Annotated in this window: 59 protein-coding genes and 4 tRNA genes (2 of these 63 only partly in view); 41 read left to right on the forward strand and 22 right to left on the reverse strand. The window is 62.1% G+C overall.

The features are described 5' to 3' along the window. Positions 1–1849 carry the 3' portion of a glycosyltransferase gene (locus QM716_RS23270; protein WP_283306501.1) on the forward strand. 26 nt of this gene lie to the left of the window's left edge, so only the last 1849 of its 1875 coding nucleotides appear in the window; its start codon lies beyond the left edge, outside the window; it ends in the stop codon at positions 1847–1849. Between the two features lie 3 nt (positions 1850–1852). Here the strand turns inward: QM716_RS23270 and QM716_RS23275 are convergent, their stop codons facing one another. The 6 genes from QM716_RS23275 to QM716_RS23300 form a co-directional block, all read right to left on the reverse strand. Continuing rightward, the gene (locus tag QM716_RS23275; protein ID WP_283306502.1) at positions 1853–2680 is read right to left on the reverse strand and encodes a TylF/MycF/NovP-related O-methyltransferase; all 828 of its coding nucleotides are present in this window, start codon (positions 2678–2680) and stop codon (positions 1853–1855) included. 46 nt (positions 2681–2726) lie between these two features. Beyond that, the gene (gene rsgA / locus QM716_RS23280) at positions 2727–3812 is read right to left on the reverse strand and encodes a ribosome small subunit-dependent GTPase A (protein ID WP_283306503.1); all 1086 of its coding nucleotides are present in this window, start codon (positions 3810–3812) and stop codon (positions 2727–2729) included. A gap of 155 nt (positions 3813–3967) precedes the next feature. Then, entirely contained in the window at positions 3968–4864 is an 897-nt protein-coding gene (gene glfT1 / locus QM716_RS23285; protein WP_283306505.1) for a galactofuranosyltransferase GlfT1, read from the reverse strand. Next, positions 4861–5667 carry a galactan export ABC transporter ATP-binding subunit Wzt/RfbE gene (wzt, locus tag QM716_RS23290; RefSeq protein ID WP_283306506.1) on the reverse strand — a complete coding sequence of 269 codons (807 nt, stop codon included), beginning with the start codon at positions 5665–5667 and terminating at the stop codon, positions 4861–4863. The genes glfT1 and wzt overlap by 4 nt, the downstream gene beginning before the upstream one ends. Before the next feature lie 9 nt (positions 5668–5676). Beyond that, positions 5677–6549 carry a galactan export ABC transporter permease subunit Wzm/RfbD gene (gene wzm / locus QM716_RS23295; RefSeq protein ID WP_283306508.1) on the reverse strand — a complete coding sequence of 291 codons (873 nt, stop codon included), beginning with the start codon at positions 6547–6549 and terminating at the stop codon, positions 5677–5679. A gap of 64 nt (positions 6550–6613) precedes the next feature. Continuing rightward, positions 6614–7183: a bacterial proteasome activator family protein gene (locus QM716_RS23300; RefSeq protein ID WP_283306509.1), complete on the reverse strand. Its 570-nt coding sequence runs from the start codon at positions 7181–7183 to the stop codon at positions 6614–6616. 132 nt (positions 7184–7315) lie between these two features. Between QM716_RS23300 and QM716_RS23305 the strand changes: the two genes are divergently transcribed. Continuing rightward, complete coding sequence (locus QM716_RS23305) at positions 7316–8518, forward strand: cysteine desulfurase-like protein (protein WP_283306511.1); 1203 nt, start codon at positions 7316–7318, stop codon at positions 8516–8518. A gap of 15 nt (positions 8519–8533) precedes the next feature. Here the strand turns inward: QM716_RS23305 and QM716_RS23310 are convergent, their stop codons facing one another. Then, the gene (locus tag QM716_RS23310) at positions 8534–9523 is read right to left on the reverse strand and encodes an NAD(P)H-quinone oxidoreductase (protein WP_283306512.1); all 990 of its coding nucleotides are present in this window, start codon (positions 9521–9523) and stop codon (positions 8534–8536) included. On the opposite strand from QM716_RS23310, the gene QM716_RS23315 reads away from it, so the two are divergent. From QM716_RS23315 to yut, 20 genes are all read left to right on the forward strand, one after another. Then, positions 9522–10760, forward strand: coding sequence for a lactate 2-monooxygenase (locus QM716_RS23315; RefSeq protein WP_283306513.1), 1239 nt, complete (start codon positions 9522–9524; stop codon positions 10758–10760). The genes QM716_RS23310 and QM716_RS23315 overlap by 2 nt on opposite strands. Before the next feature lie 128 nt (positions 10761–10888). After that, positions 10889–11314, forward strand: coding sequence for a MarR family winged helix-turn-helix transcriptional regulator (locus QM716_RS23320; protein ID WP_020968140.1), 426 nt, complete (start codon positions 10889–10891; stop codon positions 11312–11314). A 50-nt stretch (positions 11315–11364) separates the two neighbouring features. Further along, a tRNA-Ser gene (locus QM716_RS23325) sits at positions 11365–11454 on the forward strand. Between the two features lie 463 nt (positions 11455–11917). After that, positions 11918–12769, forward strand: a complete 852-nt coding sequence (locus tag QM716_RS23330) for a glycoside hydrolase family 43 protein (RefSeq protein ID WP_283306695.1) — start codon at positions 11918–11920, stop codon at positions 12767–12769. Between the two features lie 590 nt (positions 12770–13359). Next, the gene (locus QM716_RS23335) at positions 13360–14043 is read left to right on the forward strand and encodes an MspA family porin (RefSeq protein WP_283306514.1); all 684 of its coding nucleotides are present in this window, start codon (positions 13360–13362) and stop codon (positions 14041–14043) included. A gap of 89 nt (positions 14044–14132) precedes the next feature. Then, a complete protein-coding gene (locus tag QM716_RS23340) occupies positions 14133–14531 on the forward strand; it encodes a hypothetical protein (protein ID WP_283306515.1) in 399 nt (132 codons plus the stop codon). A gap of 61 nt (positions 14532–14592) precedes the next feature. After that, positions 14593–14931 (forward strand): hypothetical protein, encoded by a 339-nt coding sequence (locus tag QM716_RS23345; RefSeq protein WP_283306516.1) that lies wholly within the window; start codon positions 14593–14595, stop codon positions 14929–14931. Further along, positions 14928–16811: a hypothetical protein gene (locus tag QM716_RS23350; RefSeq protein ID WP_283306517.1), complete on the forward strand. Its 1884-nt coding sequence runs from the start codon at positions 14928–14930 to the stop codon at positions 16809–16811. Before QM716_RS23345 ends, QM716_RS23350 begins: the two co-directional genes overlap by 4 nt. Before the next feature lie 306 nt (positions 16812–17117). Next, positions 17118–17654, forward strand: a complete 537-nt coding sequence (locus tag QM716_RS23355) for a hypothetical protein (RefSeq protein ID WP_283306518.1) — start codon at positions 17118–17120, stop codon at positions 17652–17654. A gap of 13 nt (positions 17655–17667) precedes the next feature. Beyond that, the gene (locus tag QM716_RS23360) at positions 17668–17856 is read left to right on the forward strand and encodes a hypothetical protein (protein ID WP_283306519.1); all 189 of its coding nucleotides are present in this window, start codon (positions 17668–17670) and stop codon (positions 17854–17856) included. Positions 17857–18526: 670 nt separating this feature from the next. Beyond that, the gene (locus QM716_RS23365) at positions 18527–19522 is read left to right on the forward strand and encodes a prenyltransferase/squalene oxidase repeat-containing protein (RefSeq protein ID WP_283306520.1); all 996 of its coding nucleotides are present in this window, start codon (positions 18527–18529) and stop codon (positions 19520–19522) included. A 574-nt stretch (positions 19523–20096) separates the two neighbouring features. Further along, entirely contained in the window at positions 20097–21776 is a 1680-nt protein-coding gene (gene amt / locus QM716_RS23370; RefSeq protein WP_283306521.1) for an ammonium transporter, read from the forward strand. Between the two features lie 51 nt (positions 21777–21827). Next, positions 21828–22130 (forward strand): urease subunit gamma, encoded by a 303-nt coding sequence (locus tag QM716_RS23375; RefSeq protein WP_283306522.1) that lies wholly within the window; start codon positions 21828–21830, stop codon positions 22128–22130. 29 nt (positions 22131–22159) lie between these two features. Continuing rightward, a complete protein-coding gene (locus QM716_RS23380; protein ID WP_283306523.1) occupies positions 22160–22597 on the forward strand; it encodes an urease subunit beta in 438 nt (145 codons plus the stop codon). A 35-nt stretch (positions 22598–22632) separates the two neighbouring features. Then, positions 22633–24351 carry an urease subunit alpha gene (locus tag QM716_RS23385; RefSeq protein ID WP_283306524.1) on the forward strand — a complete coding sequence of 573 codons (1719 nt, stop codon included), beginning with the start codon at positions 22633–22635 and terminating at the stop codon, positions 24349–24351. 9 nt (positions 24352–24360) lie between these two features. Further along, entirely contained in the window at positions 24361–25008 is a 648-nt protein-coding gene (locus QM716_RS23390) for an urease accessory protein UreE (RefSeq protein WP_283306525.1), read from the forward strand. Next, positions 24992–25705: an urease accessory protein UreF gene (locus QM716_RS23395; protein WP_283306526.1), complete on the forward strand. Its 714-nt coding sequence runs from the start codon at positions 24992–24994 to the stop codon at positions 25703–25705. The genes QM716_RS23390 and QM716_RS23395 overlap by 17 nt, the downstream gene beginning before the upstream one ends. A 10-nt stretch (positions 25706–25715) precedes the next feature. Continuing rightward, entirely contained in the window at positions 25716–26357 is a 642-nt protein-coding gene (gene ureG, locus QM716_RS23400; protein WP_007731713.1) for an urease accessory protein UreG, read from the forward strand. After that, entirely contained in the window at positions 26354–27301 is a 948-nt protein-coding gene (locus QM716_RS23405; protein ID WP_283306527.1) for an urease accessory protein UreD, read from the forward strand. Before ureG ends, QM716_RS23405 begins: the two co-directional genes overlap by 4 nt. Before the next feature lie 34 nt (positions 27302–27335). Continuing rightward, a complete protein-coding gene (yut, locus tag QM716_RS23410) occupies positions 27336–28379 on the forward strand; it encodes an urea transporter (protein WP_283306528.1) in 1044 nt (347 codons plus the stop codon). A gap of 15 nt (positions 28380–28394) precedes the next feature. Here the strand turns inward: yut and QM716_RS23415 are convergent, their stop codons facing one another. Next, positions 28395–28973: a hypothetical protein gene (locus QM716_RS23415; RefSeq protein ID WP_283306529.1), complete on the reverse strand. Its 579-nt coding sequence runs from the start codon at positions 28971–28973 to the stop codon at positions 28395–28397. 263 nt (positions 28974–29236) lie between these two features. Between QM716_RS23415 and QM716_RS23420 the strand changes: the two genes are divergently transcribed. Further along, positions 29237–30163, forward strand: coding sequence for a D-isomer specific 2-hydroxyacid dehydrogenase family protein (locus QM716_RS23420; RefSeq protein WP_283306530.1), 927 nt, complete (start codon positions 29237–29239; stop codon positions 30161–30163). On the opposite strand, the gene QM716_RS23425 is transcribed toward QM716_RS23420, so the two are convergent. Both QM716_RS23425 and QM716_RS23430 read right to left on the reverse strand, forming a co-directional pair. Further along, positions 30157–30564 (reverse strand): DUF4259 domain-containing protein, encoded by a 408-nt coding sequence (locus tag QM716_RS23425; RefSeq protein WP_283306531.1) that lies wholly within the window; start codon positions 30562–30564, stop codon positions 30157–30159. The genes QM716_RS23420 and QM716_RS23425 overlap by 7 nt on opposite strands. A gap of 25 nt (positions 30565–30589) precedes the next feature. Further along, on the reverse strand, positions 30590–31210 hold the full coding sequence (locus tag QM716_RS23430) for a LysE family translocator (RefSeq protein ID WP_283306532.1): 621 nt from the start codon (positions 31208–31210) through the stop codon (positions 30590–30592). Between the two features lie 399 nt (positions 31211–31609). Here QM716_RS23430 and QM716_RS23435 point away from each other — a divergent pair, with 399 nt between their 5' ends. After that, positions 31610–32620 carry an alpha/beta hydrolase gene (locus QM716_RS23435; protein ID WP_502942127.1) on the forward strand — a complete coding sequence of 337 codons (1011 nt, stop codon included), beginning with the start codon at positions 31610–31612 and terminating at the stop codon, positions 32618–32620. A 20-nt stretch (positions 32621–32640) separates the two neighbouring features. On the opposite strand, the gene QM716_RS23440 is transcribed toward QM716_RS23435, so the two are convergent. The 3 genes from QM716_RS23440 to hisC are packed head-to-tail and all read right to left on the reverse strand — an operon-like array spanning position 32641 to position 36294. Next, the gene (locus QM716_RS23440) at positions 32641–33510 is read right to left on the reverse strand and encodes an MYG1 family protein (RefSeq protein WP_283306533.1); all 870 of its coding nucleotides are present in this window, start codon (positions 33508–33510) and stop codon (positions 32641–32643) included. Positions 33511–33547: 37 nt separating this feature from the next. Continuing rightward, entirely contained in the window at positions 33548–35242 is a 1695-nt protein-coding gene (locus tag QM716_RS23445) for a bifunctional metallophosphatase/5'-nucleotidase (protein ID WP_283306534.1), read from the reverse strand. Next, complete coding sequence (gene hisC / locus QM716_RS23450; protein WP_283306535.1) at positions 35239–36294, reverse strand: histidinol-phosphate transaminase; 1056 nt, start codon at positions 36292–36294, stop codon at positions 35239–35241. The genes QM716_RS23445 and hisC overlap by 4 nt, the downstream gene beginning before the upstream one ends. Positions 36295–36355: 61 nt before the next feature. Between hisC and QM716_RS23455 the strand changes: the two genes are divergently transcribed. The 4 genes from QM716_RS23455 (at position 36356) to QM716_RS23470 (ending at position 38786) form a co-directional block, all read left to right on the forward strand. Continuing rightward, positions 36356–37075: a dienelactone hydrolase family protein gene (locus QM716_RS23455; RefSeq protein ID WP_283306536.1), complete on the forward strand. Its 720-nt coding sequence runs from the start codon at positions 36356–36358 to the stop codon at positions 37073–37075. Between the two features lie 96 nt (positions 37076–37171). Beyond that, positions 37172–37263: transfer RNA gene (locus QM716_RS23460), tRNA-Ser, on the forward strand. Positions 37264–37345: 82 nt separating this feature from the next. Beyond that, positions 37346–37418, forward strand: a tRNA-Arg gene (locus tag QM716_RS23465). Between the two features lie 189 nt (positions 37419–37607). Then, positions 37608–38786, forward strand: a complete 1179-nt coding sequence (locus QM716_RS23470; RefSeq protein ID WP_283306537.1) for a cation:proton antiporter — start codon at positions 37608–37610, stop codon at positions 38784–38786. A 1-nt stretch (position 38787) separates the two neighbouring features. Here the strand turns inward: QM716_RS23470 and QM716_RS23475 are convergent, their stop codons facing one another. The 5 genes from QM716_RS23475 to QM716_RS23495 form a co-directional block, all read right to left on the reverse strand. Next, positions 38788–40032: an alpha/beta hydrolase family protein gene (locus QM716_RS23475; RefSeq protein ID WP_283306538.1), complete on the reverse strand. Its 1245-nt coding sequence runs from the start codon at positions 40030–40032 to the stop codon at positions 38788–38790. Between the two features lie 79 nt (positions 40033–40111). Continuing rightward, entirely contained in the window at positions 40112–40801 is a 690-nt protein-coding gene (locus QM716_RS23480) for a DUF998 domain-containing protein (protein ID WP_283306540.1), read from the reverse strand. Positions 40802–40811: 10 nt separating this feature from the next. Beyond that, positions 40812–41216, reverse strand: coding sequence for a very short patch repair endonuclease (locus tag QM716_RS23485; RefSeq protein WP_283306541.1), 405 nt, complete (start codon positions 41214–41216; stop codon positions 40812–40814). A 10-nt stretch (positions 41217–41226) separates the two neighbouring features. Continuing rightward, positions 41227–42117: a hypothetical protein gene (locus QM716_RS23490; RefSeq protein ID WP_283306542.1), complete on the reverse strand. Its 891-nt coding sequence runs from the start codon at positions 42115–42117 to the stop codon at positions 41227–41229. Then, positions 42114–43259: a DNA cytosine methyltransferase gene (locus QM716_RS23495; protein ID WP_283306697.1), complete on the reverse strand. Its 1146-nt coding sequence runs from the start codon at positions 43257–43259 to the stop codon at positions 42114–42116. Before QM716_RS23495 ends, QM716_RS23490 begins: the two co-directional genes overlap by 4 nt. 238 nt (positions 43260–43497) lie before the next feature. Here QM716_RS23495 and QM716_RS23500 point away from each other — a divergent pair, with 238 nt between their 5' ends. Continuing rightward, on the forward strand, positions 43498–44085 hold the full coding sequence (locus QM716_RS23500; protein WP_283306543.1) for a putative glycolipid-binding domain-containing protein: 588 nt from the start codon (positions 43498–43500) through the stop codon (positions 44083–44085). 11 nt (positions 44086–44096) lie between these two features. Here the strand turns inward: QM716_RS23500 and QM716_RS23505 are convergent, their stop codons facing one another. After that, positions 44097–45071: a prephenate dehydrogenase gene (locus QM716_RS23505; RefSeq protein WP_283306699.1), complete on the reverse strand. Its 975-nt coding sequence runs from the start codon at positions 45069–45071 to the stop codon at positions 44097–44099. Positions 45072–45119: 48 nt separating this feature from the next. Between QM716_RS23505 and QM716_RS23510 the strand changes: the two genes are divergently transcribed. The 4 genes from QM716_RS23510 (at position 45120) to QM716_RS23525 (ending at position 46598) form a co-directional block, all read left to right on the forward strand. Then, complete coding sequence (locus QM716_RS23510; protein WP_283306544.1) at positions 45120–45659, forward strand: tRNA adenosine deaminase-associated protein; 540 nt, start codon at positions 45120–45122, stop codon at positions 45657–45659. After that, positions 45660–46121 carry a nucleoside deaminase gene (locus QM716_RS23515; protein WP_283306545.1) on the forward strand — a complete coding sequence of 154 codons (462 nt, stop codon included), beginning with the start codon at positions 45660–45662 and terminating at the stop codon, positions 46119–46121. It abuts the gene before it with no gap. Between the two features lie 138 nt (positions 46122–46259). After that, a complete protein-coding gene (locus tag QM716_RS23520) occupies positions 46260–46451 on the forward strand; it encodes a CsbD family protein (RefSeq protein ID WP_003943869.1) in 192 nt (63 codons plus the stop codon). Positions 46452–46507: 56 nt separating this feature from the next. Continuing rightward, positions 46508–46598, forward strand: a tRNA-Ser gene (locus QM716_RS23525). Positions 46599–47052: 454 nt separating this feature from the next. Here QM716_RS23525 and QM716_RS23530 read toward each other — a convergent pair. Then, positions 47053–47226, reverse strand: a complete 174-nt coding sequence (locus tag QM716_RS23530) for a hypothetical protein (RefSeq protein WP_283306546.1) — start codon at positions 47224–47226, stop codon at positions 47053–47055. 246 nt (positions 47227–47472) lie between these two features. Here QM716_RS23530 and QM716_RS23535 point away from each other — a divergent pair, with 246 nt between their 5' ends. From QM716_RS23535 to QM716_RS23545, 3 genes are all read left to right on the forward strand, one after another. Next, on the forward strand, positions 47473–48156 hold the full coding sequence (locus QM716_RS23535; protein ID WP_283306548.1) for a YceI family protein: 684 nt from the start codon (positions 47473–47475) through the stop codon (positions 48154–48156). A gap of 122 nt (positions 48157–48278) precedes the next feature. Then, positions 48279–48629: a YidH family protein gene (locus QM716_RS23540; protein ID WP_283306549.1), complete on the forward strand. Its 351-nt coding sequence runs from the start codon at positions 48279–48281 to the stop codon at positions 48627–48629. Beyond that, positions 48630–48968, forward strand: a complete 339-nt coding sequence (locus tag QM716_RS23545; RefSeq protein ID WP_283306551.1) for a DUF202 domain-containing protein — start codon at positions 48630–48632, stop codon at positions 48966–48968. Here the strand turns inward: QM716_RS23545 and QM716_RS23550 are convergent. After that, a complete protein-coding gene (locus tag QM716_RS23550; RefSeq protein ID WP_283306552.1) occupies positions 48934–49875 on the reverse strand; it encodes a sterol desaturase family protein in 942 nt (313 codons plus the stop codon). The genes QM716_RS23545 and QM716_RS23550 overlap by 35 nt on opposite strands. Positions 49876–50003: 128 nt before the next feature. On the opposite strand from QM716_RS23550, the gene QM716_RS23555 reads away from it, so the two are divergent. Continuing rightward, entirely contained in the window at positions 50004–50459 is a 456-nt protein-coding gene (locus QM716_RS23555; protein WP_003943908.1) for an RrF2 family transcriptional regulator, read from the forward strand. A 13-nt stretch (positions 50460–50472) separates the two neighbouring features. Here the strand turns inward: QM716_RS23555 and QM716_RS23560 are convergent, their stop codons facing one another. Continuing rightward, positions 50473–51585: a GGDEF domain-containing protein gene (locus QM716_RS23560; RefSeq protein WP_283306553.1), complete on the reverse strand. Its 1113-nt coding sequence runs from the start codon at positions 51583–51585 to the stop codon at positions 50473–50475. Between the two features lie 250 nt (positions 51586–51835). Between QM716_RS23560 and QM716_RS23565 the strand changes: the two genes are divergently transcribed. The 4 genes from QM716_RS23565 to QM716_RS23580 all read left to right on the forward strand — a co-directional run. Then, on the forward strand, positions 51836–52450 hold the full coding sequence (locus QM716_RS23565) for a TetR/AcrR family transcriptional regulator (protein WP_283306554.1): 615 nt from the start codon (positions 51836–51838) through the stop codon (positions 52448–52450). 103 nt (positions 52451–52553) lie between these two features. After that, positions 52554–54908, forward strand: coding sequence for an MMPL family transporter (locus tag QM716_RS23570; protein WP_283306555.1), 2355 nt, complete (start codon positions 52554–52556; stop codon positions 54906–54908). A 120-nt stretch (positions 54909–55028) separates the two neighbouring features. Then, a complete protein-coding gene (locus QM716_RS23575) occupies positions 55029–56762 on the forward strand; it encodes an ABC transporter ATP-binding protein (RefSeq protein WP_283306556.1) in 1734 nt (577 codons plus the stop codon). Then, positions 56759–56902, forward strand: partial view of an ABC transporter ATP-binding protein gene (locus tag QM716_RS23580; RefSeq protein WP_283306557.1) — the start only. It continues 1788 nt past the right edge of the window; 144 of the gene's 1932 nt are visible here — the first part of the coding sequence; its start codon is at positions 56759–56761; its stop codon lies beyond the right edge, outside the window. Before QM716_RS23575 ends, QM716_RS23580 begins: the two co-directional genes overlap by 4 nt.

Consider the following 56902-nt stretch of genomic DNA (forward strand, 5'->3'; position numbering starts at 1 on the left):
CCAGTCCGATTCCGAAGTCGAGTTGATCGAACGCAGCGCGACGTCGGATCGTCTGTTGGCGCAGCGGACGTTGTTCACCGGAACTTCGCCTGTCGCCAGTGACGAACTGTATGCGGTGACCAAGGTCGGAATGTCGACGCGATCGCGGTTCGAGTTGCGGCTTCAACCGGGGGCCGTCGCACACACCAACACCTTCTTCGGTCGATTTCCGGCCAGCTACTGGCAGCGCTGGACCAACGTCACCGAGGTCACCGTCACCGCGCACGTTGTGGCCGATACCGCTTGCCGCATCCAAATCCAGGCCTCGGACATCGGTGGTCACCGCCGGATCGTGACGAACGTCGTCGTGACCGGCGACGAACGAGTGTCCATGACCGCCCCGCTCGATACCTTCGTCGACGGCGGGGCGCTGTGGCTGCAGTTCGAAGCGCAGGGTGGCGGCGCGGTAGTCGACGACGTGGAATGGACCGTCGCCTCGCCGGAGTCGATTCGCCCGGTAGCCGTGGCGATCTGCACGTTCAATCGTGCGGACGACTGCGCACGCACGGTCGAGGCCCTCGCGTCCGACGAGCGTGTACTCGCGTTGCTCGACGCTCTGTACGTCGTCGATCAGGGAACGGATCCGGTCGAGAGCCGTGAGCTGTTCCAGGAAGTGTCGAAGAAGTTCGGTTCGCGGTTGCAGTATCTGCGGCAGGCGAACCTGGGTGGTGCTGGCGGATTCACGCGGGGCCTGTACGAAGCGTCGGCGGCCGGACCGCACGCCGACGTGATCTTGATGGACGATGACATTCTGTGCGAGCCCGAATCGGTTCTTCGACTGAGTGCGTTCGCGAACATGACGACGGAGCCGGCTTTGATCGGCGCCCAGATGCTCTTCCTGTTCAACCCCGACTTCCTGTTGGCTTCGGGTGAACGCGTCGATCTGGGCACCCTGCAGCGTGGTGTACCGACCGACGAGCACGGTGTTCGCAACCGGAGTGTGCTCGAGAAGCTGCCGGAACGTCGCGTGGATGCCGAATACAACGGCTGGTGGTCTTGCCTGATCCCTGCTGAAGCCATCGAGCGGATCGGATTGCCACTGCCGGTTTTCTTCCAGTGGGACGACGTCGAGTACAGCTTGCGGGCCGGGCGGGCCGGGATTCCCACCATCACGTTGCCTTCGGCTGCTGTGTGGCATGCGGACTTCTACTGGAAGGACGTCGACGGTTTTGCGCACTACTTCAGTACGCGCAACGGACTCATCACCGCTTCGCTCGACCCGGGGTTTGCACCCAAAACTCTCGCGAAGCAGCTCTCCCGGGACATTTCGCATTCGATCGTGGGTTTGCAGTACGGCCTTGCGCACACGCAACTCCGGGCGATCGAGGGATTCCTCGAGGGGCCGGCAGGTTTGGCGGATGGTGGGCAGAAGGCGCTTGCCGCGATCAACCAGGAGCGTAAGCGCTTCCCCGAGACGGTAACTCGCCCCGCGTCGGAGCTGCCGGGAAGGCTGCCGATCCGTCGCGTTGCGCCGAGCCCGAAACCTGGTCTGTGGACAGACCTCGTTCTCGCGAAACGTGCTGTGACGCAGGCGCGTAACCACCTCGAACGGGGTCCGGTGGCGATCTCGTACGAAGACGCGCAGTGGTGGCACGTCGGACGTTTCGATCACGTCTTCGTCACCGATGCTTCGCAGGGAGGCGTGCGTGAACGCCGCTTCGACAGCGAGAAGGCCGCCGAGATGAGCGGCCGCCTCGCCGGCGTGATGAAGAGGTTCCTCGCCGAAGCGCCAAGTGTTGCTGAGGCATTCGCTCGGGAATTCCCGCAGCTCACCAGCCGGGAGAACTGGGCTCGCCTGTACGAGAAGTGAGCCTTAACGCACTATCTTGACGATGACCTGCTCGTTGTCGACGGTGTACCCCAGGTATTCGAACGAGATGCCGGTGCGTGTGACGAACTCCGTCCACGCCCGGTACTCGTGCTGCTGCCACCCGGGATAGTTGAAGAACTCGTCGAAGACGACGATCGACCCGGGTACCAGTCGGTCGCCAAGGAGATCGAGCACCGTCTTGGTGGACGAGTAGAGGTCGGCGTCGAGGTGGAGGAAGGCCACGGGGCCGGGTTCGTCGTTCAGGAACGCGGGCAATGTGTGCTCGAAGAGGCCCGGAACAAGTTGCGCCCCAGGTACTTCGGGAATGGATTCCTGAGCGAACTCGCCGACCGGGAACCCGGTCCGCCACGTTTGCGGAAGGCCGGAGAACACGTCGAAACCCGCGACGGTTCCCTCGCGTTCGGTGAATGCCTCCGCGACGATCCTGAGTGTGGTTCCGCTGGCAACGCCGAATTCGAGTGCCATGCCAGGTATTTCGATCAAGCCCAGTGCATGGCGCAGCGTGTCGTGTGGGTGGCCGAATGTCTCGGCGACTCGAAGGTGTTCGAGGATGAACTCGGCAGTCGATGCCGTCGCTTCGAGGTCCACGGCGTAGGCCAGATCCCGCCGTTGACGAAATTCCAACTCGTCGATCCTGGACCGGAGGCCCGCGATATCACCGCGGGCCCCGGCCAGTTCGTCACGTGAGAGCGTCAGCGCATCGAGGATCTGCTGCGTGCGATCTGCGTTGCGCCGATCTGAGGCCTCGACCACCTCGGATACCGCACGCTGAAGCTTGGTCCTGGCGCTGGAACGGAACTGCTCGAACATGGCAACCTCTCGTCGGGATCACCCCCATGCTGCCAGGCTTTCTTCGCTAGCGGTCTCGACCGCGGTAGTGACTCTTGAGTTGTCGGGAGATCACCTTGATCTCCCGCGTCCTCTCTGCCTGCAGGCGAGCATCGCTTCGCGCGGCATTCCACGCGTTCTCTCGCTGTAGTTTCCGGTAGCTCGCGAGCCTCCGCTCGTCGACATCGCCACGCCCGAGTGCGCCCAGGACTGCGCATCCCGGCTCGGAGTTGTGTGCGCAATCGGAGAATCGGCACTCTGCAATCAGCTCCTCGATCTCGGGGAACGTCTTGTCGATCCCCTCCGCAGCGTTCCACATGCCAACCCCTCGCAGGCCGGGTGTGTCGATCAGCGTCCGGTCGCCGGAGAAGGGGATCAACTCTCTGGTGACGGTGGTGTGGCGTCCCTTTCCGTCGCCGGCCCGAACGCGACCGGTCTCGAGTCGGTTGTTGCCGGCGGTCTCTGCGAGGAGGGCGTTCGCGAGCGTCGACTTACCGGCGCCGGATGGACCGAGTATCGCCACGGTGCCGTCCAGAACTGCATCGAGTACATCCATTCCTTCGTTGGTCTCGGCACTGACAGCCAGCACTGTTGCGCCGGGCGCAATGGCGGAGACTTCGGCGAGAGTTTCGGAGATATATTGAGCTGCATCGGATTTGGTGAGTACGACGACAGGTGTTGCGCCGCTCTCCCAGGTGAGTGCGAGTAGTCGCTCGATGCGCCCGAGATCGACGTCGCCGTCCGAAGCCGTGGCGATGACGACGGTATCGACATTTGCCGCCAGAATCTGGCCTTCCGATTTCCCGGATGCCGAGGACCGAACGATGCTGCTCGATCGGGGGAGTATCGAAGTGACCGTGTGCATCTCGGGTTCGCGTGAGTCCCGTATCTCGGCCACGGCCACCCAGTCACCCGTGCACAGTGGGCCGGTACACCGTGGATCGCTGCCCCAGAGTGCGCGGACCGCGCCTTCGGAGACGGCCACGTCACACCGGCCGCGGTCGACGCGAAGAATGCGCCCGGGCACGGAGTCCGGTGGAGTCAGGGCAGTGAATTTGTTCGAAAGTGTTGCGTTCCAACCGTATTCGGTCAGGGGCGTGCTGTTTTCCGACATGGTGATTGTGTCCTCGAGTACGAAGAAGTGTGAATGTTGACGGTGCTGAAACTGCGGAACACGACAGTCATCAATACTCACTCCTCGAAAATCTCAGGACGCACCATGCGTCGGATCAGAATCGTCTCAGCCGCGGGCGCGACTGTGCAACTGATTTAACTCGGACGTTCGAACTTTTCTTGCCGGCCGAGTTTGCGCAGTCGCATCCACTCGCGCAGTCCTGCCGGATCGCGGCGTGTGATCAGAAAGTACCAGCCGAACCGAACCCATTCCTGCGGAAGCAGTTTCCGCATTCCCGGTTGGGCGAGGATGTATCCACGGTTGCGGTACGTGAAGTAGCGCTTCGTGTCGTTGTCGGGGTACTGCGTGTGCATGCGTCCGCCGAGGATCGGCTTGAACTCGTCCGCGCCGTTGGGGTGGACGTAAGCAGTTTGCAGGCAGGTACCGAACTTCAGGCCGGAACGCACGAGGCGACGGTGTACCTCGACCTCGTCGCCGCGGACGAACAGGCGTAGATCCGGAACTCCGACGGCATCGATCGCGTCGGCGGTGAACAGTGCGCCGTTGAAGAGAGACGCGATACCGGGCAGGAGATCCTCGTCGCCGAGTTCGGAACGCAATCGGCGCCACGACGTGCCGCGGCGCAGTGGGAAAGCGAGGCGGTCGGGGTTGTCGATGTCGCAGACGACGGGGGAGACCTCGGCCAAGTCGTTCCGAATTGCACAGTCGAGCAGTGTTTCCAGGACTTCGGGGCCCTCCGGGCGCCCGTCGTCGTCGGCGAGCCAGACGCGGTCGGCGCCGAGCGAAAGTGCGTAGAGAATGCCCAGAGCAAATCCTCCGGCACCGCCGAGATTGTGCTGAGAACCGATGTAACTGGTCGGCAGTGGAGCGCTGTCGACCAGCTCTTTCACATCAGCTTCGTCGGCATTGTCGACGACAACCAGATGATCGAGCGGACGCGACTGGGTGCTGAGGACCTTCAAGGATTCGGCCAGCAGTTCACGACGCTTGTGCGTGACGACGACCCCGATGATTTTCTCGGGTGCGCTCACGGGGTGTTCTCCCGTTCCATTTCCTTGAGGACGTGACGCACATGTTCGGCGGCGTCGTCACCTTCGTAGGCGCGCACGACGTCTTCGATGTCGCCTTGCATGCGGATCTGGCCGTGGTCGATCCACATCGCGCTGTTGCACAGCTGGGCGAGGAATTCGTTGGAGTGGCTGGCGAATACCAGGATGCCGGAGCGTTCCACCAGCTTCTGCAGCCGGATGCGAGCCTTCTTCATGAATTCGGCGTCGACGGCACCGATGCCCTCGTCGAGAAGCAGGATCTCGGGATCGATACTGGTCACGACGCCCATGGCAACGCGAACGCGCATGCCGGTGGAGTAGGTGCGAAGCGGCATCGAGAGGTATTCACCGAGTTCGGTGAAGTCGGCGATCTCGTCCATTTTCGCGAGCATCTGCTTACGGGTCTGACCGAGGAACAGGCCACGGATGATGATGTTCTCGTAGCCGGAGATCTCCGGGTCCATGCCGACACCGAGGTCGAAGACGGGTGCGACGCGTCCGCGAATGCTGGCGGATCCCCGGGTCGGTTCGTAGATTCCGGAGAGCAGGCGCAGCAGGGTGGATTTGCCGGCGCCGTTGTGGCCCACGAGCCCGATGCGGTCGCCTTCCTTGAGCGTCATCGTGATGTCGCGGAGCGCTTCGACGACAACGACATCGGAGTCGTTGCGGCCGATGGATCCTCCGGCTTTGCCGAGGAAAGCCTTCTTGAGCGAGCGGGATTTCGCGTCGAAGATCGGGAAGTCGACGCACGCGTTCTGCGTGTGGATGCTGACTGGCTGACTCATGTGTTTCCTCTAGACCCAGTAGGGCACGCGTGCCCGGTACTTGCGGAGTGCCAGGATCGCGACGGCCCAGCCGACGACGGTGAAGGCGATGACGATGTACCAGTGGTAGGCCTGCTGGTCGGCTCCGATGAGTGGTGCTCGGATGATCTCGAGGTAGTGGTACAGCGGATTTAGTTCGGCGAGCCGGACTCGCTCGCTGGCTTGCCCACCCTGGTCCTTGAGGGCCTGAGTTGTCCACATGATCGGTGTCAGCACGAACAGCAGCAGCGTCATGCTGCCCAGGATGGGAGCGATGTCGCGGTACCGGGTGGAGAAGATGCCGAAGACGATAGACACCCACAGCGTGTTCGCGACGATCAGCACGAATGCCGGTATTGCCGCGAGCGCAGTCCAGCTCATGTTCTGCCAGATGCTGAACGCGAACAACAGAACTATGTAGATCGCGAAGTTGTGTGCGAAGAACAGCACCTGCCGCCACACCAGTCGGTACACATGCACGCTCAGCGCCGACGGCAACTGCTTGATCAGGCCCTCGTTGGCGATGAAGACCTCGGAGCCTTCGAGGATGCCCGCACTGATCAGGTTCCACACGATCAGCCCGACCGTGACGTACGGCAGGAACTCCTTGAGCGGAATGTTCAGCAGCGCGGAGTACAGAAGACCCATCGCACCGGCCTGGACGCCGGTGGCGATCGTGATCCAGAACGGTCCGATCACCGACCGGCGGTAGCGCTGTTTGATGTCCTGCCAGCCGAGGCTGAGCCACAACTCACGCTGATTCAGACCGTCGCGAAGGTCTTTGAACGCACGACGGAACGTCTGGGAGTCGGACACGGGCGCAGGTGCGTCCGGCGTCTCGGATTCGATTGCGGATGCTGACACGGAGGTCGAGCCTACCGGCCTGGCGTCGGCGCCGGATTTCCCGCGGACTTCGAGGTGGTCCGGGTTACAGATACTGGCCGGTTCCTGGGCTCTGTTGGTCCGGATGTGCAGGTGAATGCGGAGCCCCGATGCTCATGCCGGGAGGCAGTGCGCCCTGACGCATTTGTTCGAGCTGAGCGCGCGCTGCCATCTGCTGGGCGAACAGTGCGGTTTGAATTCCGTGGAACAGTCCTTCGAGCCAGCCGACGAGTTGTGCCTGCGCGATTCGCAGTTCGGCGTCCGAGGGAATGGAGTCGTCGGTGAACGGGAGGCTCAGTCGCTCGAGCTCTTCACGGAGTTCGGGTGCCAGGCCCTGTTCCAATTCTCGGATGGACGACGTGTGGATGTCCTTGAGGCGCTTACGGCTGGCATCGTCGAGCGGCGCGGCGCGCACTTCCTCCAAGAGTTGTTTGATCATCGTGCCGATTCGCATGACCTTGGCCGGCTGCTCGACCATCTCGGCGACGGACTCGGCTTCTGATTCCGCGCCTTCGGGCGTGCCGGAGGTGGCGGCCTCTGCCTCGGCCGCCGGCATCGCGACGGGTCGACCGTCGGGTCCGATAACGAGTACCTGCTCTTTGTCGGGGTTCGTCATGCTTCCATCTTGTCGTGTGTGGGCGACAAACGCCGCTTAACCCCCAAAAAGTTAGCTATCGAATAACTGTACTGGCGGGTAATTGGGTGACTGCCTTCGACTAAGCGGGCGTCTGCACCTAGAGTGTCGAGCATGGCTTACGACGTTGCCCGCGTACGGGGGTTGATTCCCTCACTCGGTGACGGCTGGATCCACCTCGATCCGCAGGCCGGAATGCAGATCCCGGACGCCGTCTCGCGAACGGTCTCCACCGCGTTCCGTGCCTCTGCGTCTTCTTCCTCCGGTCGCCACGTCTCGAACCGTCGTAGTGCTGCCATTCTCGAGAGTGCGCGCACCGCGGTCGCCGATCTGGTCGGCGGAGATCCTGCGGGAGTCGTTCTCGGAGCAGACAGAGCGGTGTTGTTGGCATGGCTCGCCGAATCGCTCAGTTCGCGTCTGGGCCTCGGCACCGGTCTCGTACTCTCGCGCCTCGACGAAGAGGCGAACGTTGCACCCTGGCTTCGCGTGGCCAGTCGCTACGGCGCTCAGGTGCGATGGGCAGAGGTCGAAATCGAAACGTGTGAGCTCCCGAGTTGGCAGTTCAACGATCTCATCACCTCGACCACGCGGTTGGTGGCCTTGACGGCCGCGTCGCCGATCGTCGGTTCGGCTCCGAATGTCCGTGCCGCAGCTGATCGTCTGCACGAATTCGGTGGACTGATGGTGGTCGACGCAGTCGGAGCAGCGCCATATGCGCATGTGGACATGACTGAGCTCGGAGCGGACATCGTCGCCGTCAGTGCGCCGTCGTGGGGCGGTCCGCAGGTGGGTGCGCTCGTCTTCCGCGATCCCGGATTGCTTGACCGCATTCCGGCCGTGTCGCTCAACCCGTATGCGCGTGGCGCCGAGCGACTAGAGGTGGGCGGTCATCAGTTCGCGCTGCTGTCCGGGCTCACGTCGTCGATCGATTTCCTGGCCGGGTTGGACGAATCGGCAACCGGAACCAGGCGCGAGCGACTGGAGACCTCGATCAGCTCGCTGCAGAACTACCAGGACGGGCTGTTCGATCACCTCATGCGTTCTCTCACAGCCCTACCCAACGTGATGGTGATCGGCGGCGCACCCACGCGGGTGCCGACGCTCAGCTTCACGCTCGAGGGCATGGCGGCAGACAAGGTCGCGGCGCATCTGGCCGACAAGCGCATCGCAACGGTCAGCGGTACGCACGGCGGTTCCAGGCTGCTCGACGCACTCGGTGTCAACGACGAAGGCGGCGCGGTCACCGTCGGCCTTGCGCCGTACACGACGCGGTACGAGATCAATCAGCTGGTCGCCGAACTCGGCGCCCTGAGCTGATCGACCCCGCTCGGCTCACTTCACGGTGAGGATGACCTTGCCTACGGTCTCCGGCGAATCCAGCAATTGATGGGCTAATGGCGCTTCGGTGATCGGAAGTTCGGTCGACACAATCGGTTGAACCGATCCGTCTGCGATCAACGGCCACAGCTTCGCGCGGACGTCGGCGACGATGTCCGCTTTACCGCCAGGGCCGGTGAGCGGACGACCGCGCAGGCCCGTGGACGTGATGTTTCCGCGCTTTCCCATCAGCTTGGCGATGTCGACCTCGCCCTTGCGGCCACCCTGCATTCCGATGATCACGACGTGGCCGTCCATGGCGAGTGCGTCGACGTTGCGCCCGAGGTACGACGCTCCCATGTTGTCCAGAACCACGTCGGCGCCGTGGTTGTCGGTGGCTTCGGCGAGTGATGCTACGAAGTCGCTGTCGCGGTAGTTGATCAGAATGTCCGCGCCCAATTCGCGGCAGCGGTTCAATTTGTCTTCCGAACCCGCGGTAACGGCAACGCGGGCGCCGAGGGCTTTGCCGACCTGGATGGCGTGGGTACCGATTCCGCCGCCACCGCCATGGACGAGGAGGACCTGTCCGCGTCGTAGACCTCCGCGCATCACGACGTTCGACCACACCGTGCACGCAACTTCCGGCAGGGACGCGGCGACCCGGAGATCGACGCCCGCGGGAACCGGGAGAAGTTGTGTTGCGGGGACTGCAACCTTCTCGGCATAGCCACCGCCGGCCAGCAATGCGCAGACTTCGTCGCCGACGGACCAACCGGTGACGTCTTCGCCGAGTTCGGTGATCACACCCGAGCATTCGAGGCCGAGGATCTCACTGGCCCCGGGCGGCGGCGGGTAGAAGCCTTGACGTTGGAGCAGGTCGGCGCGGTTGACCGCGGTCGCGGCGACCTCGACGAGTACGTGCCCGCGAGGCAGTTCGGGATCGGGCTGCTGCGCCCATTTCATGACTTCGGGACCGCCGGGCTGATCGATCGTTATGGCGTACATGGATACGACGCTAGCGAATCTCCCCGCTGACGGGTGTTTTGCCGCTACCGTCGCGGACGTGACTTACTTCGGGAACATGCAGAACGAGATCTATCTGACGGGGCTGAGCGGGGCGAAGCCGGCTTTGCCGATGACTGCGGCGGGCTTGGAACATGCCGCGCGCGAGCAACTCTCACCGGAGGCTTTCGGGTACATCGCCGGTAGTGCGTCGACCGAACGGACCGCGGTGTCGAATCTGCGGGCGTTCGACAAGCATGCGATCGTGCCGCGCATGTTGCGGGGGACTGCGGCGCCCGACGCACGCGACCTGAGCGTCGAGGTGTTGGGGACGCGGTTGGCCGCACCGATCCTGACGGCTCCGGTGGGCGTGCTCGGCTTGGTCCACGATGACGCCGAGGTTGCGGTCGGTTCGGTCACTGCCGAGTTGGGGATCGGATCGATTCTCTCGACGGCGGCATCCTCGACTATCGAAGATGTAGCGGCGGCCTCCGGCGAGAACTGGTGGTACCAGCTGTACTGGCCGGCCGACGACGAGCTTGCCGAGTCGTTTGTCCGCCGAGCGGAGACGGCGGGCGCGAAGGCTATTGTCCTGACTGCCGACACTCCCGGTATGGGTTGGCGTCCAAGGGATCTCGAACTCGGTCACCTTCCGTTCCTGCAGGCGAAGGGCATTGCCAACTACCTTTCGGATCCGGTGTTCCGCGCAAAACTGGCGACGCCTCCCGAGGAGAGTGCAGAAGCTCTGCAGATCGCGGTTCTGACGTGGGTGTCGTTGTTCGGCAATCATGCGGTGCGGATCGCGGATATCGCGAAACTTCGCCAATGGACGACACTTCCGATCGCGGTGAAGGGAATTGTCCATCCCGACGACGCACGTGAGGCCGTCGCGGCCGGCGCCAACGGCATTGTGGTGAGCAACCATGGTGGGCGTCAGGTCGACGGGTCGATTTCGGCACTCGACGCTCTCGGTCCCGTCGCTGATGCGGTGGGGCATGAGGTGGACATCCTGATGGACTCCGGAATTCGTTGTGGCGCAGATGTAATCAAAGCTCTGGCCTTGGGTGCCGACGCGGTGCTGTACGGGCGGCCGTGGGTGTACGGGTTGGGATTGGCCGGAGCTGACGGAGTGCGTCATGCGCTACGGAGTCTCCTGGCCGACCTGGATCTCACGATGGGGCTGGCGGGCCTGGCATCGGTCGCCGAAATCGATCGTTCGATCCTCATGTCCAATTCGTGACTTTAGGGTGAGTCTTACTGTGCCGGGCGGACACAGGTCTAAACTTGGAACCTGTGACAGCTGAAGCGACAACCGAGGAGACATCGCAGGCGGCGCACGGTGAGACACCGTGGCTGACGCCATGCGAGATGCGTGCATGGCGCGGCTACATGGACGGTAATCAGCGCCTCATGGAGGTTCTCAACCGCGAACTGCAGGATTCACACGACCTGTCGTTGGCCGATTACCGTATTTTGGTCATGCTCTCCGAGTCAGCTGACGGGTCGTTGCGGATGAGTGACCTGGCTGACGGCGTGCTGTCTTCGCGGAGTCGCCTCACGCACCAGATCAGGCGGATGGAATCTCAGGGCATCGTCGTGCGTGACACCTGCGTCGAAGACGGTCGCGGCGTGCTCGCGCGGATCACGGAAGAGGGCAGGCGTCGCCTCGCCGAGGCGGCACCTACTCACGTGGCCGGAGTGCGGAACAACTTGGTCGATCTGCTGACGCCCCAGGAACTGGACGTGCTGGCAGACGTCTTCGAGAAGGTCGACAAAGCCATCGGCGAGCGCTGACGCCGGAGCCGTTTTCGCGGTCCGTGGGAACACCCGATAGGATCGCCCACGGAAGCGTGGCAGAGCGGCCGAATGCACTCGCCTTGAAAGCGAGCGTGGCGTTAAACCCACCGGGGGTTCAAATCCCTCCGCTTCCGCCAAAAGCAAAGGCTCTGACCTCGGACTTCGGTCCAGGTCAGAGCCTTTTTGCTGTTCTTTCGGAACCTCGATGCTCGATGATGTGCGGTCGATTGTCAGAACCGCACGGTGAACACCACGTGGCGACGCTCTCGGACCGCGCGCTGGAAGAAGTCCACCACCTCCTTCGGCGACCCGATCGGGTGCCAGGTGCGAAATGCACCCCAAGTTCCATGGCGTGATGCTAGCGGCCGACCTTGCCGGCGTCCCGCCCTCACTTCAAGACGAGTCGATTTAGATAACGATCCTGCTCTACCTCCGGCCGAAGTTACCCATGGTGCGCCTGTTGTCATACATACTTCATCGGTGATTCCGACAAAACGGACCGGCCTTTCTGCTGTATCGCTGGTGATCCTCGTCGTCGCGGGGTTGCTGGTCGCTGCCCCTGCCAGCAGCGCCGCGCCGCCGCCTGACTGGAAATACACAATGGTGGCGTTCAGCAATGCCAGCGACCGTGACATGGATGTCTACGAGTCGGCTGACGGCACCGGCTTTCAACTCGTCCAGCAGTCGGCGTACAGGCCGCCGTCAGGGCTCGTGCGTGATCCGAGCATCTTCCGGAACACAGACGGGTTGTACTACCTCACCTACACGACGGGTGGTGGGGCCAATATCGGGTTCGCACGCAGCAGCGACCGGGTCAACTGGACGCCGCTGGGGAACTATCCGGTTCCGTTTTGCTGCGCCCTCATGCCTGGTACGGGAGATGGCACCGGTTCCGCGAGCCCGCCGGGCTTCTCGGGTTCGGCCGGCTTCAGCGACGGACCGTCGCTGTCACCATTCGTCACCAAGGCCTGGGCGCCTGAATGGTTTGTGGACGGCGATCGCGTCAACGTCATCCTGTCGATGTCGACCGGTGGAGGGTTTGTGCCGTATCTGATGACGGCGTTGGAACCGTCGCTCCGGTTGTGGAGTCCGCCTGTTCCGCTCGCCGGGATCGGTGCGGACCACATCGACACCACCGTGGTCAAAGTGGGATCGACCTATCATGCGTTCACCAAGAACGAGACGAAGAAGGTCGTCGAGCATGCGGTCGCTCCTTCGGCGACAGGACCTTATTCGTTTGTCCCGCCAGGGAATTGGGGTTCGCTTGTCGAAGGTCCGGCCGTGGTTCAGTTGCCGAGCGGCGACTGGCGGATCTATCTCGACGCCTATACCGAGGGAAAGTATCTCTACTCCGACAGCACGGACGGGCTTAACACCTGGTCGCCTGTGCAAGAGGTTCCTGGGGTGTCCGGGACTGCACGGCATCTCGGCATCATGAGAGAACCGGCATAACTTTCGATCCCGAGTTGGTAGGGCTCTGATCAAGGACTCCGGTCTTGGTCAGAGCCTTTTCTCGTACTGGCGTACTACTTGTGTGCGCCGTCTGCGCGTATCAGTGATTGACAAGCTAACGGTGCAACGTAAGAGGGTCTTGCGAATTCGCGCCGACCACGAAGTGAGTATCTCCGCGTGAACTGTGCAGGGTTGCACTCCTCGGGCCCCGCTCGGGCTCCGCAATTCGCGATCGATTGCCAACTAGTGCCTGTTAGTTACATATTCAAGTACGTGCTCTGCTTGCTATCTGCACTTTCGGCCTTCAGCTGCTCTGAAACCTGGGAATTGCGGCTTCAGTTCGATTTGCCACACTGTTTCTGATGGATCTTCTCGTCCGTAAACTGTGGCCTTGCTCATATTGGGGCCTAGGTCCTTTTTGCTGCTGATCAGCCTGTCGAGATAAAGCTGTTACCGAAAGTTCACCCTAAATCCAATATGAGGGAGTCGGCGCGCTGGCGGGCGAACAGGACGATTGGTACCGTCCGGTAACTAAGCCAGTTAGTTGTCGGCTACCGCTCTGGTTGCTGTGTCACGTGGAGGAGCAGTTCATGTCGATCGAATCGGAAAACGGCGTATCCCATCGTCGATCGAAGGCCGCAGTGGGGCTTGCGGCGTGTGCGGTTGCCGCGCTGTCGTCGGGTGTGGTCTTCGCAGGGAGCGCATCGGCAACGCCGACGGCGTTGGCGGACAAATTCGCGAGCACGGTCACCGACGACGGCTGGTCGTTGGATCTTGCCGCCACGAAACTGTCGGCGAACCCGGTGCCGAATCTGGCGACGACGGCGTTCACTCGAGAGGGGTTCGTGTCGGCGAAGGTGACCGGCACGATCGGTGGTCAGGGCGATTCGGCAGTAAAGACCGGTTATGTCGAGCAGGGATTGCAGATCGGCTGCCAGATCGATGTCTCCTCCGGACTTGGCTTGGGGCTTGGCTTTTCGCTCGGCCCGTCTGTCGGTGTGAGTATTTCGGGTGTCCCGTCGGCGAACGTGGGTGTGAACGCGTCGGTGAATCCGAGCATCCAGTCGACGATTGCGCCGGGAACCATCACGACGATTCCGTTGGGGAAGAAGGATCTCGAGTCGTCGAAGGCGTCGATCACGGCAGAGAGCGTGCACGTGAAGGTTGATGCGTGCATGGGGCCGGTGACGATCCGCTCCTACGCACAACTCTCGGTGTCGACGGCGACGTCGGATAACACGTTGTTCGTGTACTCCGATCCCACCTGGCTCTGACCACGCAGCCGTCGTCAGCGCTGCTGGCGACTATTTCCGATCCGTCCCGTCCAGGGGTGGTTACTGATCGTGCTCACATAGGAGAAATCATGAAGATTCGTACCTTGGCCACTGCCGGAACCCTCACCGCAGGTATTGCCCTGATCGGTGTTCTCGGCGCCGGAGCGGCATCTGCTGCAACTCCGATCGTCGAACCTGAGCTCGGCCGGATCGGTCTGTCGCTCTCGAATGCGGAAACCGCGGCGTTGGCGGCGAGCCCGATCCCTGACGCCATCTCCGACATCGTTCCAGGCTCGCAGCGGTGGATTGAGCTCGCACCGGGCTCGGCGCTCACCGTCGCCCCCGATGGCAAGCTCAGCGCCCCCGACCGCGTAGTGATCGGCGAAGCCGCTGCCCATGATGGTGGCTACGTCGATGTCTACCTGGCTGATCCGAACAACCCGGCCAACGCCGGGTACGTCACCCTGACCTATCAGTACTGGAACTGATACCGCGCCCAGCACCGGCGACCCGTTGTCCCCGCTCCCCTTCCTATTTGGAGTTCCAGCCATGACCGTCAACAACGCCGAACGCCGCAGTGTCCAAGCGGAACCTGCTGCCGTCGACAGCAAACACGTTGCAGACGTAGATGACTGGGATCCGGACAGCGAACTCAGTCCACTGTCCAAGGCTGTGATCGCAACGGCAGTGGGACTGGGGTTGCTGATCGCGGCATTCGCGGTGATCGGGAAGCTCGCCGGCTGGGCGAACGACTACGGAACGATCTTGGTGTACCTGGCGTTCTTCCTGTGGATGTCGATCTCCGGACGGTTGTTCTGGTGGGGCGCAGACAAACTCGTCGCGCTACTCCGGACGAAGAAGAGTGACAATCGTGGTGCGCACCGGTGAAGTCCGATAGGCGACTTCGCCGTACTCTCGCGGGAGTGCTCGCCGCCGGAGCGCTGTTGACGGGAGCGGCCGGGGTGATCGGTGTGGGAATCGCGCTCACCGCCGCTCCCGCGCACGCGACACCGGAAGATGACTGTGCGGCGGTGCGGGCACGTGATCATCAGATCTACCTGAATCTGATTGCGTCGCTGCCACCTGGTTCACCCATCCCGCCTGAGATCATCAACCCGTGCCTGAGCGCGCCGTCCACGACCGCGACAGCTGCGCCGACGACCACCGTCGGGCTCCCCGGTGCGCAAGCTCCAGGCGGTGGCCCGAATGTCGGGGCCAATGCTCCGACGAACTTTCCCACCTACAACGGCACCCCCATCGTCCCTGTACCGACGATCGAGGTTCCGCCCATTGCTTCCGAGTCCTCGGACTCGGAAACTGGTGTCGGTGCATTCCCCAATGCATCGGCATCAGCGGTTCCCTCACCCACACCCACCCCGGGTGAGGGAACCACCACCGATCGTGGTCCCGGACCAGTACCCGCAGCGACGCCGAATAATGCTCCGACCCAGTCGGAATCAGCCCCCACTGTCGCGCCTTCCGGGCTCAACGAAGACGATGGACGGGACCGCTACCTCGAACTGGTCCTCGTCGGGGCCGCGGCGTTCACTGCCGGCGGGATCGGAGTACGTGGGCGTCGTTCACCATTCGGCCCGCGCATGCCGTTGGGTGGGCGTACGCCGGAATCGATGCTCTCCCAGGCAGTCGGTACCCTCGCCTCCCCGCTGACGGCATACGCGAAGGGTGGCCAGTCGAAGATCACTGTCACCGAACCCGGCGGAGGACGCCGTACGTTCTTCCTCATCCACGACGCGACGTCCTCACACGAAGCGGAAATCCCCGTCGACGTCCCGCCCGGCGGACACATGACCGTTAATCCGGACGGCTCAGTCACCGTCTTCGACGCGGACGGAAACCCCGTCTCGGTCGTCGCAGCTCCGTGGGCGTACGACGCCAACGGCAATCCTGTTCCCACCGACTACGAAGTTCGCGACGGCCGTCTCATTCAGAAGGTGTACGCCGACGAAGCGACCGCGTACCCGATTTTGGCGGACCCACCGGAAAAGAAGGCGAAGGCACCAGCATCGGTGGCCTCGAAACAGATACCGAAAGGCTCGAACACGACGTCGAAACCGAATTCGATGACCCCCCGCACGAGTCCGCGGAAACCGCAAAACAGTGGAAACACGAATTCGGGCAACACCTCTGGTGGGAATACGTCGGCACCGAACTCGATGACCCAGCGCACCAGCGCAAAAAAGCCGCCCGTCAGTGCGGAGCAGCAAGCGGTCAATCAACTTGCCGCTGCGCACGGCGACGTCCCGGACGGTTTCACCGGCAATGCCCCGATCAAACCCGGCACCACCGGCGATGGGGCACCGAATTCGATGACTCCCCGAACGTCACCGCAGGGCAAGCCATCGACCGACGACAATTGGACCACTCAATTCGGTCCACTCAACGTGATCGGTGGAATCGTTGACACTCCGGGGCAAATGGCGGAACAAGCTACTGCGACGAGGACGCCGAACGTGTCGTCGGCAAGGGGGATCAGGCAAGGGGCACTGAATGGTGTGAAGGGCCTCGCGAAGCCGATCCCTGCGCTGGGGTTGATCGTCACAGGAGCAGCGATAGCCTCCGATCTCACATCAGAAAACGGACCTAGTGCCGCCGAATCGGTCGCCACAAACGTGGGAGGAACTGTCGCAGCGGCAGCTGTCGGTGGCGCGGTGCTTGCTGTCGGTGCCGCCCCCGTGGTCGTCGCGGTCGCCCTTGGTGTGGCCGCTGGCTATGCTGCGGCGTGGGCGATATCGAAGTTCTGGGACTAGATGACGAGCTCGGATAGAAGCAAAGGTAGTTCGATGACTTCGAGGACGGAACCTACACGCACCCTCCATGCTCGATGGACCCAAAAACGCGGCGAGCTGGGCTTCCTCGCGTTCATTGTCAGTGTCGTTGTCTTCGGGATCAGTTCGATCGTGATGTACGAGGCTTCCTCGGATACGGTTTTCGGATTGGGGGCGCTTGCTGCGGCCTGCGGCGCTGTGTGCTGCATTTCGATGGTGACGTTCGTGGCCCTTCCTCCTAAACCCGCGACGAACTCGCGAGAAATAGGTCGGGGCAACACTTTCACCATGACCGCCTCAACCCGGTGGGCATCGGCATTGTGGCTGTGGTCAGCTATGTTCAGTTGTGGTCTTGCGTGCATCGGGATCGGCCTCAACTACGCGAGTAAAAGTGACGGTGGCTCTTTCAACGCGAACTGGTGGTTGGTGTTCGGTGCATTCGGTATTGGCGTAAGCATTTTCTCCCCCCTGAGGTACGTAGGAGAGTTTCGTATTGATATCGATGCAGATGGTATGCGCATGGAGCTCGGCCGCGCGTACGGCGGATATCTGCGCTGGACCGATATCGACACGATCGAAACCTCTGCCCGCGGGCGGTACGCACTCGACCTCGTACTCAAACCAGGTGTCCGTGTCGAGAACACCTCGCACAGATCGTCGCTCTACCGGATAGGGCCGGGAATCATCACCGAAACCTCGCCCTTTCAAGACGGCTACGTACGCCTCGAATGCGGCGGATGGACGGGTGAGATGAGCGCCCTTCCGGAAGAAATCGCGCACCACGCGATAAAAGAAGACACCACCGAACAGAAAGCGGACTCATGAAGAATCCGGGCTCATGAAGAATCCGGACATGATTGCGCTCGCTGTACTCGGCGTATTGGCAGTTCTTGCGGTGCTGTTCATGGCCTTTTCCGAGTCGGCGTTCGTTTTCGGAGCGTCCTTCGCCGCTGTTGTTTTCATTGCTGCTCGCGCCGTGCAGATCCTCTTCCACCGATGGCGTCGACAACAACGTCGGGCAGTGTGAGCAACATATCCTGTTCGACGGCCGCGCGGGATGAAGAACCTGGAAACAGCCAGAGCAAACAGTTTTCCGCTGTCGCGCTACTCAGTCTGCGGATCCAGCGGGATAGTCCTGTGTGCCGACAACACATCGCTCCGCAACCGGCACCATCACCACCTTTTACGCGATTTGTGCAATCACCCCCGGAGGGGTGGCGATGATCGCGTCCCTACCCCCGCTGATGAACCGCCGGAGAGCGCGAACGATCGAGCATTCCCGCTCGAAGGAGATGGGATACTCGGACACCCCCGGGCCGGGGTACAGCATCGGCTTGTCCCCCGAAGACGGGACCGCGAGACGGATCCTCGCTTGGGTGGGTGGGCTGGAAACCATTGCTCCCCAACAGCATTCAGGTAGCGTTGCCGACAGAGGGGCAGCTCACCGACAGCACCCGGCAGCTCCTCGACCCTGACATCGGAGACGCGATCATGAAGGTAATCGTCAAGCATTGGGAACCGGAGCGAGCTCGGTGGAGCATCGGCGACTACTACGACCTGCAAAATTGGTCGAAAGGTGAGGTCGAGGTGGGATGGGAGACGTACTTCCATTCCGGGATCCGGAGTTCACCATTGCATCAGACGTCGAGAAATACGTTAACCGGATGGCCTGCTTCGTCTTTCGATAGTATTGCCAGATGGCACCCCGAACCGACCTGCTCGCGTGGCTCCTCGATTCGGATCCAGCGATTCGGTGGCAGGTGGAGCGCGACCTGTTGAACGAAGGGCCCACTGTGTGGGCGGCGACGCGCGCGTCGATCGCTGCCAAAGGATTTGGCGCACGCCTGCTTTCATTGCAGGACGCTGATGGCCAATGGGCAGGGGGAGCGTTCTTCCCGGCAGGGTTCGACTTCACGGGATCCGAAGCAGCAGAACATGGTTCGCAACCCTGGACTGCAACAACGTGGACGCTCAACTCCTTGCGTGAGTGGGGCCTCGACGCCAGTGTTCTGCGAAAGCGTCGTACTGCAGAACTGGTCGCGGAGAACTGTCGCTGGGAGTACGAGGGACGGCCGTACTGGGACGGTGAGGTCGATTGCTGCATCAACGCTTGGACGGTGGCAAACGGTGTGTGGCTCGACGTGTGTGTTGATGAACTGGCTGATTGGTTTGTGCAGCATCAACTTCCGGATGGCGGGTGGAACTGCGAGTGGATCGAAGGTTCGACGCGATCGTCGTACCATTCGACGCTCAATTCACTCAAAGGGCTTCTCGCGTACGTGATCGCGACCGGGGGGACAGATGAGACGCGCGCGGCTCGGCGATCCGGTGAGGAATTCTTGCTGCAGCGCGGTTTGTTCCGGAGACTCTCGACCGGGGAACCGGTAGGGGACTGGATCGGCCGGTTCGGGTACCCGTTCCGGTGGCGCTACAACGTGCTCAACGCAGCCGAATACTTCCGCGAAGCGTCGTTGTCGGATGGAAATGAGCCTGATCCGCGGATGGCGGAGGCGATCGAGATCATCCGGGCCGCTCGAACCTCGGACGGGACGTGGCTCCAGGCCGGTCGCCAACCGGGACGGGTGTGGTTCGAGGTCGACGCCGCGGAAGGGGAGTCGTCGAAGTGGCTGACTCTGTCCGGCATGCGAGTGCTCGACTGGTGGGATCAATCCTCCCTTCGAGATTCTGCATAACAAAAGAGTTACAGCGATAGTCATTTCACCGCTAAAGGTTATCGAAAGGTGATCTTGGATTTTCCGGTCGAAATATCCAGCACAGATGAAAATCATATTAACGACAGGATTGCCCTCACGGGCGTGAAGGTTAATCATCTGAACAGGTGAGAAGATGTTCGGCGAAATTACCTGCCCGATTGAATAGGCAGGCCACCGATGTTGGTAATCAGATAAGGCGCTCGCGGCTGTCTTCGTTAGGGAGCTAAGTCCCGAGCTGGAAACTGTATTTCTCCTGCGGAAGTGGCGCTCACCAGCAGTGACGTTCCCGATTTCGCGGAACTCAAACCACTTTCGGCGAGAATTTATCCCGCAATTGTAGGTTGTGGAGCGCCCGCAATGTTTAGGCAAAGTCACCTCGTTTACCAGAGCAATGCTCTACTAAACGTGAAAACCGGATGTTCCCCCGATTTGCTCAGAAGGTGCAACTGTGGGGCGTAACGTAACTGTCGCAGCGAACCGGAACATCGCGAATTGCTGCTCTAACCAATGACTTTGTTCAGGTCCGAATAATGCTCGGAGGTCGTCAATGTCGATGGAAATGGTGTTAGCCGAAGCAGTGATAGACAGCGGAGATACGGCGTGGGTGCTGATCTCCGCGGGCCTGGTTCTGTTCATGGTTCCCGGACTCGCCTTCTTCTACGCCGGTCTGGTGCGCGGGAGCAGTGCGCTCGTCATGTTGCAGCAGAACCTCGTTCCCCTCGGGCTCGTTTCGATTACCTGGGTCGTGTTCGGATACAGCTTCGCGTTCAGTGGAGACTGGGGTTCCGGCTTCCTCGGTGACCTCAAATTGTTCGGCTTGCAGGACATACACACTGCCGCCGCCCCGGGCTTCCACCTGATCGAAGGTGCAGTCGCTGTACCGACTCTGGCGTTCGTGGTCTATCAGATGATGTTCGCGATCATCACGCCCGCGCTGATCACCGGTGCGACTGCAAACCGGCTCAAGCCCTTGGGCTGGGCCGTTCTGCTCGTGCTGTGGTCGATCATCGTCTACCCCCCGATTGCGCACTGGCTCTTCAATCCCGAAGGTTGGTTGGCGCTACGCGGAGCTCAGGACTGGGCCGGTGGAATTGTGGTCCACGCATCCGCCGGCGCCGCCGCACTGGCAATCTTGCTGGTGGTCGGCAAACGCCCGGGATGGCCGAATGCCGAGGCTGTCCCTCACTCGGTGCCTCTCGCGTTGACCGGCGCAGGCATCCTGTGGTTCGGCTGGTTCGGATTCAATGCAGGCGACGGACTGGCCGCCGATGGTGTTGCGGCACAGGCACTGATGAACACTCACATCGCCGCAGCTGGCGGCATGGTCGTCTGGCTCGTCATCGAGAGGTATACCGAGGGCAAGGCCACGGCGATCGGCGGAATCACCGGTGCAGTAGCGGGTCTGGCAACTATCACCCCATGCGCCGGCTTCGTCAGCACCTTCTCCGCCTTGGCGATCGGCGCACTTGCCGGACTGATCTGCCACTTCGCACTCGCGCTCAAGTCGATCTTCAAGTTCGACGACGCGCTCGACGTCATCGCAGTCCACTTCATCGGCGGCATCCTCGGTTCACTCCTTCTCGGTGCGTTCGGCGAAAAGGCGATCAATTCGATCGGCCGCGACGGACTCTTCTTCGGCGGCGGGGCAGGACTACTCGGCGAGCAGGCGCTGGCGTTGATCGTCGTCATCGCCTTCTCGTTCGTGGTGACCTGGCTGATCGCCACGGGCATCGAGAAGACCATCGGGCTCAAGCTGGCTCCGAAAGACCAGGTGGACATCGACCGTCGTCAGCAGGGCATGGACGCGTACCGCTACAACGCCGCGTTCGTCGACGCAGGCGGAGCGCCGCAGACCAGCGGGTTCGACTCGGGGGTCCTGATCGAGGGGGCAAAACTCGTTCCGAACCTCGGCGCCCCGAAGCACGAACTCATCACCGCGGTGCTGCAGACCATCGAGTCCGAGAAGCTTCGGGAGGCGCTGCTGGCGGCCGGAGCGGAATCGATAGTGGTATCGGAAGCACATGTCTCCGCGAGTGATTCGGCCTCACTCAAGTTCCGTGGGCAACGCAACGACGTCGTGTTCACCGAGCGGTTGCGTGTCGAGGTGCTGGTCGCCTCGGAACATGCCCAAGCGGTTCTGGACGCGATCAACGAGTACTCGGGCGGCAGGAGGAGCGGCTTTGTCCAGCAAGCGGCCGAACCTCTCACCGAAGCGACGGAACAGGGGAGCTGACATGTATGCGACGACAGGGAGTTACCGCATGATCGACAAGGAGCGTTCGGAATGCATCTGACACCGCGAGAACTCGACAAGCTGACAATTCTCATGCTGGCGGATGTCGCACTGAGGCGAAAGGCCAAGGGGCTCAAGCTCAACCATCCGGAGTCCGTCGCAGTCATTACTGCGGCCGCCCTGGAGGGAGCTCGGGAGGGCAAGACTCTCGAGGAGGTCATGGCCGATGCAGCGCACGCCTTGACGGTCGACGACGTGATGGAAGGCGTCGCGGAGATGATTCCGCGCGTGCAGGTCGAGGCGGTGTTCCTCGACGGTAGCCGGCTCGTCACCGTGCACTCTCCGATCCAGTAGCCCGACCGAGATGTCAGGAGCACTCCAAGATGGCAAGCAAATCGACGAAGAAGGATTCCGTCGGCGAGAAGAAAGTGCCGGTCGGCGGATACGTGTTGCGGGACGAGCCGATCGAACTCAACGAGGGTCGTCCACGTTTGAAGCTGCGGGTCCGAAATACCGGTGATCGTCCCATCCAGGTGGGTTCGCACTACCACTTCATGGAAGTCAATCGCGCGTTGTCGTTCGATCGTGAACAGTCTTTCGGCTGGCGCCTCGACATTCCCGCGGGCACGGCGGTCAGGTTCGAGCCAGGCGACGAGAAGGAAGTGACGTTGGTGCCGTTCGGCGGCAAGCAACGGGTTCAAGGCTTCAACGGACTGATCGACGGTTGGGCGCCGACCCACGCCGCCTACCGGCCTCGGCTACCCGGCGCCGTTCAGCGTGCCGAAGAACTCGGCTTCCTGTCCGAACCTCAAACCGACTGATTCTCGTTGACGGCGGACGAAGGAGAGCAACACCCATGACAAGCATTTCGAGACAAGAGTATTCGGGTCTGTTCGGGGTCACCACGGGTGACCAGATCAGACTGGGCAATACCGACCTGTACATCGAGGTCGAGGAAGATCTTCGAACCATCGGAGACGAGTCGATCTACGGCGGCGGCAAGACGCTGCGCGACGGCATGGGCCAGGATCCGGAGTCGTGCAGCATCGACGGTGCCCTCGACCTCGTGATCACCAACGTGGTCATCGTCGATGCGACCATCGGCGTCGTCAAGGCAGATGTGGGAATCAAGGACGGCAAGATCGTCGGCTGGGGTAAGGCTGGAAACTCCAGCACGATGGATGGCGTCACCCCTGGGCTGACCACCGGTCCGGCGACCGACGCGATCTCCGGTGAGCAGATGATCCTCACTGCCGCCGGCATCGATCCGCACGTGCACCTCGTATCACCGCAACAGGCGTACCACGCGCTCAGTGGGGGAGTGACCACGCTGATCGGTGGTGGTATCGGTCCGACCGACGGAACCAACGGCACCACCATCACTTCCGGTATCTGGAACATGGAGATGATGCTCAAGGCCAACGAGGGTTTGCCGGTCAACGTCTGCATGCTGGGCAAGGGCAACTCGTCCGGGCATCAGTCGCTGGTCGAACAGATCAAGGCCGGTGCGGCCGGTCTGAAGGTTCACGAGGACTGGGGCGCAACACCGGCCACAATTCGTGAGTCTCTGCGGGTGGCAGACGAAATGGATGTTCAGGTCGCCATTCACACGGATACCCTCAATGAGGCCGGCTACGTCGAGGACACCATCGCGGCCTTCGAAGGACGTACGATTCACACCTATCACAGCGAGGGTGCGGGCGGCGGTCACGCACCCGACATTCTGCGGGTGACGGGTGAGGACAACGTACTTCCGGCGTCGACCAACCCGACGTTGCCGTACGGCATCAACACTCAGGCCGAGCTCTTCGACATGATCATGGTCTGTCACAACCTCAATCCCAAAGTACCCTCGGATGTTTCATTCGCCGAGTCCCGCGTTCGCGCCGAGACGATCGGTGCCGAGAACGTACTGCAGGACATGGGCGTCATCTCGATGTTCTCGAGTGACTCACAGGCGATGGGCCGCGTCGGAGAAAACTGGCTACGCGCGATCCAAACAGCGGATTGCATGAAGCGGTCCCGCGGGAAGCTGCCCGAGGATTCGCCGACTCACGACAATTTCCGGGTGTTGCGCTACGTCGCGAAGGTCACGATCAATCCAGCCTTGACGTTCGGTCTTTCGCATGTGGTCGGGTCGATCGGCGTCGGGAAGATGGCAGATCTTGTTCTCTGGGAGCCCGCATTCTTCGGCGCGAAGCCGAAGACGATCATCAAGAACGGTCTGATCAGCTGGCACGCGATGGGAGATCCGAATGCGTCGCTGCCGACACCTCAGCCGGTGATCTATCGGCCGATGTTCGGTGGATTCGGCAAAGCGTTGCCGCAGAGTTCGGTCTCTTTCGTCTCTCGGGCTGCCCTCGACGACGGGATCAAGGATCGGCTCGGTCTCGAACGTCAGGTTGTCGCCGTCGAGGGAACCAGAACGGTCACCAAGCGCGATCTGGTTCGTAACTCGGCCACTCCGGAAATCAAGGTGGATCCGGAGACGTTCGCGGTGACTGCGGACGGCGTCCATGCGTACGTCGAACCCGCCGAATCCATTCGCTTGAACCAACTTTACTTCTTCAGTTAGGGGTCTCCAGTGTCGGGAACAATCACACACACGCACGGCGCCGACGCGACGCCGCACACGCACGGCGAAATGACAGCGCCGAGGGGGAAGCCGACTCGAGTCGACGCACTGCTCGGGAAGGAGACCGACGAGGAGTGGGCCGGTCGACTCGAAAAGTCCGTAGTCGACGTCTTGTCGCTCGATCAGTGGGAAGCGCAGAAGAGCCGGTTGCGGCGCACCACGATCGGTGGCCGTGAGCTGGCCGTTTCGCTCGATCGCGGTATTCAGTTGCAGGACGGCGACATTCTGCTGTGGGACGAGCCGGAGAACACCGTCGTCGTGGCCAGGATCAACCTCAAGGACGTGTTGGAGATCGACCTGAGTGCGCTGGTCGACGTGACGCCCGAAAAGATGATTCAGACGTGCCTGGAGTTGGGACATGCCGTAGGTAACCAGCACTGGCCTGCGGTGGTGAAGGGGATGAAGGTCTACGTTCCGTTGACTGTCGACAAGGCGGTCATGGGCTCGGTGATGCGGACACATGCTTTCGAGGGCATCGAGTACACCTTCATCCCGGGCGCGGAGGTCATTCCCTACATCGCTCCACACGAGGCACGCCGCTTGTTCGGTGCGGCCGCGCGTGAGGGCGAGGGGCATACCCATGACCCTCTCGTCTGAGGGATCTGGGCTCAGCATCAATCGTGCGATGCGGATGATGCAGTTTTCCGATTCCATGTTCCCGGTCGGTTCCTTCGCGTTCTCCAACGGTTTGGAATCGGCCGTGGCGCAGGGCATTGTCACCGACGGTCGGTCGCTACGGGAGTTCGTACTCTCGGCCGCCCATCAGGGATCGACGTGTGACGGTATCGCTGTACTCGCGGCGCATCGGGGTGCGATCGCCGGTGACTTCTCGGCGATCCTCGCGGCCGATCATGCGGTGATCGAACGCAAGCTCAACGAAGAAGCACGCACGATGAGTACCCGCATGGGTAAGAAGTTGGCCGAGCTCGGCGGGCGCTTGGCCGGGGAGACCCTGTTCAACAAGTGGTTGGCCGCGATCGCATCAGGGGAGACGCCGGGTACCTATCCCGTCGGCCTCGGAATTGCCTTCGCGGAGATGGGTTCTCCGGAGGAGGACGCTTTCACGGTCAATCAGTACGGTGTCGCGATGACCTTGCTCGGCGCTGCCCTGCGCATCGTTCGAGTAGATCACCTTGCGACTCAGGAGATTCTGTTCGAGGTCAACCAGACCGCCGGCCGTGAGTATGCCGCAGTGCGTTACTTCGGCCTCGACGACATGTCCAATTTCGCCCCGATGATCGACATTCTGGCTGCGGTGCACGTCAAGGCGCACGTCCGAATGTTCATGAACTAGAAGGAGAACGATGAAGAAGACAACGCGCATCGGAATCGGCGGACCCGTGGGTTCGGGTAAGACCGCGCTCATCGAGGCGATCACGCCGGAGTTCATCAAGCGGGGCACCAGCGTTCTGATCATCACCAACGACGTGGTCACCACCGAAGACGCCAAGCATGTGCGCAAGGCTCTCAAAGGTGTTCTCGTGGAGGAACGTATCGTCGGCGTCGAGACGGGTGCCTGTCCACACACCGCCGTCCGCGAAGACCCGAGTATGAATCTCGCGGCCGTCGAGGACATGGAGAAGACGTTCCCCGACACCGACGTGGTGTTCATCGAAAGTGGCGGCGACAATCTGACTCTGACATTCAGTCCGGCTCTCGTCGACTTCTTCATCTACGTCATCGATGTGGCGGCAGGCGACAAGATTCCGCGCAAGAACGGTCCGGGAATCTCGCAGTCCGACATCCTGGTCATCAACAAGACCGACCTCGCACCGTACGTCAACGCCGATCTCGGAGTCATGGATCGCGACTCCAAGGGGATGCGCGGCGACAAGCCGTTCGTCTTCACCAATTGCATGACCGGGGAAGGCATCAAGGAAGTGGTGGACCTCATCGTGCACGGAGTCCTCTTCGACGAAGAGGAAGTGGGAGCGAGTGCACCGTGAGCGCACCGCCCGTCCCGGGAGCATCGCGGTCGCTCCCGGGGCCGATCCCGACCATCCCGGAACTCGATCAGTACCAGGACCAACCGAAGCAGGCCCCGGCCGGCAAGGTCGGTAAGACCGGCGTTCTCGAGATGCGATTTGTCGACCGCGGCGACAAGACGATCCTGCGGGACATGTACCGCAAGACACCGCTGCTCGTTCAGCAGGCGCTGTACTGGGACGAAGCGTTGCCTACCATGCCGTGCGTCTACATGATCTCGACGTCCGGCAGTGTGCTGCAAGGCGATCGGTTGTTCCTGACGATCGAGATGGAGCCGGGTTCCCTCGCGCACGTGACCACCCAGTCGGCCACCAAAGTCCACCGGATGGATGCCAATCACGCGTCACAACTCCAGAAAGTGGTGCTCGCGGATAATTCGTATCTCGAACTGATGCCGGGAGTGACGATCCCACACCGCAACGCGAGGTACTACGCGCGCACTGACATCACGGTGGATCCGACTGCGACGCTGTTGTTCTCGGAGATCGTGATGCCGGGTCGCAAGTATCACGACGGCGGAGAGATGTTCGTCTACGACCTGTATTCCACATTGACCAAGGCGAAGCGTCCGGACGGGAAGAACCTCTTCACCGAGAAGTTGGTGATCGAACCGGCACGCTTTCCCGTGCGCTACGGCGGAATCATGGGCGAGCACGACGTCTTCGGCAATGTCGTCCTGCTGACACCGAAGGAGCACGCCGACGCGATTCTCGAGGAGATAGTTCCGGGCCGTGACGGCAAGGTCGTTTCCGGAGCGAGTCGGCTACCGAACGACGCCGGTCTCATCTTCAAGGTCCTCGGTCCCGAGAGCGAACCCGTCAAGGCGAAGGTTCGTGATTTCTGGGCTCTGGTGCGAAAGGCAGTTCTGAACACCACTATTCCGCCTGTCCCGCTCTGGGGATGACGCGGATCGCCGGAGAAGGATCGAGGGACGTGCGATGACCACCATCACCAAACCTTGGGACGACGTCGCGGACAAGAACGTCGTGCTCAGATTCATCGACACGAATCTCAAAGGCTCCGGGCAGGTGATGTTCCAGGGCAATGCGCTGACCGGTCTGCTGTTTCTGGTCGGCATCCTCTGGGGAGCGATAGCCGCGGACACGATTACCGTGGCGATCGGTGCCGTGGTGGGTCTGGTGGTATCCACCGTCACCGGCATGATGCTGCACTCCGACGACGATTCGATGCGCATCGGCCTCTACGGATACAACGGAATCCTTGTGGGAGCTGCCTTTCCGACCTTCCTTGCCGGTGGTGTGATGCTGTGGATCTACCTCGTGGTGGGAGCTGCCGCGTCGACCATCGCGTTCCTGGCTGTCGCCAATGTCTTCAAGACCTGGGGCGTGCCGGCGCTGACTTTTCCGTTCAACCTCGTCAACTGGTTCTTCCTCCTCGCGGCGTTCCAGTTTCTGCGGATCGAAACGTCGGACCTCAGCGCAGGCCAGTTTCCCCAGCACATCGGGGACGCGTCGGCTGACGCCGACATCACCTTCAGCTTTCTGTGGGACACGCTGTTCCGCAACGTCTCCCAGATCTTCCTGATCAACAACACCATTACCGGAATCATCTTCGTGATCGCGCTGCTGGTCGCGTCGCGTTGGGCGGCGGTGTTCGCGCTCATCGGCTCCGCGATAGCGATGGGTTCGGTACTCGCGCTGGGCGCCAACACCGTCGACATCGGTAATGGTCTCTACGGGCTCAGTTCGGTGCTGACGGCAATCGCCCTGGGTCCGGTGTTCTACAACCCGTCGTGGCGCGTGTTCGTCTACACAGTCTTCGGAGTGCTGGTGACTGTTGTCATCCACGGCACCCTGGTATCTGCCTTCGCTCCGATCGGTCTGCCGGCGGGTACCGGTCCGTTCGTCTTCGCGACGTGGCTGTTCCTGCTGCCGAAGAAGAAGTTCGTTCCCATCCAGCACGACACCATCGAGGGCGGAGCGGCCGAGGGCAGGGATTCGATCGCAAAGGCGAACGGCTGATCGTGGGTTGGGTTGTCAGACATCGGTTGCGTCCAAATCGAGCCGAGCAAGGAATACGAACTCGTTCGAGTGGAGCGCCATTTTGTGCATGCGTTGGATTGACGCTCGGTACTTCATGTACGCCGCATCGACATCAGGGTTGGGTTGTCCAACGAGAGCGTAGAAAGTGATGACATCGTTTGCGATACTGAGCTCGTCGTCGATGTACTGTGCAATTGCGCTTGATCCTACGATCATCGCTTCCAAGCTCGCCGCTCGAAGTTGATTTGTGGCCTCGTTCAGGATGCCTTGGCTGGCGCGCATTATTTCCTGATCTGCGTGGTCGGATCTGGAAAGAATCAATTGCGCAGATCCATCGTAAACTGATTGTGCTGCGATCCAATTCGACCTGGTTGCCCAGTACTTGCCGTAAGCTTCTTGCCTCTTGGATTTCAGAAAGTCTCTGGCAGCGCTCGCTTCACTTCTGATTGCGATTTCCTGCATAACAAGTTCTTTCCGGGTTTCGGTCCGCTTCGTGAGGTAGATATTGTAAACGCCGACTGTTGCTCCAATCAGCGCAGTCGAAATCAGAAATAGGAACTGATAGCTGTTCACTGTGCTGATACCCCACCTGTTCGAGTTGCCCGTTCATGCCCATCCGGCTACTTGGCTGGTAGCGGTTGCGAACCTACATGTCTCCTCAGACAAGTTCGGCACTCTGTGCAACTCGAAAGACGACGGAGCTGGTCGGATCACTAATGTTGTTAGTGTCCAGGGCATCGGATCGTTTCAAAGGTCCGTTCCTCCAAGTCAACGGCGGCACGACAGCCGTTGTCTGAACGCCCCGCCGACACTTCCCTTGAATAGAAGGCATCCACATGACAGACGCCAGCGCCCCTCGCATCCATCTCGGTCCTGTCGAGGATCCTCACCTTGCCGACGGGATTCGCCGAGCCGGTGGAGTTCTCGTTCCACTCGCAGAGGCGGAGGGTGTCGTGTGGGCAGACGGGCCGGACACGTTCCCGTTGTCGCTACCCGATTCGGTTCGCTGGGTACAGTTGCCGTTCGCCGGGATCGAGCCATGGTTCGACGCCGGGGTGATCGACGAGAAGCGTGTCTGGACTTCCGCTGCCGGAGCGTATGCGGGCAACGTGGCCGAGCATGCGATGATGCTCCTGCTCGCCGGAGTACGTTCTCTCCCCGAACAATTGGCGGCACAGTCGTGGCGCAAGGAAGAGTTCGACCCGCGAGTGGGCACCCTGCAGGGCTCGACCGTGGCGATCATTGGTTGCGGCGGAATCGGCCGGGCGTTGATCCCGTACCTCGCCGCCTCCAAGGTCAAGGTCATCGCAATTACCCGCTCGGGCACTCCCGTCGAGGGTGCTGCCGAAACGCTCTCGGCCGACCGTACCGGTGAAATCTGGTCCACGGCAGATCACTTCGTGATCGCAGCACCGTCGACATCCGCGACGCGGCATCTGGTCGGCAAGGCCGAACTGGACCAGATGTCGGAGTCGAGCTGGATCGTGAACATCGCACGCGGCAACCTTGTCGACACGGACGCGCTGGTCGATGCTCTCGACGCTGGTTCGATCGGCGGTGCAGCACTGGACGTCACCGACCCCGAGCCGCTGCCGGACGGGCACCGGTTGTGGAAGCTCCCCAACGCGATCATCACTCCGCACGTCGCCAACCCGGCTACGACGCTCACACGTGCGCTGGCAGATCACGTGGCCGCCAACGTCGCTCGATTCGCTGTGGGTGAGGACCTTGCTGCGGTAATCGATCCGTCGGCAGGTTACTGAACCGACAGAACGCGCAGATCCTCGAGACCGTCCACGACGGGCACGCGCCACGCGGCAAGCTCTTCCGGTCCCTGCTCGTCCCACAGTTCGAACAGTTCCGAATCGGTCGACGCGATGGTGCGCTCCACCATTTCGATCAGCCAGGTGAGCCGTTCACTGGTCAGGGTCGAGGTGAAGGAGTCGAGATCGAGGTCCCGGGCGGCAGGGTCACGCTTGCGATCGGCACGCACGATCAGTACCAATTCGAGCAAGGCGACGGCGATTTGGCCGCCGTCGACCTCGAGGTAGTCGTCTTCGAATGCCCACTCCACCGATTCGAAGGTGAAATCACCGTGCCCGACGGACGCGATCAAATCCCCTGCGCCGTCGTTCTCGAACGGTCCCGATCCCCACGCGCCCACTGTCTACTCTTTTCCGATTGCCGTGTCAGCGCGCTTCGAGCGCGATCTTCGCTCCGAATCCTAGAAGAACTGTTCCGGTTATGCGCTCGAGTGCCTGTCGCACTCGGGGCTTCTCGAAGGTGCTGCGCGCCCGCGAGAGAAGGACCACGTAGCCGCTGAGCCACACGATGGTGATGGCTGCGTGGATGAGCACCAGCAGTGCAAGCGACGGTCCCGTCGGCCACCCGGCCGGAACCAACTGTGGCAACAGTCCGGTGTAGAAGACGGCGATCTTGGGGTTGAGCAGGTTGGTGGTGAAGCCCGTCTTCCACGTTCCGGCCTTCTGCGACCGTGGAGTGCCGACACTGTGTTGCATGCGCGAAGACCGGCTCTCCCACAGTGCTCGTACCCCGAGATAGATCAGATAGGCGGCGCCCGCGAGCTTGACGACGGTGTAGGCCTCCGCGGATGCGGCCAGGATTGCCGACAGTCCGAGGACGGTCAGCAGCCCCCACACGAGGAGGCCGGAGACTATGCCGGCCGCTACCCGGAATCCGGCGGATCTTCCGGCGCCGAGCGCAGCCTGCGTCACGACGGCCATGTCCGGCCCCGGGACCAGAGTCAGTAGGGCGAGCACAGCTGTGGCGGCGAGCAGAGCGGTCAGCATGCAACAAGTATGAAGTCGGGGTGGGGAGCGTTGTCGACCGGTGGTGCCGTGCCTGTGAACAAAGAATGGCGCGACGGTGTGAACTGCGTGGACACGCCCGGAAAGCGGAGTCTCGCGAGCCTTGTTCGACAAAGTTATGCACACTGTGCAGAAACGAAACATTGCAGGTAGAAGGAATAACCCTGTTGTAATTCATCCCTTTGTCCACAGGTTATGCACAACTGGGAAGTGGATGTGAATGAAGTTATCCACACCTGTGTGTGCATCGGTGGAGAACTGTCCAACTCCATTGGATACCCGCGAGTAATAAATCCCAACCAGTGGGTTGACCCCGGGACGTTCGTCCTGTCCAATCGAGGGTTAACGATAGTCGTGCGATGCTCAGGGGGCGCTTGACGGATGCGGAGATTTGGGTTTGTCGGGATTGTGTTGGTCGTGCTCGCGCTTGTTGTGGGCGGAGTGGCGTATGCCGAACCGGCGCCTGAAAATCCACCAGGAGATCTGGCCGGTCAGGCCGGCGCCCACATCAATCGCATAGAGCGGTTGTCGCCCACGCGCAGTGCCGTGTTCGTCGATTCGCCGGCGATGCGACGCGAGGTGCAAGTGCAGGTTCTGCATCCCGCGTCCGATGCCGGCGCGCGTCCGTCCTTCTACCTACTCGACGGCGTCAGTGCCGGTTCGGAATCCGGATACTCCGAGAGCACCTGGACCCAGAAGACCGACATCGAAGCATTTTTCGCCGACAAGAACGTCAACGTCGTTCTCCCTGTAGGCGGTACCGGCAGTTTCTACACCAACTGGAAGAACGACGATCCGAATCTCGGCGTGAACAAGTGGGAATCATTTCTTGCCGAAGAGCTTCCGGCGTTGATCGATTCGGCGTTCTCCGGAAACGGGACGAACGTGGTCGGTGGGGTGTCCATGGGTGCGCTCGGCGCAGCCAACCTCATCACTCATCATCCGAAGCTCTACACCGGATTGGCCTCGTACAGTGGCTGTCTCGACAACTCCGAGTCGTCCTCGCAGGATTCCGTGCGGCTCACCGTGGCCAGCAAGGCAGGCGACGCCACCAACATGTGGGGCCCGGTATCGGACCCTGATTGGCAAAAGCATGATCCGTCCACCAACGCGGAAACGCTGCGTGGGAAGACGATTTACGTTTCCTCGGGTACGGGTGCACCCGGAGAGTACGACAACATCTTCACCCCGAGCGGCCTGCAGACCGCCATCGAAGGCGGACCGCTCGAGGCGCTCGCGAACACATGCACGCAACTGTTCGAAGCGAAGTTGGGGGAACTGTCGATTCCCGCAGTGTTCGCGTATCGAAACGCCGGCACTCATTCATGGCCGTACTGGCAAGACGCGCTTCACGATTCCTGGCCGACGGTGAAGGCGGCGCTAGGAATGTGAACAGGAATGTGAGCTGAGAATTACTCGGCCAGTGCCAGTTCGAGCAACTGGAGTGCGCCGTCACGGGTCTGCGCAGCTGCGATGAACCCGGCCTTGTGGCAGAACACCGAACTGTCGACGCCCGTCTCGGCGGCAAGATCCGAGCCGTTGAGGCCGCGCCACTGCTCCGGCAACAGCTTTCGTGAACCGAACTTGGAGTCGGCAGGCTTTACCGTCTGAATCGACCAGCCGCCGTTGGTGTTCGGGAAAATCGTGAACAGCAGTTTCGGCTGGGCTGATGCGGCGCGGCCGTGGGGAACGAAGCGTTCCAACACGACGAAGCGCGGGTCCGTTGCCTTCTCGTAGGTTTCGGTGAACTCGCGCTCGGCTGCCGCGTCGCCGGCGTACTTGGCGCGCAGGCGAATCAAGACCTGAGTTGCGAGAACTACTGCCAACTCGAACTGGGTGTCGAACTCCTCGTCGGTGGACGAGATCGGGTTGAACAGGTCCAACACTGAGGACAGATCAAAAGGCTTGGTGCCGAAATCGTTGAGGGTGTAGATCTCCTGGCCGTTGTCGACGGCGTCGATGCCCTCGACCAGTCGGCTGTCGATCCGTCGGAAGACGGACGCGTCGCCTTCGCAGAACTTCAAGCCGTATTCCTGCCAGAGCAGACCGAAGGCGGAGTACAGAATGCCGTTGCTTCGCTCGCCGGCATCGCGCTGGTGGTGGTCGAAGCGGCCCTCGGCCGGGTTGTAGCGACCGCCGACGTCGAGCACGATGTCCGCGCTGTCGAGGACGTCCTCGTCACGGCTGCGAACGACGGTGGCGTCGGGGTACAGCTGCTTGAGCAGCGATACGCCGAAGACGTCGTCTGCATGGAACTTGCCGTTATGGGTCGCGATGATCACCCGTCGAGACTAGGCAATCGAGCGCGGGGATGCCTATTCAGCCGATGGTGCGGATGCGGTCGGTGGCAGGTGGCGAGACCGGTGACCCGGCTGCGAACAGGGCGGTCAAGGCGTCGAGGTCGTTGCCCGCACCGGTCATCTGGGTGGAGTTCTTCAGCGCGGTGAAGCCGTCCCCGCCCTCGGCGAGGAACTTGTTCACCACGACGCTGTAGACGGCGTCGGGTGCGATGTCCTGCCCGTTCAGGCGCATTTCCGAGATGCGCGTGCCCGGCGCTGCCCGTCGGTCCAGGGTGTAGGTGAAGCCCGCGGACGGTGAGAGGATGCGCTCGGTACCGGCGCCGTCGACGCCGATCTGGAATTGCTGTTCCAGAGTGTCCTTCAGCACCGCTCCTGTGACGGAGAGCACCTCGAGACTGTTACCGAAGGGTTGCACACCGTAGGCCTGGCGGTAGGTGATCTGGCCGGAAGTGCCGAAGTCCAAGTCCTCGCGCATGCCGCCGGGGTTCGTCAACGCGAGTTGAGCGCCTCGTGTCGATCCGGCTGCGAGTTGAGCGTCGGCGACCAGGTTGCCGAGTGTCGATTCGCCGCTGGGTACCCGGTCCCGTGTCAGGTCGGCGGTGATGGTCCCCACCGGTCGCTGAGCGCTTTCCGACGCCTCCGACCAGGCACGGTCGGCGAGAGCCTGAATGTCGGGATCCGGCGAAATATCGTGTGTCACTATCTGATTGAAAGCGGACGTCTGATCACGAACGACCTCGCGAGTGTTGCGATCGATAGTCACGTCTGCGACGGACACGATCCGGCCGTGCGAAGCGCCCTGCATCACGACTCTGGGATTGCCTGCGGGGTCAGGGAATTCGCAGTTGTACTGCTGGTGGCTGTCGGCGGTGAAGATGACGTCCACCTTTGGCGATGCGCGCAATGCGATGTCGTGGGCCGGGCCTGACTCGACGTTGCAGTCGTTCGGCCCGCCCTCGACAGCTGGTTCGTCCCCACGGTGCAGGAGGACGGTGATGGCTTTGACACCGAAGAAGTCGAGGACGTCGGCGGTGCGGTTGATCGCTTCGACCTCGTCGCCGAACTGCAGATCGGCGATCCCGCGAGGCGTGACGATCTGCGACGTGTTGGCGGGGGAAATCGCGATGACTCCGAGCGGAATGCCGTCGACCATGTTCACGGTGAACGGCAGCGTGGCCGGAGCGCCATTGGTGTACGTCATGTTCGCGGCCATCAGTGGGAAGTTGGCGCCGCCGAAGGACGGGCTGAACGTGCATGCGTCGACGGCGGAGCAACCACCGGACTGCATGCGACGGAACTCGGCTAGCCCCTTGTCCAGCTCGTGGTTGCCGATCGCGGAAGCGTCGATCTTCATCCGGTTCAGGAGTTCGACCGTAGGTTCGTCGTTGAACATCGCCGACTCGAGCGCCGACGATCCCCAGTTGTCACCGACCGAATACAGCAGCGAGTTGGTGGCTTGGCTGCGAAGTTGCGTCACGTAGGCCGCAAGGTACGCCGCGCCACCGGCGGGAGTGAGCGAGCCGTCGGCCTGCCTGATCTCGCTGCGAATACCTTCCGGCGGGCGGAGGCTGCCGTGCAGATCATTGAAGGCCAACAGGCGGACGGACACCGTGTCCTGGGACTGGGCGGTGGCGACGCCACTCAGGGAGGTCGCGGTGGTAGCGAGAAGGGTCGTTGCGAGCACGGCACACGTTCGTGTCATGCGTCGCGTCATGCGTCGTGCGCGACGTCGGTGTTCGCGAAAGCGAGGAACGCGTCGTTCTCGTGCGGGTCGCCGATGGTCATCCGGACGCCCTCGACGCCGTACTGACGGATCAGAATGCCCGCTTCGGTACTTGCCTCGGCGAAACCGGGAGAGAGCTCTCCGAGGGGGAGATAGACGAAGTTCGCCGACGACTCGGGGACGGTGTAGCCGGCCTCGATCAGAGCGGTCCGAACTCGGGTCCGCTCGGCGATGACACCCTCCGTGCGGGCAAGCAGTTCGTCTGCGGCAGCCAGCGAAGCGATCGCGGCGGCCTGGGCAACGGCGCTCACGGTGAACGGGGTGTGCACCTTGCCGAGGGCCACGATGATCTCCGGTTCCGCGACGGCATAACCCACGCGGATGCCGGCGAGGCCGTACGCCTTCGAGAAGGTGCGCAGAACAACGACGTTGGGGCGGCTGCGGAACAGTTCGATGCCGTCGGCGTCCGAGCGTGAGTATTCGAAGTACGCCTCGTCGAGTGCGACGACGACGTGTGCCGGGACCGCGTCGAGGAAGCTTTCGAGTTCCGCCCTCGACAGCGCATTGCCGGTCGGGTTGTTGGGGTTGCACACGAAGATCAACCGCGTGCGATCGGTGATCGCGGCCAGCATCGCGTCGAGGTCGTGGCCGAAGTCCTCGGTCAGCGGAACCTTGACCGAGACGGCGTGGCCGACCTGGGTGACCACGGGGTACGCCTCGAACGAACGCCACGCGTAGATGACCTCGTCGCCCTGATCGCACGTGATCTGCACGAGTTCTTGGCACAGCGTCACGGAGCCACAACCAGCGGCGACGTTGGCAGGCTCGACTTTCAAGAAGGTGGCCAGCGCATCGATGAGGGCGACCGCAGCGTTGTCCGGGTAGCGGTTGGCATTCGCGACGGCGTCGGCGACTGCATCACGCACACCGGGCAACGGGCCCACCGTCGTTTCGTTGCTCGCAAGCTTGATCGCACCCGGAAAACTGCGTCCGGGAACGTAGGCGGGGATGGAGGCGAGGTCAGGGCGAATGTGTGCGGTCACGAGTCGATTATGCGCGCACTGATTTGGTGCGTTGCGGCCGTCTGCGTGTCACAGTTGGAAGATGTCGGAAATCTTCCGGGCCACCGCATATCTGCGCGGAGCCGAAGGGGAGGTCGCCACGGCTGTTCCACTGACGGTGGTGGAGCCGGACGGCCCGACACGAGGCGGAATCGTCGTGCTGCACGAAGCCCGGCAGTTCAGCCCGGCTCTGCTGAATCTGATGTGCGCACTCGCCGGCGAAGGGTGGGTGAGCGTCGCACCGCACCTGTTCCATCGCGAACCCGAACACATGCAGGGCGAGGTGTTCGGTGACAACCTCTTCGCCGACTTCGATGCAACCCTCGACTGGCTCGTCGGGCGCGAAGTTCTCGCCGACACCATCGGAGTGCTCGGATTCGACGACGCCGGGACCGCGGCGATGCTCGTGGCCACCAGCCGTCCCGTCGGCGCTGCGGTGAGCGTCGCCGCCCGGGGAATCGTCGAAGCCTTGTCGGTGGACGCTCAGGCGCTTGTCGACGCGGCCACGTTCCTGCAGGCGCCGTGGCTGGCTCTGTACGGCGAGGACGATCCCAGCACGCCTCGCGAGCACGTGACTCTGCTCCGGGAAGCGACCGCGAAGGCTGACGTCGCGACGCTGGTGGTCAGTTACGCCGGATTGGCTCACCGGGCCGACGAGCCGCCACAGCTGTCCGAGGACGCTGACGTCGACGACCCAGGTTCAGCCTCGATCATCGAAGCTCAGACCCGGATCTTCGACTGGTTCGACAGCCACCTGCGGTAAGTCGACAAAACAGGGCGCTGACCACACGTTTTGCCTTTGGTGGCGAAGGGTGTGTAATCTTTCGATCCGGCGGTCCGAAAGGATCGGAACCCCCAGGGAGGCGTGCCAGAGCGGCCGAATGGGACTCACTGCTAATGAGTTGTCCCTTTTACGAGGGACCGGAGGTTCAAATCCTCTCGCCTCCGCCAAGCCGGTGATTTTGACCGGCGGGTTAGAAATGATAGAAATTACGACGGCAAGACACGCAAGACCAGCAAGACAACAGAACATGCGCCCGTAGCTCAACGGATAGAGCACTTGACTACGGATCAAGAGGTTAGGGGTTCGAATCCCTTCGGGCGCACAACAGAAAGCCCCTCACCGGCAGAGATGCCGATGAGGGGCTTTCTTGTGTGCGAGTCTTCTTTCGCGGCGACGTTGGTCACATCTTGACTTGAATGGCGGCTGACCAACCTCGAACCAGCCAGACAAGAGGCGCACCGCAAGCACCTGTACCGAACGCAGATTCGTCACCTATGTCCGATAATGGTCCGTGCCTTCAATTGCGTCCTCGCTGTTCTGGATCGCGCTGATCGCGGCCATCGCGCCGATCGTCGCGGGCCTGATCCCGCGTCGACTGGTTCCCGAAGTCGTGTTGCTGCTCGTCGCGGGCGCAGTGGTCGGGCCGTTTGCCCTCAACATCGCAGCTGACAGCGAAGCGATCGGCATCCTGCGCGAACTCGGCCTCGGCATGCTGTTCCTCCTCGCCGGCTACGAGATCGACCGACAAGAACTCAGTGGGCGCGGCGGACGTCGAGCCCTCTACACGTGGCTGTTCTGCCTCGCCCTGGCGTTTGCGGTAGTCGCGTTACTCGGAGTGAGAAACGTGATCTCCGCCGAAGCCGCTGTTGCCATCGCGATGACGTCGACTGCTCTGGGCACGCTGCTGCCGATCCTCAAGGACAACAAACTCCTCGACACACGCTTGGGTAAGACCGTCCTCAACCACGGGGCCGTCGGCGAGCTCGGGCCGGTCGTTGCGATGGCGCTTCTGCTGGGCGCCCGTGGTGCCGTCCTGTCGCTGATCGTTCTTGCCGTCTTCGCTTTGATCGCCGTCATCGTGGCGGTGCTGCCCGGCAAGCTGATTCACGAAGGCTCGTGGACACATCAGCTGGTGCGGGCAGGGGCGGACACCACAGCGCAGACGACAGTTCGTCTCACCGTTCTGTTGTTGGTCAGCCTCGGTGTGCTGTCGGCCGTATTCTCGCTCGACGTCATTCTCGGTGCGTTTGCCGCCGGCTTCATCCTGCGGCGACTGATGCCCGAAGGCGACGAGCGTCTCGAGATCAAGCTCGACGGAATCGCCTTCGGGTTCCTCATCCCGATTTTCTTCATCACGTCCGGGATGGCGATCGACGTCTCGGCGGTCGCCGCGAGTCCCGGCATACTGATTGCGTTTCTGATCCTGATCGTTGTCGTCCGCGGCGTGCCGGTGTTTTTCGTGACCAAGTTCGAGAAGGTCGAGCCACCCTTCACTACGCGCGAAAGTGCGCAGGTCGCCCTGTACGGAGCTACCGGTCTGCCGATGATCGTGGCGGTCACGGGCGCTGCCGTCGACGCGCATCAGATGTCCTCGGACAACGCGTCGATTCTTGTCGCGGCAGGTGCGATCACCGTTCTACTGCTGCCGATGCTCGCCACTCTGTTGACGAAAAATGAGAAAGTGTCCTGATTCAGAGATCCAACTGCCAGTCGAGCCAGTCGAACATTCGCTGATCCGTCAGACGCCTCGCCATGGGCTGACAGTGGAAGTTCGCGCCTTCGGCAGCGGTGAAGGGAACCACTGTCGTCGGTCCGCCGGAGAGGGCGGCAAGCCGCTTGGATTGACCCGGCCAGAACTGCTCGCCCTCCGGATCGGTGATCAGCAGGGGAGTGGAGATCGAGCCGGCTACGTGTTCGAGGTGGTACTTCCGAACTGCGGTGAGGGTGTTGTAGTAGCCGTCGGTGAGGTACGGACGCGCACGGAAACGCCAGATCCGTGCGGTGTCCTTGGAGAATTTCATCCCCAGCCCTATCGCCATGTCGCGATCGAAGGCCTCCGACTTCTCCTCGTCGAGCAGCTTCTGCATGTTCTTGGGGATGTGGGCGAGCCAGGACGCGGCCACGTCCACGACCCCCGGATCGGCGATCGCTGCCGCGATCCGATGCTCGAACGCCAGAGACTGCGGCACCCAGTAACCACCCTGACTGATCCCGTACATCGCCAGCTTCGACGCATCGACGTCCGGCCGGTCCACGAGATAGTCGACGACGGGCGTGATGACGGCTTCCCAGTCGTGACGGAACGGGACGTTGCGTTCGAAGAGCATCGACTGCTGACCGGGACCGTCGAACATCAACACGTTGTAGCCGCGCTCGAGTGCCCCGGCGCCGCCGCTGCCCCACAGTCCGCTGATCGGGCCGTCGCTGCCGTTCACCATGATCAGCGTCGGCCGACGTACGTCGCCGGGGGGCCGGAAGAAGTACCCGGGCAGATAGGTGTCCTCGTAGGGGATCCGGACGCGCTCGGCGGGCTGGGCGGTGGTGTCGACGAAGCGGTCCCACGCTTGTCGGTGGCGCTTGAAAGTGGGCACCAGAACGGAGTCGTCACTGAGACCGTCGACGGCGTTGATCGCCACACCGAAGTACGACGCCGCCCGCAGGTACGCGTTGGACGCGCTTCGTGAATGCCCGGCCTCGGCTGACTCTTCGGCCTGCCCGAATACCCGTGTGCCGAGGTCGAACCAGGCCTCGTACCAGCCTTCGAGGTCCTTTTCGCCGACGTGAGCGATGGCCGAGAGCACTTCGCCGGTATCTGCCGCGCCGTAAGTGGCTTGCCCGAGAACGACTCGTAGCTCGAAGTCGAAGGATTCGTTGCGATAGAAACCAGCAGTGAAGGCCTGGTGCGGATGGGCGAAGAACGACGACGCGAGAGACATGGGCACACCTTCGCTAGTTCGGGGCAGCCATTTTCAGTTGTAGTTCCAGGATCGCCCGAATCGGTTGCCTGAAAACCTGTCAGCGTGGCGACGCCGGGAGCCCGGTGGATTGCGGCCTCGACATCGCAAATGCCAGGGTGCACAACCACAACGACATTCCCAGCACCTGTGCACGTTGAGCGATACCCAGTCCGAGATTACCGCCGCCGGAGACTTCGATGCTGTTGGTCGTCAACATCCACACCGTCGCAAGGGAAGTCAGGATCAAAATGGTCAGGCCGGTCGTACGCAACGACCGGTGTTCGCGATACCTGAACGCTCCCACGGTGAATGCGATCATGGCGGTGAATATCGCGAACACCGCCACGCTGCTCGTCAACGCGTGAACGTGGTGAAGCTGCGGAAGCAGACCGTCGGGTGCGCTCGACGGGCAGCCTTCGCCCGAGCATTCGAGGGGGAACGACGCGTCGGCGATTGTGGCGATGCCGAACACCGCCAGTGCAATCCAGCCCGTGACGTAGAGCCTCCGCCTGGGCGTGATCAGCAGACCAAGCGCTCCGGAGATCAGCATCAAGATCGCGGACAGGACGTCGGCATTGCCGAAGACATCACGGTATTTCTGGTTCTCGGCATCGAGTTCGCTGAGGAACGATGTCACCGGGTCGAGGCCGGTGTCGAGGAAGAATTCGAGAATCCACGACGAGTAGACAATTCCGCCCAGAGCCAGCGCAGCCACCAAACCCCACCGCGCAACGTTGCGTTCCTTCACGGAATCGAGCTTACGGACCGAGCAGGGCTTTCTGGACGCGTTCGGCTGCTACCAGCGGATCTTCGTGCTCCCAGATGCGGATGACGGTCCAACCCTGCTCTGCCAGACGTGCATCGGTGTCACGGTCACGAACCACGTTGGCCGCCAACTTGTCCGTCCACCACTGCGCGTTGTTCTTGGGAAACGTCGCATGCTGCGGGCAGCTGTGCCAGAAGCATCCGTCCACGAACACCGCGACTTTGCGGCGTGGAAATACCAGATCAGCGCGTCGGCGAACACCTTTGACCGGCGCCCGGTCTACGAAGTACCGCAGCCCACGCCGATGAAGTTCGCGTCGAACAGCGATTTCGGGCTTGGTGTCGCGCCGACGCTGAGCGCTCATCCGAGCGCTGGTGGCAGGATCCGTCGCAGGCACCGTGGTTCCCTCAGCCGTCGGAATCGTCGCTGTCTTCGGGATCGGACCAGGTGGGCGCAAACCTGTTGCGACGCTCCACTTCACCGTGAACGACGGTCACGAAGTCGGTGAACGAGAGCGTCTGGCTCTCGGTGGGGCGGCCGTTGCGCGGCGGCGGTTCGTCGACGTCGAAGAATCGAACCGCACCATCGGGTTCGTAGAGTCCGATGTAGACCTTCTCGAAGAGGTCGTAGCGGGTGTCTTCGGCGCCGAGATCCACCCAGGCCTTTCCCGGAACGCCGACCACCGCGCGCTTGCCCCGACCCGAGCGCTTCGAGAGCGTCGTGACGTGGTGTGCAAAAGAGGATTTGCCGGTGTCGCTGGTCTTGGTCGGGTCCCCGTCGTCGCAGGTGGCGTACGGCTCGAACATGACGGCAACCAACACGCTGTACGGCTGCCGCTGATGCAGAACCATTGCCTCGCCGCGCAATTCGTGGTCGTTGCGGACGATGTTCTTGGTCCAGCGTCCCAGCTTGCCGCTGCGGGGACTGTAGTCCTGGAAGTTGTACGTCTTGATGGAGACGCAGAGAATCAGGCCGAGGGTGGGGTCGAGTGCCTTGACGTCCAAGCGCTTTCGGCCCTTGGCGACATCGACTGTTGCCTCCTGGCCTTCGCCGGATGCCGTCGGGGTGATGTTGGGATACAGCGGACGCAGAGCGTCGGCGACCGTCTGTGCCAGTTGATTGGACAGTCGCTGCGCGTAGTTCTTCTTCTCGCCCCGATCGGCATCGGCCGGGGGCTTGTCGCCCGCGAGTTGCAGTGCACTCCAAAGTGGTTCGTGTTCCGGCTCAGAGAGCAGAGGCTCGGAAAACAGCGGCTCCGGGAACAGTGTCTCCGGTTCGGGAAACAACGAGTCCGTCATGCCGCGGCCTCGGGATAGCCGCCCATCCGCTCGAGATGACTTTCGACGTCCTCGATGAAACCGGGGATGAAACGAAGATTGCCCATGCGGGCACGCTTGAGGAAGCCGGCCGTCGCCCGCGCCGACAGCAACCGTGTGTCTTCGAGGAAGCCGCTCAGATCTTCGTAGTCGTACTGCACCGGCCATGTCGACGTGTGTACGCGGAAAGCCTGACGGTTACGGCCCCACGCCGCGCTCGGCCACGCGTCGCCGGGCTCGAGCGGCGTCTCGCTGGCGGCGTCGTATTCGATGGGATCGCTCAACCGGCCGCCGACCCACGACGCCATCCGCACGCTCACGGCATTGCCGACGAGCTTCCATCGGTGGCTGTGGCGAAGGCCGGGCACCTCGACGGACGGCAGCGTCCAGTCGGGATCGAAACCCTGCAAGCGTTCGGCGTCGACGAGGCCGGGGGTGACTATCTCGCCGGACGGCAACCGGACTGCCGGTTGGCTGGGGATGCCGACGGACGAGCCGCCCTTGAGCGTCGGCACGGCGTTGACGGCCCATCCGAGTCCGCGGGTGCCTTCGGTCCAGTAGAAGCCGCACGGGTAGTCCGCGGGATCGCCGCCCAGGCGCTCGCCGGCGTCCTGGCCGAAGAGGATTTCGCGGGGATCATCCGTGCGCGAGGCAAGCATGATGACGCGCTGGCGACGCTGGGGGAGTCCGAAGGCGCGGGCGTCGACCACCCGGTACGCCCACGTGTATCCGAGGTCTTCGAGTGCGTCGGTGATGTGCCGCATGGCAGCGCCCTTGCCGAGTTGCAGCATGAACGGAACGTTCTCGATCAACAGCCAGCGCGGGCCCTTCTTGCGCTTGACCAGACGGAACACCTCGTCCACCAGGCCCGAACGTGCGCCGGTGATGCCTGCGGTCTTGCCGGCCTGCGAGAGGTCCTGGCAGGGGAAACCGGCGGCCACCAATTCGATGTCACTGGGTAGCGCACGCAGTTTGGTGACGTCACCGTGCAACGGCACGTCAGCGAAACGCGAACGGAGAACTGCCTGGGCGCCCGGATCGATTTCACACAGCAGTTCGGTGTTCCACCCATGCTCCGAGAGCCCCAACTCGAGCCCACCGATACCGGCAAACAAACCCACCATGCTCCGCGACGACGTCACAGCACCCTTCCTCACGAACCGACCTAGAAGCACGGTACTCGAGAACTCCGACACCGTTTGCCAACTATTCGGTCCGCGGCGTGCTCCTTACGGAAGAACCGTTGTGAAACGCCTTACATCGAGATCTTCGGGGCCGATCGAAGTCCCTAGAAGGTCCCTGATCCGAGCAATAACCCGAACCAGCGGTGCTCCGCGCCCGTTCGTCCATTACCGTGGTCGGGTGAGCATCCAACCTTCCGGTGACGAGTCCTGGCCCACGGTATTGACCTGGCAGGCCCACAACGCTCCTCGTATGGAGTCTGTTCGTGTGCAGCTGAACGGAAATCGCATCAAGGCTTCCGGCCGGATCATCGGTGGAGCCTGCAGCGAACACCCGGCATTCAGCGCGTCATACGACCTGGTCACCGACGAGGCCGGCATCACCCGCAGGCTCTCCGTGCGGACCGCCTTGGCCGCCGGTGAGCGTCAGATGTCGATCAGCCGGGACGAAGAAGGCACCTGGATGGTCGAGAACGGAGCCAGCCATCAGCGCTCGGCGTTCGACGGTGCTCTGGACGTAGACGTGATCCTCAGCCCGTTCTTCAACACGCTGCCCATCCGCCGCGTCGGCTTGCACAACGACATCGAAGACGCCGAGGTTCCGGTCGTCTACGTCAATCTTCTCGACCTGCGCGTCGAGGGGGCGACCATCACCTACAGCAGCGGCACCGACGGAATCAGTGTGCTGTCCCCGGTGTCCAGCTCGACGCTGTCCGTCGACACCGAAGGCTTTGTCCTCGACTACCCGGGTCTGGCAACTCGTATCTAGGTTTCGTATCTTCAGGTTTCGGATCGCCGGATGACGCCGCCGCGGCGACCGGCATCCCGCATCCGGTCGATCCAGTCGGGTTCTCCGACTTGAACGTCTTCGATGTCCCAACGATCGTGCGACTCGTAAGCGCCGCGCGCCGCGAACCCTGCGTCCACCAATCGTGCCGTCGAGCCGTTGTCGAGCAGATCGGTACGTGCGGCCTGCAGAAGGCCGAGCGCTTCGTCCAGCGCGACCAGCAGGGCGTCGCGGTTGCCCTCACACATTGCCCGCACCAGGCCGGGCGCGCTTCCGGCCACGCGAGTGCCGTCGCGAAATGATCCGGCAGCCAGCCCGAGTGCCAGTTCGCCGCCGCCCGCTCCCGTGATCGCAAGTGTTTCCGCGAGCAGGTGAGGCAAGTGCGAGATACGCGCGACTGCTCGATCGTGCTCGAGAGATTCGGCAGGCACGACCACCGATCCGCAGTCGAGTGCGAGGTCGGCGACCTGCGTCCACACGTCTGCATCGACGCCCTCGTCGGTGGCCACTACCCATACCGCGTCGACGAACAGATCTGCATCCCCGACCGCCCAACCTGACGCCGACGTCCCTGCCATCGGATGGCCGCCCACGAACTTGGCGCTCAGACCGGCTCGTTCGACCGCAGCTTTCACTTCACCCTTGACGCTGACGACGTCGGTGATCGGATTGTTCGGCGCATGCGCGGCGATTGCCGCCAAGGTGGCGTCGACGGCAGGCATGGGCACGGCGATCACGATGACGGCACCGCTCTCGTTCGCCCTGCGCAGTGTGGAAACCAGGTCGGTGTCGGCGTCGAAACCGTCGGCTCGGGCTGCCTCGGCGGACTCGATGGAACGGTTGTAGCCCCATGCTCTACGGCCTGATCGGACGGCGGCACGAAGTAGCGAACCGCCGATCAATCCGAGGCCGAGAACGCAGACTGGTGGGGCGGAATCGATCGCAGACACGAGTTCAGGTTGGCACATCGATGCTCGGACTTCACTCACTGGCACCAGGCGGGCTACCGTTGCGCCATGGGTGCACAGCGCGCGGGTAACAAGAGCGCCTCTTCGAACCAGTCGGAGGAGCTTGAAGGCTTCGGTGTCGCGGTGGTCCGTGAAGAGGGGCGTTGGACGGTCAAGGCACTGACGCCCGACGCGTTGACCTCGCTCTCGTCCGCCGAAACGCAGCTGCGTGAGCTGCGAAGTTCGGGTGCCGTCTTCGGGCTTCTCGACATCGACGACGAGTTCTTCATCGTGTTGCGTCCCGCGCCCTCTGGCACACAGCTGCTGATTTCCGACGCGACCGCCGCCATCGACTACGACATCGCAGCCGACGTCCTCGACGCCTTGCACATCGAGATCCCCGACATCGACCCGGACGACCTCGACGATGTCGAACCCTGGGAAGAGGGCGATCTGTCCGTCCTCGCCGATCTGGGCCTGCCGGAACCCGTACTCGCTGTCATCGCGGCCGAGACAGATCTCTATCCGGACGAGCAGTTGGGGATGATCGCGCAGCGGCTCGGGTTCGCGTCCGAGTTCGGCGCAGCGCTCGACAAGCTCCCGCGCTAGATGACTCTCGCTGACGATCAGCGCATGATTCGTGCGGCCATCGTGGCTGCGCGCTCCGCCTCCGACGCAGACGTCCCGGTCGGGGCCGTGGTGTTCGACGCCGACGGCGTCGAGGTTGCTCGCGCCGCCAATGCCAGGGAAGCGTCGTCCGATCCGACTGCGCACGCCGAGATCGTCGCGTTGCGTGCTGCCGCGAAAATCTACGGCGACGGTTGGCGACTGGAAGGTGCGACGCTGGCCGTCACGCTCGAGCCCTGCACGATGTGCGCGGGCGCTCTGGTCCTCGCCCGGGTTTCCCGAGTCGTTTTCGGTGCGTGGGAGCCGAAAACCGGTGCCGTCGGATCATTATGGGACGTAGTTCGAGATAAAAGATTGACCTACCGGCCGCAGGTTCGCGGCGGGGTCCTCGAGGACGAATGCGCTGGGCTTTTGGAAGATTTCTTCCGCGAGCAGCGAGCCTGAAATCGATATTCCCCATCGAGAGTGATCGCACACTCGGGTAGCCGGAACCGGTAAACGAGGGCATGGTGGAGGCAGATGTCGTCAGGGCATCGGCGGATCGTCGGAAGGCGATTCGTTCGCGTTCACAGAGGAGTACTCATGGGAATCGCAGACAAGGCTCAGAACAAGGCCGAAGACCTCGGGGGCAAGGCCAAGGAAGCTGCTGGCAGCGCTACCGGTGACCGGGACCTCGAAAACGAAGGCAAGGGCGACCAGGTGAAATCGGCCGTCAAGGATGCAGGCGAGAAGGTCAAGGACGCCGCGTCCAGCATCAAGGACAAGCTCACGTAATACCGCTCCACCTGGCGATTTCGGCCACGGGCACTCCATCCGGTAAAGTCACCAACGGTGGCGTGTCCGAGCGGCCTAAGGAGCACGCCTCGAAAGCGTGTGACGGGTAACCCCCGTCCGAGGGTTCAAATCCCTCCGCCACCGCCAAAGCTCCCCACCTGTTCACGCAGGTGGGGAGCTTTTTTGTGCGTAGACCCCGATGCGGGCGCTGCCGACTGTCGGGGACGGACACGCTCCGGCTGGACTATCGGGCGACCGGCCAGGTCGAAGCCCGTGTCCATGCGTGTCGAAGCCAAAGTGAGGTCGACACGCAGACCTGATCAGCCGCCGGGCGGATCCGTCGCTCTGAACGTATTTCGTAATCAAGGAACAAACATTCGGATTGGGCAGAAATCCGCCATTCGGACGAAGATGGCTCCCGACCTCGGGGGAGATCGGGAGCCACTCTCATGCTTTCAGGGGAGGGCACGCCCCAGTCGCGTGTAAACGCCGTTCGTCGATACGGCCCACTCCTTTCGAAGCTCGGGACCGTTGTCTTGCTCTTGGGCCTGTTGTGTCGGTCGGCCGGCACCTGCGGTGACCGCACCCAGGTTGACGAAGTTCAGGAGCGGCGTGCGATCCACTCTGTAGCGGCGGTATCGATGTCCCGCTGCAGCTTCTCGAAGAACGACGGTGACGGAGTAGGTATCAAATCTGCTGCGGCAGTCAGTGATTGACTGAGGGCGATTCGGCGCTCACGCAACTCGTCGTCGCTCAGGAGGCTCAGGTCCGGCATCGCGAGCCCCCTCGTCCAGTGTGATTCGTGTTTCGGGCAGACCGTGCGCATCGGGATCGATGCATGATTCGATGCGCACGGCCAGTGCACTCCAGGCTTGGGGCCGGAATGCAAAAGCCACTTTACCAAATGATTACTAATGGTTGTGGATGACGCCCTCGTCTTCAGTGCTGAGGAGCGCTTTCACAGGGTTCTCCCAGGTGCTAAGTCCTGACAACCGTTGAAGCTGCAACTATCGTCGAACCCATGAAAAAGATCTGGTGGATCGGCGGAGCAGTAGTTGTGGTCGTGCTCGCCCTGCTCGTGGGGCCGTGGGCGTACGGGAAGTTCATCGCTGAGGACGATGCACCGGCGGCTGTGGTGTCCACTCAGGGCGCAGAGACGGCGTCCGGATCGATCGACGGACAGTGGACCGTCGTCGCCGGACGGGGAGACAACCAGACGGCAGCCGGATACACCGTGCACGAGATTCTCAACGGATCGAGTGTGACCGTCGTCGGTACCACCGGCGAGGTGAGCGGAAACGCGGTCGTCGAGGGTGAAAAGCTCACGGCCGGCGAAGTGACCGTGGAGGTGGCGGCGATCAAGACCGACTCGGATCGGCGCGATGGCCAGTTCACGGGCAATGTGATGGATACCAGTACCTACCCGACGGCGACGTTCACGATCGACTCGCCGGTGGATCTGTCAGCCGTCCCGACGGATGGCACAACTGCGACGGTCACGGTCTCTGGAACCTTGACACTCAAAGGTCAGTCCAAGCCGGTATCGGTCGATATGACGGTGCTGCATTCGGGCGATTCGCTGATTGCTTCGGGCTCGATTCCGGTCACCTGGACCGATTTCGGTGTCGAACCCCCGTCGCTCGGCTTTGTCACCGTCGACGGCAGTGGCTCGGTGGACTTCCTGGTCTCGCTCGCCGCGAACTGAAGTAGTCCACCCGATTCGTACTGCTTCGGGGCGGGCAGGGAAGATTAAGGACATGACCTTCCTTTCTTGTTGTCCGTTCCGAAGACAGCGGGCGAATTCAGCCTGGACGGAATGAACAGGTGATGCCCCGGTGGAGACCGTTCCGAACGGGTGAAGACCCCGATCCACGGTTTACTCTCGCCAATGAGCGGACATATTTGGCCTGGATCCGCACAGCGACGGCCTTTGTCGCGTCGGGCGTCGGACTCGAGGCTTTCGGCGGCGACATCCTCAACCCGACGGTTCGCGCCGGCTTGGCCGCGTTGCTGCTCGTCGGCGGCGCTCTGATCGCCATCACTTCTTTTCTCCACTGGATCAGTGCCGAGCGAGCGCTCCGTGCCGAGCGCTCGTTGCCGGTGCCGCTGATGGCGCCGGTGGTCGGCACCGTGCTGGTGATCTGCGCGACCGTCCTGGTGGTCGAGGTTGTGAGCTGATTGACCGCGCTGGAACCTTCGGAAGGGCTCACGCCGCCAGATAGGGGCCTACAGTCCGAGCGCACATCACTCTCGCTCGTACGTACGAGTCTGTCGATCCTCGGCTTGTCTGCCGCCTGCCTGAGGTGGTTGCCGCCGTTCGGTTCGGTGGCACTGATCGGGCCGTCCCTAGCGGCGATGCTTGTCGTCGCGGTGACGGTGTACGAACGTCGGTCGCGGCCCAGGCGGTTGGCCCAGTTCTCAGCTGAAAAGGCAACGCCTGCTTTGGGGATGGGAGCAGCGCTCGCGCTGAGTCTTCTGTTGCTCAGTGCGACGGGGCTGTGGATTCTGTTGACGTGACTGCAGCTTTCGGCGCCCAGCCCGGCGGGCCGAACACGTAGCCTGCTCGATGCCGCCATGAGGTCGACGCCTTCCAATCGCGAGCGATGGCAGCGTATTCGCGCGTTTGGAGCTTCCAGATGTTGTACGTTCCCACCGGCGTCGTGAGTCCGTAGGTGGGCCTGTGGGTTTCGGCCGCAAATGTGCCGAACATCCGGTCCCAGATGATGAGGATCCCGGCGTAGTTTCGATCGAGGTACTCGGCGTCGGAACCGTGATGGACACGGTGATGTGAAGGTGTGTTGAAGATGAATTCGATTGGTCGCCAAAGTTTTCCGACACGCTCGGTGTGGACGAAGAACTGGTAGACGAGGCTGACGGAGAAGCCTGCGAACACCATCCACGGCGGAATCCCGAGGAACGGTAGTGGCAGCCACATGATGATCTCGCCGCTGTTGTTCCACTTCTGCCGCAGTGCGGTGCTGAAATTGAAGTATTCGCTCGAATGGTGAGCCTGGTGCGTAGCCCAGATGACTCGAACCCGGTGCGCGATGCGGTGATACGCGTAATAGAGGACGTCGATTCCGAGCAGTAGGATCACCCAGGTGTACCAGGCTGTCGGCGACAGATGCCACGGCGCGAGGTACACCCAGATTGCCGAATAGCCGATCAGGGCCAGCACTTTCCAGAATGTGCTCGTGGCGATCGACACCAGTCCGAGGAGGATGCTGGTCCGAGCGTCGATGCGGCGGTATCCACCCTGCGCGGGCCGTGCGCGTCCGTCGTCGGCGTCCGGATGATCTTCGAGTGCGCGGGCGGCGAACCACTCGATGCCGAGGAAGATGACAAACGCGGGGATTGCGAGCGCGACCGGGTCATGGAGTGGTTCGAGCAGTGACCGCCATGACTGGAGGAGGGTTTCCCACACGCGATTTGTCCTATTCTCTCGCTCTGATCGTTACATCATGCATCAATATGTAACGTCGCGGAACCTTTTGCGGCAAGAATCTTGCGGGGTTGTTGCGACTTTTCATAGAACAATGGTAGGAATTGCCGGTGCATATCACCGCGAAGGTGGACTACGCCGTGCGGACTTTGGTCGAGCTTGCGGCAGTCGGTCCGGACCCGGCCAAGGCCGAGTTTCTCGCCAAATCCCAGGTCATACCCCATAAGTTCCTGGAAGCGGTGCTCTCTGACTTGCGGCGTGGTGGCCTTGTCAACAGCCGCCGGGGCCCGGACGGCGGGTACTGGCTCGCTCGGTCCGCGGACGAGATCACGATTGCCGACGTCATCCGCGCTGTCGAAGGACCGCTTGCGTCGATTCGGGGCCAGCGACCGGAAGACGTCGACTACGGGGGACCGGCGACACCGCTCAAAGAGGTGTGGATTGCAGTGCGCGTCAACCTTCGCGCCGTGCTCGAAAATGTCACGCTCACCGATGTCGCAGGCGGTGAATTGCCCGAGTTCATTCACGAACTGACGGCAGATCCCGAAGCGTGGAATCGGCGCTGATTCAGCGCGATTTTCAGACTGTCCGTCTGGGACGCGGAACAGTCATAGGCGCAGTGTTCGCCGCGTTGCCGCCCGCGGATTTTGCGTCGTACATCAGATGATCGGCCGCAATGATCGCTCGGGAGAATTCGTTGTAGTCGAACTCCTCCTGGTGCGGGACGAAAGGTAGCGTCGCTGCTCCGACGCTGACTGTGGACAGCGGACTGTCGGAAGCGCTCACTACCGCTTTGGGCAGTGTCGCGATTCGTTTGCGCAATCCGTACGGGGTACCGATCATCACGACGGTGAACTCCTCGCCGCCGGTGCGGGCGGCGTAACCGAAACCGTTCACATGCTCCTGAAGGCGCGTTCCGGTCCGGATGATGACGGCGTCACCGACTTCATGGCCGTAGGTGTCGTTCACCGCTTTGAACTTGTCGATGTCGACGACGGCGACAGCGATGTCGGCACGATTTGCCGACGCGACCGACCAGATGCGCTCCGACATGTCCCACAGCCCCCGTCGGTTCAGTAGGCCGGTAAGCGCATCTACCTTGGATCCTGTTGCGCGCGCCAGTAATTGCCGCCAAGTGAACTGAATCGTGGCTGGAATGAAAATCACGGCACACAGTACGACGTCCGTGCGTGCAAGCACGCTGGTTGCCGAGTAGTCGCCGTTCGTCAGGCCGAGCACGGTCAGGGCGATGACAAACGTCGTGGCAAAGGCGAGGTGGAAGGCCAGCCAGCGGTAGTCGAGAAAATAGGTGAAGTAGGCACCGGTGGCGACGAAGAGGACCGCGCCGAACAGCGCGGCGTTGTGGCTGGTGAAGGTGATGAGAATCGAGGCGGTTCCGAGATCGGCCCAGAGTCCGTAGAGCTTGAGCGTGCGCGCCCCTCTGATTCGGCCGACAAACCAGAGAAAAGTCGGAATCAAGTTGATCGTCGCGACACTGATGGCCCAGGCGCGCGCAAATGGGCCGTCGGGGCCCTCTGCGCTGCATAGAAACAGGTAAGCCACGAGCGAGAAATTGAGCGAACAGAATCCGATGGTGAGATGGACGAGGCGCAAGACCGAACCTCGTCCGGCCTTCGATCCCCACAGCATGACCGAGGATGAAACCGGCCAAGTCTGCAGGAGCGGGTCCATCAGATTCCTTCGCCGAACTAATTGTGGTTAATGTATAGCAAAGTATGTCAGCCAATGTTGATTTACGCGTCAACTATGGGCGAGGTGCCACGTGGGGGTGCTGCTGGGAACACTTCTTGCGTCGTTGTTCAGGCATTTGCCGTGCACGAGTGTGATCCACACCTCGATGTTCCGGGCGGTGTGTTCGATTGCACAATCTTGCAGAGCTCTGCAAAGTTGCAGAGGTCTGCAAGTTCGGTACCGTGTTGGAGTGATTATCGAACCAGGCCTGCGCGACCGCAAGAAGGCAGCAACCCGTGCTGCACTCAGCGGTGCGGCGGCGAGGCTGGCTCGCGCGCTGGGGATCGAATGCGTCACCGCTGACGCAATCGCATCCGAGGCCGGAGTGTCGACGAGGACATTCCACAACTACTTCTCCAGCAAGGAAGAGGCAGTGCTCGCCAGTTTCGAGGAATCGGTGACTTTGTGGATCGAGGCGCTTGCAGCCCGGCCCGCCGACGAGCCTATCCTCGACGTGCTCGAAAACCTTGTGGTCGACATCGTGAACGACTCAGGTCCGAGCGGGAGTGAGAAGGCGAGTATCTGGCTGCTGTCGGATTCGAGTCCCGCGCTCTATCGGGATGCCGCAGACATGCATCAGCGGATCAACCGTGCAGTCGTTCAGGCCTTGGCGGAACGTACCGGTACGGACGCCGAACGGGACCTCTACCCGACTCTCCTCCTTGGAGCGGTGGGTGGAGCCGCTAAATCGGTAATCGACGTCTGGACTGGCGGAAAGTCGGAGGCCTCCAGTCCGGAAGAACTGGTCCACGACGCTTTTCGGCAGATTCGTGCGGGATTGCCCGCACCGCCACCACGTCTCTGAGGCACCGCTTTTCTGAGGCACCGCTTCTCCGAGAATCAGCGCTTCTGAGATCCACTCGTAAAACCTGTCCACGTACACGCACCGAAACAGCAAGGAGCCCGTCGTGGCCACCTATCTTTATCGGATCGGCAAATTCGCCTATCGGCGAAAGGGCGCGGTCCTCAGTGTTTGGCTGATAATCCTGGTCCTGATGGGTGTCGGGGCAGCAACGCTGTCCGGCCCTACCAAAGATTCCTTCTCCATCCCGGGAACGCCGGCGCAGCAGGCCCAGGACTTGATGGCTGAGCGGTTCCCCGGTGCTCCCAATCCGATGGATTCGCTGAGCGCCCGATACGTCGTCGAGGCTCCGGCAGGTACAACACTGGCTGACCCGGCGAACGTCAAGGCCATGGACGACATGCTCGCGAGTATCCGCGGCATCGACAAGGTCGCCGACTCTGCCAAGGTGGACCCGGCAACTGCCACTCCGGAACAGGCCGCGAAGGCGCTGGTCAATCCGGTTACCGGCAACGACTCCATGGTTGCGATGTTCAAGGAAAAGGCAGCTGCCGCTGGAACTTCCGAGACGCAGGCCGTGGACGACGCGCGTGCGTTGTCGCCGCTCAGTGCCGACGGCACGGTTGGGTACGTCGAAGTTCCGTTCAGCGGTGACTTCGCCGATCTCGACCAGGCGTTGCGCGATTCGATCAACTCCGCCGCCGATGTCGGGCGAGCTGAGGGGCTCAATGTCCAGGTAAGTGGTTCGGCTGCGCAGGAAGCAGAGATGCCCGGTGGTGTCACCGAGCTGATCGGCATCGCCGTTGCCGCCGTCGTTCTGGCCATCACGTTCGGTTCGCTTGTGGCCGCAGGGCTTCCGCTCCTCACCGCGATCATCGGTATCGCTATCGGCAGCCTCGGAATCACTGTCGCCACCGGATTCATGGATCTCAGTTCCATGACTCCGACCCTGGCGATCATGATCGGCCTGGCGGTGGCGATCGACTACTCGCTGTTCATCATGTCCAGGTTCAGGCATGAGCTCACGCTCACCGACAACCGTGCCGAAGCAGCGGGCCGCGCTGTCGGAACTGCTGGTTCCGCAGTCGTATTCGCCGGTTTGACGGTCATCATCGCGCTGGTCGCGTTGCGTGTCGTCGGCATCCCGTTCCTTTCGGACATGGGTGCGGCAGCAGCCTTCACCGTGCTGATCGCGGTCCTGATCGCTTTGACCTTGCTGCCTGCGATCCTGGGTATGTTCGGGCGCAAGGCTTTTGCCGGCAAGATTCCCTTCCTCAGCAAGCGTGCGGAGGAGTCTGAAGACGAGGATTCGGGCAAACCGAAGTTGGCGCTGCGCTTCATCAACGCCGTCGTCCGTCGTCCGCTCGTTCCGCTGATCGGTGGTGTAGTCCTTCTGGGCGCCTTGGCCCTACCCGCAACGGGGTTGAGCCTGGCATTGCCGTCCGAGGCCACCGGTGACCCGGCTACGAGTGCGCGTCAGGCGTACGACCTCATCGACGAGGGCTTTGGCGACGGCCGCAACGGGCCGCTGATCGCCGTTGTCGACGCCAAGGGCGCCAGTGTTTCTGCCGAAGAGGCGTTCGCGGAGGTCGTCTCGACCATCTCGAGCTTCAGTGATGTCCAGAACGCACAGGTCGTCGGGGTCAACGACGCCGGCAACACCGCACAGGTACTGATCACTCCGAAGAGTGGTCCGACAGACCCGGCAACGATGGACCTGGTGTCCAGCCTCCGCGGAGCCGAATCAGGACTCAACGATTCGATCGGCGTCAGCTACGGCATCACCGGTCAGACCGCACTCGAAGGCGACGTCTCGGACACGCTGAAGGATGCACTGGTGCCCTACCTTGCCGTAGTGGTCGGCCTTGCATTCATCTTGCTGCTCTTGGTGTTCCGTTCGATCCTGGTTCCACTGACGGCGACGCTGGGCTTCCTGCTCAGTGTGCTCGCGACCTTCGGTGCGACGGTGGCGATCTTCCAGCACGGTTGGTTGGGCATCATCTCGAACCCGCAACCGCTCGTGAGTTTCATGCCGATCTTCCTGATCGGCGTGGTGTTCGGACTGGCGATGGACTACCAGGTGTTCCTCGTGACGCGTATGCGTGAGGAGTACGTCCACGGTGCGACCGCGAAGGAGGCCGTGACCATCGGCTTCAACCACGGTGCCCGGGTTGTCAGTGCGGCCGCGGTCATCATGATCTCCGTGTTCGGTGCCTTCATGGCAGAACCCAACTCGTTCATCAAGTCGATCGGATTCGCGCTCGCCGCGGCGGTGTTCTTCGACGCCTTCATCGTGCGAATGGTGATCATCCCGTCCGTCATGGCACTGCTCGGCGACAAGGCGTGGTGGTTGCCGAAGTGGCTGGACAAGATTCTGCCGAACGTCGACATCGAGGGCGAGAAGCTCAGCAAGGCCCTCCGTGACGAGAAGGAAGCGGAACTGCAGTCCACATCCGCTTGACCGCTTGACTGCTGTGCGCCTTTGTTAACCCCCCGCGGTTAATAAAGGCGCACAGCTGTTTTCCCGGTATCGAAATATCCGGCGGCACATGTCGGCCAGGATTGGTAACCTTCGCTCACTATGCTGATCAGGCTGCTGCGCACTTATCTGACGCCGTACCGGGGTGAACTCACGGGCGTTGTCGTCCTGCAGTTTATTTCGACTATGGCGGCCCTTTACCTACCGAGTCTCAATGCCGACATCATCGACAACGGCGTGACCAAAGGCGACACCGGCTACATCCTCTCCACCGGCGGGATGATGCTCATGGTCACGCTGACGCAGATCCTGTGCTCGGTGGGCGCCGTCTTCTTCGGTGCGCGAGTCGCCATGGGCGTCGGACGCGACCTCCGAGCGTCGGTGCTGCATCAGGTCGGGACGTTCTCGGCCAGGGAGGTCGGTCACTTCGGTGCGCCTTCGCTGATCACCCGCAACACCAACGACGTCCAGCAAGTGCAGATGATGGTCGTGATGAGTTGCACCATCCTCGTCATGGCGCCGATCATGTGCGTCGGCGGCATCATCATGGCTCTGCGTCAGGACCTGAACCTGTCGTGGATCCTCGGGATCAGCGTCCCGCTCCTCGTTGTCTCGATGGGTTTCCTGATCGCCCGGATGGTCCCCGGATTCCGAGTCATGCAGGGCCGCCTCGACTCCGTCAACCGTGTTCTTCGCGAACAGATCACGGGCATCCGTGTTGTCCGAGCGTTCGTGCGGGAACCGTACGAGGTAGAGCGTTTCGGCGACGCCAACCGCGAGCTGACGGAGACTGCACTCGGCGTCGGCCGCCTCATGGCACTGATGTTCCCGCTCGTGATGCTGATCAGCAACGTCACCAGCGTCGCGGTCATCTGGTTCGGTGGCCATCAGATCAACGAGGGCTCGATGCAGATCGGCTCGCTCACGGCGATGCTCAGCTACATCATGCAGATCCTGATGGCCGTGATGATGGCCACCTTCATGGCTGTGATGCTGCCGCGTGCGTCGGTGTGCGCCGAACGTATCTCCGAGGTCCTCGACACGGATTCGTCGGTGATCCCGCCCGAGAATCCGGTCCGAGAGCTGAAGGACCCGGGCGTCGTCGAACTTCGTGGCGCTCAGTTCCAGTTCCCCGGAGCCGAAGAACCCGTACTGCGCGACATCACTTTCCGCGCCGAACCAGGTAAGACGACAGCGATCATCGGCGGTACGGGATCGGGAAAGACAACTCTGCTCAACCTGATTCCGCGATTGATCGACTCCACCTCCGGATCGGTATCGGTGGGTGGCGTCGACGTCCGCGACATCGACACGGAGTTGCTCTGTTCGGTGATCGGTCTGGTCCCGCAGAAGCCATACCTGTTCTCCGGCACCGTCGCCACCAATCTTCGCTACGGAAACCCCGAAGCAACCGACGAATGGCTGTGGGAGTGCCTCGAGATCGCCCAAGCTGCCGACTTCGTCCGTGCTATGCCCGAAGGTCTGGACACACCGGTGGCACAAGGCGGTACGACTGTATCGGGCGGTCAGCGTCAGCGACTTGCCATCGCCAGAGCGTTGGTGCGTAAGCCGCAGATCTATCTGTTCGACGATTCCTTCTCGGCACTCGACCTCACTACTGATGCGAGGCTGCGTGCGGCGCTTCGGCCGGTAACTCAGGATGCGTGCATCGTCGTTGTCGCGCAGCGCATTTCCACGATCGTCGAGGCCGATCAGATCATCGTGCTCGACGACGGTGCCATCGTGGGGATCGGCACGCACGACGAACTCGTGGTCAGTTGTCCCACCTACGGCGAAATTGTCGCCTCTCAGCTAGCCGTACAGGACGCATCATGAGTAATCGACCGACTTCCTCGCCTCCCATCGGCCCACCCGGCGGCGGCGATCCCACCAAGAAGGCCATGAACTTCGGCCCTTCTCTCAAGCGTCTCCTCGGACGCCTGAGCCCGGACAAGCCGATTGTCGTCCTGATCTTC

Source organism: Rhodococcus sp. IEGM 1409, from assembly GCF_030056735.1.
Taxonomy (GTDB): Bacteria; Actinomycetota; Actinomycetes; order Mycobacteriales; family Mycobacteriaceae; genus Rhodococcus_F.

Coding starts and splice junctions, on each gene's coding strand:
- QM716_RS23275 (WP_283306502.1), bottom strand. CDS start 2,680: ATGTTCGAGCAGTTCCGTTCCAGCGCCAGGACCAAGCTTCAGCGTGCG.
- rsgA (WP_283306503.1), bottom strand. CDS start 3,812: ATGTCGGAAAACAGCACGCCCCTGACCGAATACGGTTGGAACGCAACA.
- wzt (WP_283306506.1), bottom strand. CDS start 5,667: ATGAGTCAGCCAGTCAGCATCCACACGCAGAACGCGTGCGTCGACTTC.
- QM716_RS23300 (WP_283306509.1), bottom strand. CDS start 7,183: ATGACGAACCCCGACAAAGAGCAGGTACTCGTTATCGGACCCGACGGT.
- QM716_RS23305 (WP_283306511.1), top strand. CDS start 7,316: ATGGCTTACGACGTTGCCCGCGTACGGGGGTTGATTCCCTCACTCGGT.
- QM716_RS23315 (WP_283306513.1), top strand. CDS start 9,522: ATGGATACGACGCTAGCGAATCTCCCCGCTGACGGGTGTTTTGCCGCT.
- QM716_RS23310 (WP_283306512.1), bottom strand. CDS start 9,523: ATGTACGCCATAACGATCGATCAGCCCGGCGGTCCCGAAGTCATGAAA.
- QM716_RS23320 (WP_020968140.1), top strand. CDS start 10,889: ATGCGTGCATGGCGCGGCTACATGGACGGTAATCAGCGCCTCATGGAG.
- QM716_RS23330 (WP_283306695.1), top strand. CDS start 11,918: ATGGTGGCGTTCAGCAATGCCAGCGACCGTGACATGGATGTCTACGAG.
- QM716_RS23335 (WP_283306514.1), top strand. CDS start 13,360: ATGTCGATCGAATCGGAAAACGGCGTATCCCATCGTCGATCGAAGGCC.
- QM716_RS23340 (WP_283306515.1), top strand. CDS start 14,133: ATGAAGATTCGTACCTTGGCCACTGCCGGAACCCTCACCGCAGGTATT.
- QM716_RS23345 (WP_283306516.1), top strand. CDS start 14,593: ATGACCGTCAACAACGCCGAACGCCGCAGTGTCCAAGCGGAACCTGCT.
- QM716_RS23355 (WP_283306518.1), top strand. CDS start 17,118: ATGACCGCCTCAACCCGGTGGGCATCGGCATTGTGGCTGTGGTCAGCT.
- QM716_RS23360 (WP_283306519.1), top strand. CDS start 17,668: ATGAAGAATCCGGACATGATTGCGCTCGCTGTACTCGGCGTATTGGCA.
- QM716_RS23365 (WP_283306520.1), top strand. CDS start 18,527: ATGGCACCCCGAACCGACCTGCTCGCGTGGCTCCTCGATTCGGATCCA.
- amt (WP_283306521.1), top strand. CDS start 20,097: ATGGAAATGGTGTTAGCCGAAGCAGTGATAGACAGCGGAGATACGGCG.
- QM716_RS23375 (WP_283306522.1), top strand. CDS start 21,828: ATGCATCTGACACCGCGAGAACTCGACAAGCTGACAATTCTCATGCTG.
- QM716_RS23380 (WP_283306523.1), top strand. CDS start 22,160: ATGGCAAGCAAATCGACGAAGAAGGATTCCGTCGGCGAGAAGAAAGTG.
- QM716_RS23385 (WP_283306524.1), top strand. CDS start 22,633: ATGACAAGCATTTCGAGACAAGAGTATTCGGGTCTGTTCGGGGTCACC.
- QM716_RS23395 (WP_283306526.1), top strand. CDS start 24,992: ATGACCCTCTCGTCTGAGGGATCTGGGCTCAGCATCAATCGTGCGATG.
- ureG (WP_007731713.1), top strand. CDS start 25,716: ATGAAGAAGACAACGCGCATCGGAATCGGCGGACCCGTGGGTTCGGGT.
- yut (WP_283306528.1), top strand. CDS start 27,336: ATGACCACCATCACCAAACCTTGGGACGACGTCGCGGACAAGAACGTC.
- QM716_RS23420 (WP_283306530.1), top strand. CDS start 29,237: ATGACAGACGCCAGCGCCCCTCGCATCCATCTCGGTCCTGTCGAGGAT.
- QM716_RS23430 (WP_283306532.1), bottom strand. CDS start 31,210: ATGCTGACCGCTCTGCTCGCCGCCACAGCTGTGCTCGCCCTACTGACT.
- QM716_RS23435 (WP_502942127.1), top strand. CDS start 31,610: ATGCGGAGATTTGGGTTTGTCGGGATTGTGTTGGTCGTGCTCGCGCTT.
- QM716_RS23445 (WP_283306534.1), bottom strand. CDS start 35,242: ATGACGCGACGCATGACACGAACGTGTGCCGTGCTCGCAACGACCCTT.
- QM716_RS23455 (WP_283306536.1), top strand. CDS start 36,356: ATGTCGGAAATCTTCCGGGCCACCGCATATCTGCGCGGAGCCGAAGGG.
- QM716_RS23475 (WP_283306538.1), bottom strand. CDS start 40,032: ATGTCTCTCGCGTCGTCGTTCTTCGCCCATCCGCACCAGGCCTTCACT.
- QM716_RS23490 (WP_283306542.1), bottom strand. CDS start 42,117: ATGACGGACTCGTTGTTTCCCGAACCGGAGACACTGTTCCCGGAGCCG.
- QM716_RS23495 (WP_283306697.1), bottom strand. CDS start 43,259: ATGGTGGGTTTGTTTGCCGGTATCGGTGGGCTCGAGTTGGGGCTCTCG.
- QM716_RS23505 (WP_283306699.1), bottom strand. CDS start 45,071: ATGTGCCAACCTGAACTCGTGTCTGCGATCGATTCCGCCCCACCAGTC.
- QM716_RS23510 (WP_283306544.1), top strand. CDS start 45,120: ATGGGTGCACAGCGCGCGGGTAACAAGAGCGCCTCTTCGAACCAGTCG.
- QM716_RS23515 (WP_283306545.1), top strand. CDS start 45,660: ATGACTCTCGCTGACGATCAGCGCATGATTCGTGCGGCCATCGTGGCT.
- QM716_RS23520 (WP_003943869.1), top strand. CDS start 46,260: ATGGGAATCGCAGACAAGGCTCAGAACAAGGCCGAAGACCTCGGGGGC.
- QM716_RS23530 (WP_283306546.1), bottom strand. CDS start 47,226: ATGCCGGACCTGAGCCTCCTGAGCGACGACGAGTTGCGTGAGCGCCGA.
- QM716_RS23535 (WP_283306548.1), top strand. CDS start 47,473: ATGAAAAAGATCTGGTGGATCGGCGGAGCAGTAGTTGTGGTCGTGCTC.
- QM716_RS23540 (WP_283306549.1), top strand. CDS start 48,279: ATGCCCCGGTGGAGACCGTTCCGAACGGGTGAAGACCCCGATCCACGG.
- QM716_RS23560 (WP_283306553.1), bottom strand. CDS start 51,585: ATGGACCCGCTCCTGCAGACTTGGCCGGTTTCATCCTCGGTCATGCTG.
- QM716_RS23575 (WP_283306556.1), top strand. CDS start 55,029: ATGCTGATCAGGCTGCTGCGCACTTATCTGACGCCGTACCGGGGTGAA.